Genomic DNA, 55008 nt, shown 5'->3' on the forward strand with positions numbered 1-55008 from the left:
TAAAAGGCAAACGAGCAAGGCCGAGAACGATCTGAGCATCGACATTGTGCGTGTCCCCTATATCCACCAGAGCTGATACTAGGGGCACACGTCCGGAGTGTCATCCGCCATCAAGCTTCAACGAGCGATTTCAGTTCCAACGCGACGGTTTTGAGGCTCTCCCGGATGGGTTTCAGCCCGCCGCCGCGACCGGCATGGATGACCAATTGTTTCCAGGCGGGCTCGCCTTCACGCGGCGCCTTGACCTGCAAATGACCAGAGCGGGGCAGTGCTGAGCGTAGCAAGGACCCCGCCAGGTCAAAGCCTGCTTTGGAATTGTATGCGCCGTTGCGAGCATCAGCTTCAAAGGTGGATTGCTCCGACCGGCCAACCGCATTGAACAGCACAGACAGGTCCGGGCGGTGTTCGGGGGCAATCTGTTCCCGGATGACCTGGTTCAGAAGGCGCACACCGCGCAGGGAGTAGATGTCGGCATGCATGGGGGCGAGCACGCGGTCGGCTGCCTCCAATGCGCATCGCGTCAGGAAGGTGGCGTTGGGATTGGTATCGAACACGATCAGATCATAATCGCTGCGATAGCGCTCAATGGACTGAAGGAAGTGTTCCTTGATCAGTGCGAGTGAGGCCGGGTCTGATGCGAAGGCGTACTTTGATATTTCGAACTGGCCGGAGATCAGGTCGAGCCGCCCGCCCGGACTGCCTTCGCCCATCAATTCATGGATGAGTTTTTCTTTCGGAACAGGCGCGAACGGGTCGGTGGAGAGGGTGAGCCAGGATTCTGCCGGACTGGTCGCATCCCGCGCATGCAGGCGCGACTTCTCGAACAGGGAGATGACCGACTTGTCTGCGGCAGCGCTGGCATCTGCGACATCCATTTCAAAAAAGGTCTGAGTGAGATTGTATTGCGGATCGAGATCAACCAGCAGGATGCGCCCACCAAGCGCGCCTTGCCATGCGCCGAAGACCTGGCTGGATATCGTCGTCTTGCCGACGCCGCCCTTCAAGTTCATCACCGCCAGCACGGGGCATTTGCTCTTGTAGGCTTGCCGCGTCTCGTTCACGAGTTGCTTGATGCCGTCTGGCGTTGTCGATGACAGGCGAAGGTGCGGCAGGACTTCATGCTTGAAGAAGCCATTCAGGCGGGCTTTGTCGATCTGATACGGGATCAGTTTGAGGCCGCGTGCCTTGGCGCGTTCGACATCCTGGCGCACGGCCTTGGACCGGACGGAGGATGCCGACACGAGAACAATCATGGCAAACGCGTCGTCAATCGACTGGTTTGCCATGTCGCGGGAAGCCCCATCGTTCGGCACATACCAGTCAGGAATGGCCGCCGTGCGGAGGGCTTCGTGCAGCTCCAGAAGCGCATCGAAATCCTTGGCGGAGTGGCTGATATAGACGTGCGACATGACTAGATTTGAGGTTCTCCGAGCGACAAAAGGCCTATGCAATTACTAAAAGGCCAAATCATGATTCCTCCACCAATCTGCTGTGAAATTATAGTGAAACTTGAGCGTGTGCCTGCCATGTGATTAATGCGGCTCATAATTGGAGTAACCGAGATGACCTGGACCCCCTCAGATTGGCGCCAACTGCCAGCAAAGCACATTCCGGAAGACTATCCGGATTCTGCCGCGCTTGCTGCAGTCGAGGAGAAGCTGAAAGGCTTTCCGCCGCTGGTCTTTGCTGGCGAGGCTCGTCGATTGAAGCAGCGCCTTGGCGAAGTGGCGGCCGGAGAGGCATTTCTACTGCAGGGCGGCGATTGCGCCGAGAGCTTCAAGGAGTTCCATCCCGACAATATTCGCGACACTTTCCGCGTGATCCTGCAGATGGCGGTCGTGCTGACCTTTGCGGCATCGAAGCCCGTGGTCAAAGTTGGCCGAATTGCTGGCCAGTTCGGCAAGCCGCGGTCGTCGCCCATCGAGACGATTGATGGGGTGACGCTGCCTTCTTATCGCGGTGACAATATCAATGGCATGGACTTCACGACCGAGAGCCGCATTCCAGATCCCGAGCGTCTGACTCAAGCCTACTCCCAGTCAGCGGCCACGCTGAACCTGCTGCGCGCCTTCAGCCAGGGCGGCTATGCGAACCTCGCCAACGTCCACCGCTGGATGCTCGGCTTTGTTGACCGTAGCCCGCAGGGCGAGCGGTATGAGCAATTGGCGGACCAGATTTCGAAGTCACTGGACTTCATGAAAGCTTGTGGTGTGACGCCCGATAGCGTTCCGCAAATGTCTCAGGTCGAATTCTATACCAGTCATGAAGCACTATTGCTCGGCTACGAAGAAGCGATGACACGCATCGATTCCACATCCGGCGAATGGTACGATACGTCAGCTCACATGCTGTGGATTGGCCATCGTACGCGCCAGATAGACCACGCTCATGTCAATTTCTGCAAGGGCGTGCGGAATCCGATCGGCATCAAATGCGGACCCGGACTGGAAACGGACGAGTTGCTGCGCCTGATCGAGACGCTGAACCCGAATGACGAGCCGGGCCGGATCACTCTGATCTCTCGTTTCGGATCGGACGGTGTGGCGCAAGGCCTGCCGCCACTGGCGCGCGCCGTGAAGAAAAGTGGCCGGACCGTGGTCTGGTCATGTGATCCGATGCACGGAAACACGCTGAAGACCGATAGTGGCTTCAAGACGCGTCCCGTGGATCGCATCCTGTCGGAAGTGCGCCAGTTCGTGGACGTGCTGTCGTCGGAAGGCTGCTATCCGGGTGGCGTACATTTTGAAATGACTGGCCAGGACGTGACCGAATGCATCGGCGGTGCTCAGGCGATTTCAGAAGAAGATCTGTCGTCTCGATACCACACTCATTGCGATCCTCGCCTGAATGGCGAACAGGCCCTTGAACTGGCTTTCATGATCGCAGAGAAGCTGCAGTCCGTCGGGGCCTCCGGCACCGCCGAGCTCAAAGCGGGATAGAAAGACAGTTCCATGCGCACGCACCGCCTGGGCTGGCCTGCCTGGGCGCGGCCAGCCGACATTGCAGACCTGTTGCGGCTATCGGTACCGATAGCCTTCACGCGCATGTCGCAAATGCTGATGGCTGTGACGGATGCCGTTGTGCTTGGGCAATATGCGCCCGGTGAGCTGCCATATATTCTGAACTCGTGGCTGCCGATGGGCGTTTCGCTCGGGTTGGGACTCGGCATTCTGTTGGGTGTGCAGGTGCTGACCTCTGAACTGCTCGGTATTGGACGTGAGAAGGAAAGCGGACGCATCTTCCGGCGCGGCCTGTGGACCAGCGTCTGGCTTGGCATCCTATTGATGGCGGTCGTCTATTTTTCGGCCAGCGCGCTGTTCACATGGCTCTTTGTCGATATTGCTCCCCCGACCGAGGTTGCGGCATCGGTCGACCCTCATACGGTCGCTGAATCCGTGGCGGGCGTAACCCGCATCCTGTCCTACGGGATGGTAGGCTTCATGATCTCCACGGTTTGCGGCTACTATCTGGAAGCGCTGCGCCGACCCTTGCTGGTCTCGGCCGTGATGTATTTCGGTGTATTACTCAACGTTATCATTGACCTCGCATTGGTCGGCGGATTTTGGGGGTTCGAGCCCATGGGGGCCGCAGGTGTGGCGTGGGCGACCACAGGCTCTCGCCTATTGATCACGATCTTGTTGCTCGTTGCCGTGATCTTGCTGACTCCCGCCTTCAGAAAGTCACCAACCAGTCCCGAAAACGAGGCCAAACGGCAGCTGTCGGTCGGCACGGGCACCGCCATCAGCAATGTTGCCGAGTGGGGTGGGTTTAACCTGACCTATGTGATCGCGACATGGATCAGCCTCGCTGCCAACTCTGTCTATGGCTATGCAATTCAGATCATGGGGCTTTGCTTCATGTTCTATCTGGGCATTGCGACCGCCACCAGCGTCCGCGTGGCGGAGGCCTATGGCCGACGAAACCTGACGGAGATGCGGGATGCAGGGCGTCTTGGCGTGGCAGCCACACTTGTGATGGGAGTGGCGCTTGGTGTGGTGCTGATCGTTTTCAACAATTCGTTGGCCGGCTTCCTCGTGAAGGATGATGCCGTGATCAACGGTGTTCATCTCGCATCCGGCATCGCTGCCCTGCTCGTGATGGTGTCATTTGTAACGGTTTTTGACGGGCTGCAGGCGACAGCCTCATTCGCGCTCAGGGCGCAGGAGATCGTCTGGTCGCCAAGCCTTATTCATATCGGCTCGTTCTTCCTGGTGATGCTGCCAGCCTGCTACTGGCTCGGCATTGTCGAAGGCCGGGGTGCACGCGGCATGATGGAGGGGGTGTTTGTCGGTGTGTTTACGGCCGGGATACTGCAAACCATGTTGCTGGAATGGAAAACGGCGCGCCAGCCGAGCCGACGCGCCGCTTGAATTCCATGGTCAGGACCTATCAGTCCTGAGGAACCCTAGAGGTCTTTCAGAGCCGAAGCCGGCTTGAAAGCAGCCGATGTCTTTTCCGGGATCTTGATTTCTTCGCCGGTGGCTGGGTTGCGGCCCGTGCGAGCATTCCGGGTTTTGGCCGAGAATGTGCCGAAGCCTGCGATCGCCACTTGCTGACGGTCTTTCACGGCACCAGCAATTGCGTCGAAAACAGCGTCTACAGCCTTGCCGGCGTCGCTTTGCGACAGACCGGATTCACCTGCGACAGCTTTTGTAAGTTCGCCCTTATTCATAGGGGTTCTCCTCTAATGTTAAACGGCGATCCCCCGCCGTTGCAGCGACATACCCACGATTCGTAAGGCGTGAATATGACGAAAGCCCAATAAAGACGGGCTATGCGCCGAGAATCCAGCCCTCTTCTGACTGAATTTGCGATATTTTTCCCTCGTCAAGAGAACTATTTGTGGAAATTCGCCCATTCAACCGGCCTTTTTCGTCCATTTCCGAATAGTAATGGGCGATCTGGCGGACTTGTGCAGCATCTGGCGTTTCCCCCTTTTCCGGCTTTGAGGGAATGAGTGACGGGTAGACTTCGGCAATAACGACCTGAATGCCTTCAAGCGTCTCCTCGGTCATCTCGCCATCCTCGAATTCGAATGGCCAGATGCGTGAGGAGGGTAGTGACTGCCTGAGCGCGTGCACATGGGGAATTCCGGTCAGCGACTGGCTGCCCACGCTACCCGTATAAGCCAACTGCCAGACCGATTTCGGCTGTCCACGCTTTGAGTCTCTCAGATGGGTTTCCACGATACGGTACTCAGGTAGGACCTGACCGCTGAATTCCGGCTTCTTGTCGGAGAGTGTCGAGACGACATCGCGTGCGGGAGCCCCCCAGAAAGGAAAAGGTCCTTTCGAGATCGCATAATTCATGCCTGCCGCAATCGCGTAGCGCGGATTGGAATTGTCGGCCTTGTCCTTCATCTTGGATGCCAGGTGCGCATGCATGGCCTGCCAAGGTGCCTTGGTCGATGTGTCGAGGCCCAATGCGGCCGCGGTGCCTGCCGGATAACCTAGCGAGAAGTCAAAGCCGATCAGGACGCGGTCTCCGCGCCCTGTCAGCTTGGCGATGATGCCATCAAGGAAAGTCCGCGCCTTGAGGCGCGTATCAATATTGACGGACTGGTACTGCAGCTTGAGCCGGGCATCTTTTGCAAGAATCCCGATCCAGATGGAGTTCTTGCCCGTCACAGGTTTGGACGCGGCACTCCAGTCCACCATGATATAGGCATCAAACAGACGCGACATAACTACCCCAGCTTGACCAGCATCTTGCCGGTATTGGCGCCTTCAAACAGGCCGATGAATGCTTCGGGTGCCTTTTCGATACCCTCTTTGACGGTCTCTTCGTATTTCATCTGACCAGACGGAATCCACTTTGCCATGTCCTGGAAAAAGTCGGGCTGCATATCGGCATGCGTAGATACAATGAAACCTTGGATCTTCAACTGTTTGCCGACGATCTGAATAACATTGTGCGGGCCGGTTGGTTGGCCGGTCTCATTGTATTGCGCAATCATGCCGCATTCGGCGAAACGCGCCATTGGCCGGGCAACTTCGATAGCAGCGGTCAGGTGATCGCCGCCGACATTGTCGAAATAGACATCAATGCCTTTGGGAGCTGCTTCGCGCAGCGCTTTGACAAGTCCGTCGAAGCCGCCAGCGGCCTTGTAGTCGATGACATGATCCGCGCCGAGCGATTTGACGACGTCGCATTTCTCTTTGCCGCCCGCCGAACCAATCACAGTGCAGCCTTTGATCTTGGCAATCTGGACCACTGTTGAGCCGACCGCACCGGCTGCACCGGACACGAAGACCGTGTCGCCTTCTTTCAGTTCGGCCACCCGTAGCAGACCTGCATAGGCCGTCAGGCCCGGCATGCCTGCGACGCCAAGAAACGCGCTTTCCGGCAGGCCGACTTCGGGAAGCTTCTGAGCCATGGCCATTTCGGGCTTGCCAACCCACGCCGTGCGCCAGCCTGCCATGGAGGAGACGAGATCGCCTTCCTTGTAGTCTGGGTGGTTGGAAACCGTCACGCGGCCCACAGCGCCACCTTGCATGGTTTCACCGATCTGGAACGGCGGAACATAGCTTTCGCGGTCCTGCATGCGGCCGCGCATATAAGGGTCGACCGACATCCACTCATTCTTGACCTGGATTTCGCCAGCGCCGGGTGGGGCGATGTCGATGGTTTTCATCTGGAAATCTGACAATTTCGGCATGCCAACCGGGCGGGCGGCAAGGGACCATTCGGTGGATGTGAGTGCAGTCATGATGTTTCCTTCCTCTATTTTGTAGAGGCGTAAGTGGACCGGCATACCGGACGTGTGAAGGGGGGCGACGGAAAGATTCTGTAATTCTCTGTGTGAGCGAGGCCTGAGCCCAAGACTTGCAGCACTTGGCGATGCAGTGTCTTTAAGGTGGGAAGAGGGCTAATCTGTTATGACCACACTAAAAGTCGGCGTCGCGGGCGCCGGAGTTTTTGGAAACTATCACGCCCAGAAGGCCGCTGCGTCTGCCCGAACCGAGCTTGTCGGTGTTTACGACATCGATCTTGAGCGCGCGACGCGGATCGCCAGCCAGTTCGGCGCCAAGGGTTTCGACAATTACGAGGCATTTCTGGATGCGTGTGATGCAATCGTCATTGCGGTTCCGGCTATCTGGCATGAAAAGCTGGCGCGGCAGGCCATTGAGGCGCACTGCCATGTGCTCGTCGAGAAACCGCTGGCGCTGACCGGCAAGGCTGCGCGTGATCTCGCTGATGAGGCCGCGGCCCGCGGCCGTATCCTGCAGGTGGGGCATCAGGAGCGGTTTGTCGCGCGGGCAATGGGCGTGCTGGCGATCGAAGAGACACCCCTGCTGATCGAATCCCTCCGCGCCGGACCGCCGGCGCCAGACAATCGTGCAGGCGATGTCTCGGTCATCTGGGATCTCATGATCCACGATCTGGACCTTGCCGCGATGATGATGGGGAATGAGTTCACCGGCGTCATGGCGAGTGGCAAGCGGGTTCATTCTGATCATATCGACGAAGCAAACGCCCAGTTCACCTATGCGAGCGGTGGCGTGGCGCGTCTGATGGCCAGCCGGGCAGCGGAAGCGCGCCAGCGTTCCATGCACGTTGTCTATCCGTCGGGCGAGATCTCCATCGACTTCCTGACACGGCAACTGGTCAATACGACGCCATATGATGTGAGGGTAGAGATCGCTGCGGATCTGCCGGACCCTCTGGGAGCCGCTGATGAGGGTTTCTACGCAGCCTGCCTCGGTTTGGGGCGCAGCCCTGTTCCCGCGCATGGTACGGTCGGCGCTGTTGCCATGGCAGAAGCCGCTGAAAAGTCGGTACTGGCCAAACTCGACGGCTAACCGACGGCGCTATCGGTTCTGTTTGGGATCGTGCTTTGGCGCTGGGGCAAGACGCATCACTTCGGTTTGGAAGCGTTCATCATCGCCGTCGGCGAGGAAAGGCAGCGCGTCGGAAATCGCCCTGACCAGCGGATCGAACCAGTCATGGTCGGCTCTTGAGAAATCGGACAATACGTAAGGCATGACCCGCGACTTGTCGCCGGGGTGGCCGACACCAATTCGCACGCGGCGCACGTTCTCGCCGAGGTGGGCAATCATCGAGCGAACGCCATTATTGCCGGAATGACCGCCACCCTGTTTCAGGCGGACGCGGCCAGGCGCAAGGTCGATCTCGTCATGCAGGACAACGATATCTTCCGGAGAGAGCTTGTAGAACTGAGCCACTTTGGAGAGCGCACGCCCGGTCTCATTGTAGAAAGTCTGCGGCTTCACCAGCAGGGTCTTGATGCGGCCGGGGCCGATAAAGCCCTCCGCAATCTCGCTTTCGAATTTGGAGCGCCAGGGTTGGAATCCATGGGCGGCATGGATCTCGTCCAAGACAAGAAAACCGGCATTGTGCCGGTTCTTCGCATATTTTTCGCCTGGATTACCCTGACCGGAAAGAATGAGCACGGCTTGGCCTCCCTCTTCCGAATTAGCAGGGTTTGGCTGTGTGCCCAGCCCCAAAAGGCTGGACACACGAGACCATAATGTACCGATCAGTCTTCCGACTCTGCGTCAGCTTCGGCTGCTGGCTCTTCGCCTTCGGCCTCTTCACCTTCTTCCGTCGTGGTTTCGGTGGTTGCCGTACGGCCAGCGATCGTGGCGATCGTGAAGTCGCGGTCGGTGATGGTTGGCTCTGCATCGCCCGGCAACTTGATGTCGGAGATTTTCACATTGTCGCCGACTTCCAACTCGGAAACGTCTGCTTCCAGGGATTCCGGAATGTTGCCGGCTGGAACCAGAAGTTCGACCGTGTGACGCACCACGTTGAGCGTGCCGCCCTTCTTGAGGCCAGGGGAAACTTCTTCGCCGATGAAGTGAACCTGGACTTCGACCTTGATCTTCTGATCGCGGCTGACGCGGAACAGATCGACGTGCATGGGCTGATCGGAGACCGGGTGCATCTGGATCGCCTGTGGGATCACCATCTGCTTCTCGCCCTTGTGAACGAGTGTTGCAGTCGACGACAGGAAGTGACCGGTTTCGATGGCCTTGAGCACTTCGTTGCGCTTCAGGGAGATCGCGACGGGGTCTTCACCACCACCATAAAGAACGCCGGGCACGAGGCCTTCACGACGTGCTGCGCGGGATCCGCCGGTGCCTACGCGCTCACGCAGTTCGACATTGAAACTAATCTTGGATTTCGACATGGGGTTTCCTTTCGCCCTCGACTCCGCCTCTCCATCTTGGGATGAGGTAAGAAGCTGACACGAACGGCCTTGCGCCGCCGTTTCTGAAGGCGCGCGGATAGCCCATACCGTCCGGAATGGCAAGGGCACGGCAGCAGCCCCCTTAGACCAAAGTCCCCCCTGTCCGAAGTGCGTGGCGCGTGTATGCTCCGTTCTGGAGGATTCTGCCCGTGAAACATCATATCATGCTGGCGCTCGGCATACTGCTAGGGCTCGTCTTCGCCGTTCGGCTGGCCGTGGCCATACTCCAGCCGGGGCTGGGCTTTCGTGAAGTCTATCTCGCGGGTGGACTTGTCCTGTCGGCCTGGCTGATGCTGGGAGGGGTCGCGGAATGGCGCCATACTCATGCAACCGGCAAAGTGCGGCAGCCATCCTCAGAGGATTGATGGCGCAGGACCGGATGACCCGGATCATCGTCTTAGACCAAAGTTTATCTTTTCCATTCCGTCCGCTTCCGGCAGCCTGCAAGCTGCGGAACCCCGCACAGATAAAAATGTCAGGGAGGAAAAAGTGTCGGAACCAAGCAAGGAAATTGATGCGAAAGGGTATTGGCGGGATGTCATCCGCCTGACCCTCAGCCTGCTCGTCATCTGGTTTGTAGTGTCATACGGGGCGGGCATCCTGTTCCGCGACCTGCTGGACAATCTCTCGATTGGCGGTGCGCCACTCGGTTTCTGGTTTGCGCAGAATGGATCGATCTATGTCTTCGTCGGACTGATCTTCTACTACTGCCGCGCCATGAACCGTCTCGAGAAGAAATACGGCGTGGAGGCCTGAGACGATGGGACAGGACTTCTGGACATATTTCTGGGTTGTCGGCACGTTCGGCACCTATATCGCGATCGCCGTGTGGGCTCGGGCTTCGTCTACGGATGATTTCTATGTGGCCGGCCATGATGTTCACCCCACTGTCAATGGCATGGCAACGGCGGCCGACTGGATGTCGGCAGCCTCCTTCCTGTCGATGGCGGGCCTGATCGCCTTCCTAGGCTATGGCGGTTCGGTCTACCTTATGGGCTGGACCGGCGGCTATGTGCTTCTGGCGCTTTTGCTGGCGCCGTTCCTGCGAGAGTTCGGCAAGTTCACTGTGCCGGATTTCGTGGGGGACCGGTATTATTCGACCACGGCCCGATTGATCGCCGTGATGTGTGCCCTGTTCGTCTCGTTCACCTATATTGCCGGCCAGATGAAGGGCGTCGGCGTGGCCTTTTCCGGCTTCCTGGGGGTCGAGTTCAATACGGGCATCATGGTCGGCATGGCGATTGTGTTCGTTTATGCGGTTCTGGGCGGCATGAAAGGCATCACCTACACCCAGGTGGCGCAATATTGCGTGCTGATCTTTGCCTATACGGTTCCGGCGATCTTCATCTCCCTGATCATCACGGGCAATCCGATCCCGCAGCTGGGGTTCATCTCGAATGTGCGCGGCGAGGATGTGGCGATGCTCGAAAAGCTGAACACGGTGGTGCAGGATCTGGGTTTCCTCGAATACACCCAGACCAACAAGTCGATGATCGATGTCTTTGCGATCACCGGCGCGCTAATGTTCGGCACCGCCGGCCTGCCGCACGTGATCATCCGCTTCTTCACCGTATCAAGCCCGGGCGCGGCCCGTGTGTCGGCGGGGTGGGCGCTGGTCTTCATCGCACTGCTCTATACGACCGCACCTGCGGTGGCTTCATTCGCCCGTCTGAACTTCATCGATACAGTGAACGAGTCGACCTATATCGCGGATGATGCCGACTATGACGCCGAAGCGGCGGCGATCCTTGCGGCCGGCGGCAAGCCGACCCCGAAATGGTTCAAGGACTGGGAAAAGACGGGCCTGCTCGGCGTCGAGGACAAGAATGGCGATGGCATCATCCAGTACCGCGCCGGGGACGAAAATGAGGTCACCAAGCTGGATCGAGACATCTTCGTGATGGCCAATCCGTCCATTGCCAATCTGCCGGCCTGGGTGATCGGGCTCGTGGTGGCAGGCGGGCTTGCCGCGGCCCTGTCCACGGCGGCAGGCTTGCTCATGGTCATATCGTCATCGATCTCACACGATCTGTGCCGACGTACCTTCTTTACCGGCATGTCGGACAAGGACGAGTTGCGAGTGGCACGGGTCTCGGCCGCCGGAGCCGTGATCCTGGCTGGAATCATGGGGATGAACACGGCCAAGCTGGGCTTCGTGGCGCAGGTGGTGGCCTTCGCTTTCGGACTGGCGGCAGCGTCCCTGTTCCCGGTCATCGTTCTGGGCATCTTCTGGAAGCGGATGAACCGGGAAGGCGCGATTGCGTCCATGCTGACGGGGCTCGTCTCGACCTTCAGCTACATCTACTACTTCAAGTTCGTCGACACGGATCCGGCGAACTGGTGGTTCGGTGTGTCGCCTGAAGGCATCGGCTTCCTGTTCATGTTCCTGTCCCTGGCTGTGGGGATCGTGGTGGCCCTTGTCACGGCCCCGCCTCCGCAGGACATCCAGGACCTGGTCGAGGACATCCGGGTCCCCGGACAGCGCTCGCCGCATGGCATCGCCGATCAGGACATGGCGCCGATCCCGGCAGAGTAGCGCGCCACTTCCCGGTGATTGCTGCGGGCGGCCTCCCTCTCCGGGCCGCCCGCTTTTTCATGCCTGCAGCAGAGGCTTTAGACAAAGGGCGCATTTGCCGGGGCGTCAGTACGTGTATGCTGGGGGAAGACGCATAGAGAGGTGTTCATGCCAGTCTGGCTGATCCTGGGCGCAACGACGCTCTACATGCTTGGATTGTTCCTGATCGCCTGGCAGGGCGACCGGCAAGCCACGCGGCCGGGCTTTGTCCAGCATCCGCTCGTCTATGCGCTGGCATTGGCCGTCTACTGTACCTCCTGGACCTATTTCGGCGCGGTTGGCACTGCGGCGCAAAGCGGGTGGGACTATCTGACCATCTATCTTGGCCCGACGCTCGTCTTCGTGGCATTTCCCGGCATCGTGCGCCGGATCGGCGATGTCACACAGCGAGAGGGCATCTCTTCCTTGTCTGATTTCCTGTCGGCCAGGTATGGCAAGAGCCGCGCGGTTGCTGCCGCTGCAACGCTGGCCGCCGTCGCAGGAAGTCTGCCCTATATCGCACTGCAGCTGAAATCCATCGGCATGAGCTTTCAGGCACTGGCATATGGCGCAGACGGCGCGATCAACACACCGACCAATGAAACAGTTCTGCTGACCGCTATTGTGCTGGCGATTTTTGCCATCCTGTTCGGCACGCGACAGTCGGACGCCACGCGGCACAATTCCGGCCTGATGCGCGTGCTGGCGTTGGAGGCCGTGCTCAAGCTCGCCGCACTGGTGGCTGTTGCGATCCTGTCGGTGTTCCTTCTGGTGCAGGGGGGCTTGCCGGATCGTGAATTGGCCACACAGCCCTTTGACCGCTTTTCCGTGTCGGAACGATTCCTGACCATGACGCTTCTGTCGACGGCGGCCATTGTCTGCCTGCCGCGCCAATTCCATGTCGCCATGATCGAGCGTCAGGGGCAGAAGGATCTTGATACGGCCAGATGGGTGTTCCCACTCTACATGTTGCTCACGAGTCTGGTCGTGGTGCCCATCGCGATGGCTGGTCTGAGCCTCTTCGGCGCGGCAGCGCAGCCGGATCTGTTCGTCCTGGATCTGCCTCTCGAACAAGGCAATGGCCTGCTGGCGACCCTCGTCTTTCTGGGCGGCTTTTCAGCTGCGACCGGCATGGTCATCATCTCCACTGTCGCCCTGTCCACCATGGTCACGAATGATCTGGTCGTGCCGGCCATCATGCAGTCCGGACGATTTGCCAGCCTTAGCGGAGATGCCGGATCAAGGATCGTGTCGGCCCGGCGCATCGTGATCGTGGTCGTGCTGCTTCTCGCCTATGCCTATTACCGCGTGGCGGGGACAGGTGCGCTGGCCCAGATCGGCCTCCTGTCCTTTGCCGCGGCAGCGCAATTTTCTCCGGCGCTGATCGGGGCGGTCACTTGGCGAGGTGGGCGTCGGTCCGGTGTCCTCGCAGGTCTGGTCGCGGGGATGGGGTTGTGGGCCTACACGCTCTTCCTGCCCGCCATTTTCGGGTATGATGCGATGGCCGCGCTTGTGCCGAGGGTTCTGGACCCGCATGCTCTGTTCGGATTGCGGATCGATGACAGTCTGACCCATGGCGTCCTGTGGAGCCTTGGCACCAATCTGTTCCTGTTCGCAATCGTATCGATACGATCACGGGAACGGTTGAGGGACCGGGTTCAGGCATCCGCCTTTGTCAGCGGCGATGAAGTGGTCGAGATCGCGGAAGGCGCGGTCGAGAGCCACGCCTTCCAGGTGTCGCCCAATGGCCTGAAGACACTCGCTTCCCGCTTTCTCACGCCGGAAGCGGTGGACCATGCCTTTGACCAGTTCGAGACTGAAACAGGTATTGTCGCAACCGGAGATGCGCCTGCGGACTGGAGACTGGTCCAGCGCACCGAGAAACTGCTCGCCAGCGCACTCGGTTCATCTTCGGCACGGGTCGTCCTTTCCTCGGCGATCGGTGGCAGCGATGTGGCCCTGCCGGATGTTCTGTCCATGCTGGATCACAAGACGCAGGCGGCCCGGTTTGAACGCCACATGCTGCAATCCATGCTCGAGAATGTCCCGCAGGGGATCAGCGTCGTGGATTCCGATCAAAGATTGGTAGCTTGGAATACGGCCTATGTGGACTTGTTCGATTATCCGGCGGACAAGGTGGGCGTTGGTGTTCCCGTGGCTGAACTGATCGAGCACAACATCCACACTGGCTGGATCGATGGGGATCCTGTCGAGGAGGCGCGCAGGCGCGTCGGACATATGCGATCCGGCAGTCCGTATACCTATGAAAGGCGAAATCCGGACGGGCGCTACCTGCGCATCAGCGGCAACCCCATGCCGGGCGGCGGGTATGTCACCACTTTTGCTGACATTACCGACGACAAGCTGCGTGAACGCGCCCTGGTTGAGGCAAACGAGTTGCTGGAAAGCCGGGTCAAGACGCGAACCCGTGAGCTTGAGCAAATGGCAGAAGATCTCACCCTTGCCCGGAAAGAGGCGGAAGGCGCGAATGCGTCCAAGACGCGCTTCCTGGCTGCGGCGAGTCATGACCTGTTGCAGCCGCTGAACGCCGCGCGGCTGTATCTTGGATCGCTCATGGCCAGTGACACAGAATGTGATCTGGCGGCACGCGCGGACCGATCCATTCAGTCTGCAGATGAATTACTCAAGGGATTGCTCGACATATCCCGTCTGGACCATAGCCAGGTCGAGGCAGTCCCCGTACGCCTTCCCTTGGGCCCGTTGATGGAAGACCTGGTCGACGAGGCGCTTCCGATGGCGCAGGCGGCGGGGCTTTCCGTGCGGCTGGCACCCACACAGCTGGCAGTGCTTGCCGATCCGGATTTTCTCAAGAGCATTCTGCGCAATCTCATCTCGAATGCCCGGCGATATACACAGTCGGGCGGAGTCCTTGTCGGGGCACGCCTACGCGGGGATGCGGTAAGGATCGAAGTTCACGATACCGGGCCTGGCATACCGGCAGACCGTCTGGAACGGATCTTCGAGGAGTTTCGTCGGTATGAGGATTCCGACAATACCGGCATTCGGGGAGCAGGGCTTGGCCTGTCTGTCGTGCGCCGTCTGGCAGGTCTGATGGGGGCGTCCATTGATGTGCAGTCGACACCGGGTCGCGGCAGTGTTTTCTCGGTGACCGTGCCAATGGCTGAATTGCATAGACGCCCGCGCCGGATGCAGTCGGCGCCGGTTGAGCCGGCTGACCGGGATCTGGTCGGCCTGCGCGTCCTGTTCGTGGATGACGAGCCTGCCATTGTTGACGGCATGAGCCGGTTGCTGAAAGGCTGGGAGTGTCAGGCGACCTGTGTCCGGACACCTGAAGAGGCGCTGGCTGCCATGCAGTCAGCGCAATTTGACGCAGTGATTGCAGACCTCAATCTCGGCGACGGGCAGAATGGACTGGATCTGCTCCTGGGACTACGCAAGCGGCTCGCCCATGCCGACAATGTTTTATTGCTGACCGCAGCCACGTCCACCGCCGAATCGTCATCCGCCAGGACGGTCGGCATTGCCATCCTTCACAAGCCGAGCAATCCGGCGGACATCCGCAAATTTCTGAAAGACTGTGCCACTGCCGGAGGGACGGAAAGCGCGGCTCAATCGGTCAGCGATGTGGCGTCCTGATAGATCAGCAAGGCCTGTGTGCGATTGTTCGCCCCGAGCTTCCGGAAGATCGCTGTCATGTGCGCCTTCACCGTCGCCACAGAAATATCCATTTCATAGGCGATCTGCTTGTTGAGCAGGCCATCGGACAATCGGGCGAGCACGCGTCTCTGGGCCGGGGTGAGGCTGGCAATGCGTTCGGCGGCACAATTGGCTGGCAGGGACTTTCCGACACATTCCGGAAACCATTGCCCCCCATCCAGCGTCGTGGCGAGCGCCGCCGACAGGTCGTCCAGGGACATGCTCTTGGGGAGGTATCCGGCCGCACCGAGCATACGGGCCGTTTCAAAGGCTTCTGGCGTTTCCGTGGCGGATACAACCACAACGGGGCAGTCCGGCCTGGCGGCCCGCAGCCGGGTAAGGCCCTCGAACTCTGCCGAGTCGCCGAGATTGAGATCAAGCAGCACCAAATCCACATCATCGGCCTGCAGGCGGGCCAGGGCATCTGAAAGACTGGATGCATGCGAGGCGGCGGCGCCAGCGGGATAGGCGCATTCCAGTGCGGTTTCCAGCGCGTCACGAAACAATGGATGGTCGTCCACGATCAGCACGCGCGGTGCCTGTACCACGATATTCCTCCCCGAATCCGTGCCGCTTTTGCGGTCTGTGGACTTAACCAGAACCTGTGTAGTATGTCATGGATCGCGCCGCAGCGCACTACGACTTTTGTCGTAGCACCAATGGCTAATGGCGGCCCGAGCACAAGCAACGGATACTCCTTCTCATAATCAATATGAGGGAGGAATGCATGTCTCGTACTTTCAAGGCCCTGCTGTTGTCTTCGGCAGCTCTGACGACAAGTCTCGGCGCCGCTGCGGAAGCGGATGATCTTGAGTCGCGGATCGCAGCGCTCGAGGCCATGGTTTCCGAACTCAAATCCGAACTGGCCGCGACGCGCGCCGGGCATGAAGAAATCGTCCGCGTCCAGCCGGTCGCCGCCCAGCCGGAGGCCGCGCCTCCTCCTCCGACAGATGGATTCAGGGTCGGTGACACGACGCTGAAGTTCGGCGGCTTTGTGGATGCGGACGTGCATGTCACCTCGCTGAGCGATGGCACCATCTCCGGCAGTTCCATCGCGCGCGACTTTTACATTCCCGGTGCGACACCCATCGGTGGGGACGGAACAACGTCCACGGACTTTACTGCTGAATCCTCTCGTTTCTTCCTGGCCGCATCCCGGCCTGTGGGCGACAAGACGCTCAGCGCGCATATCGAGATGGATTTCCTCGGATCGGGGCAGGGCAATGAACTGGTCTCGAACTCCTACTCGCCACGTTTGCGTCGGGCCTTCATGAAACATGGCAACTGGCTGGTCGGGCAGGAATGGTCGACCTTCCAGAACACGTCAGCCATTCCGGAAAGCGTAAGCTTTCTTATCCTGTCGGACGGCATGGTGTTCGTGCGCCAGCCGCAGATACGTTACACGCATGGCAACTGGATGTTTGCCGTCGAGAATCCGAACACGACAACCCTGAATTCGGGGTCGCGGGACGAGAATCTCATCCCGGACGTCGTGGCCCGCTACAATATGAGCGGTGAATTCGGCAATGTCTCGATCGCCGGCATCGCGCGCCAGCTGCGGGCCGATTTCGGCACGGTCGAAGACGAAACCTTCGGATATGGCCTCAGCGTCTCGGGCCGCTTGAATGTTGGGGACACCGATGACATCCGCTTCAACCTGGTCGGAGGCGACGGGATCGGCCGCTATGTCGGGCTGGCCGCCAGCCGCTCGACGGCCCTCGACCCGAACGGGGAGCTGGAAGCGGTGCCCTCATATGGCGGGCTGATTGCCTGGCGCCACGCTTTCGGGGAAACGGCGCGGTTTAGCGGCGGCTATTCCGGCCTGTTCATCGACAATCCGGACTATCTGGCTGACACGGTGACATCGTCTGTCCAGTCGGTGTTCGGGGCCATTCTCTGGGACGTTGCGCCGAATGTGACACTGGGGACCGAATTGATGCACGGCCTCCGCGAGGTCGAAAGTGGAGCTGATGGCTCGATCACCCGGTTCACCTTCTCGACAAAGTATGCATTCTGAGGTGAGAACAGAAAACATGCCAGACGGAGAGCCTTTCATGAGCGACGCAGCGAAAACCTATCCAGTGCCGGCGGAGTTTGCAGCAAAGGCGAACCTGAGCCCGGAAACCTATCGAGAGATGTATGCCGCGTCGATCTCAGACCCGGAGGCTTTCTGGGGGGAGCACGGCAAGCGGCTCGACTGGATCAAACCCTACACGGTCGTAAAGGATGTCTCCTGGGAGACCGGCGATCTACATGTGAAATGGTATTCTGATGGTGTCCTTAATGTGTCGGCAAACTGCCTGGACCGCCACTTGGAAACGCGTGGTGACAAGGTCGCGTTGATCTGGGAAGGCGACGAGCCCGGCAACACCCACAAGATGACCTATCGCCAGTTGCACGCCGCGGTCTGCAAGTTCGCAAACGTGCTGAAGAAGATGGGTGTAAAAAAGGGCGATCGCGTCACGATCTACATGCCGATGATTCTCGAAGCCACATATGCGATGCTGGCGTGCACGCGAATTGGCGCAGTACATTCCATCGTGTTCGGGGGCTTCAGCCCCGAGGCATTGTCAGGGCGAATTACCGATTGCGACTCGAAATTCCTCATCACAGCCGATGAAGGCGTGCGGGGTGGTCGCCGTGTGCCGTTGAAGGTAAACGCCGACAAGGCCGCCGAGATTGCCGGAGGTGTGGTTGAGAAGATGTTGGTCGTGAAGCGCACAGGCGCTGAGGTCAACATGGAGGCGGGGCGGGACTATTGGCTGCACGAGGCTGCCGAGGGTATCTCCGCCGACTGCCCGCCCGAACCGATGAATGCCGAAGATCCTCTTTTCATCCTCTACACGTCTGGCTCGACGGGGCAGCCTAAAGGCGTGATGCACACCACTGGCGGTTATCTTGTCTGGGCGTCAATGACGCACGAGTATGTATTTGACCTCAAGGAAGATGACGTGTTCTGGTGTTCGGCAGATGTGGGTTGGGTAACCGGGCACACATATATCGTGTACGGACCTCTGGCAAATGGCGCAACAAGTCTCGTCTTTGAAGGTGTGCCGACCTATCCGGATGCTTCGCGGTTCTGGCAGGTGTGCGACGAGCAGAACGTTACCATCTTCTACACCGCGCCAACCGCTATTCGCGCACTGATGCGCGAAGGCGAAGAGCCAGTGAACAAGACATCGCGCAAGTCGATCCGTTTGCTGGGCACAGTTGGCGAACCGATCAATCCGGAAGCATGGGAATGGTATTTCCACGTCGTAGGTGAAGCGCGGTGTCCGATCGTCGACACTTGGTGGCAGACCGAGACAGGCGGTACCATGATTGTTCCGTTGCCGGGCACGACCGAAATGAAGCCGGGCGCCGGCAGTCATCCTTTCTTTGGCGTGAAGCCAGTGCTGGTGGACGCGGACGGTAACGAATTGGAAGGCGCGGCCGACGGCAATCTGCTGATCACGGATAGTTGGCCGGGACAAATGAGAACGGTCTACGGCGATCATCAGCGATTCATCGACACGTATTTTACGGCCTATCCCGGCACGTATTTTACCGGTGATGGCTGCCGCCGCGACGAGGATGGCTTCTACTGGATCACCGGCCGCGTTGATGACGTGATCAATGTCTCCGGTCATCGCATGGGTACCGCTGAAGTCGAAAGCGCACTGGTCAGCCATGATGCTGTCGCAGAGGCCGCTGTGGTTGGCTATCCGCATGATGTGAAGGGGCAGGGCATATATGCCTATGTCACATTGCGTCAGGGCGTCGAAGTGGATGATGCGCTGGTCAAGAATCTGATCCAGCATGTGCGCCAGGAAATCGGTCCGATTGCGAGCCCTGACCTTATCCAGATCGCGCCCGGTCTGCCTAAGACACGGTCTGGCAAGATCATGCGCCGCATCCTGCGCAAGATTGCCGAGAACGAGTATTCAAATCTTGGCGACACATCGACATTGGCAGAACCGGAAGTTGTCGATGATCTGATCGATAACCGAAAGAACCGGTAACGACCTAGATCGCGGGAAGATCAACAATGAACCGCGCGCCCCCTTCTGCGCGGTTTTCAGCCCAGACCTTGCCGCGATGGGTCGTGACTATCTGTTGTACGATTGAGAGTCCCAGGCCGGAATTGTTGCCAAAAGCTGTTCCAGCCGGGCGGTCCGTATAGAAACGGCTGAAGATCTTTTCCAGTTTGTCTTCAGGTATACCCGGGCCGCTATCCTCGATCATGATCCGCGCGATGGTTTGCGGGCCATCATTCGATTGGTCGACAATCACATTGACCTCTGCGCCAGGGGGCGAGAAAGAGCGCGCATTGTCTACCAGATTGCGAACAACTTGGCCGAGCGGACCATCGCGCCCGCGGACAAGCAGGCGTGCACCCATCGTATCATCTCGGAAATGAACCGATACTGATCGCTCCTCGCGGCTGAAGGCTTCATAGGTCTGCACGACATCGTGGACGAATCCGGCAATGTCCATTTGCTCCGTCGGCACCCGCGTCATTTCCGCTTCGATACGGGATGCGTTTGAAATATCTGTAATCAGACGGTCCAGTCGCTTCACATCCTGGGCGATGACTTGCCGCAGGCGTTCAAGCGCGACCGGATCATCCTGCACCCGGTCAGCGGTTTCGACGGCCGAGCGGATAGAGGTGAGGGGGTTCTTCAGCTCATGGGCCACATCAGCAGCGAATTGTTCATTTGCTTCAATCCGTTCGAGCAATGCTTCGGTCATGCTTTGCATGGAGGCGGCCAGGTTGCCGATCTCGTCCTTGCGATTGGTCAGGGCCGGAATGTCGATCCGATCAGAAGCGCCGGCCCGGATACGGTCTGCTGCAACCGATAGACGGCGCAGTGGGCGGGCAATACCAAGAGTCAGCAGGACCGATGTGACGAAAGCGACAAGAACTGCGACCCCGATGAAGGGGATGAGTGCAGCGCGTTCGGAGCGAATGATCTCATCAATATCATTCGATTCCAGTGTCAGGACACCCACGACAGCAGACACACGCTGGATCGGCATGGAAACGGAAATGATCCGCTGGCCCCGGTCTGAAAAGCGCTGACTGGCCGCTTCCTGACCGCGCACGGCGATCTCGAATTCTTCCTCAAAGCTCTGAGCGACGAGCGCATCAGAACTGCGCCGGGGCATGATCGGGCCGAGCGTACGGCTTGCCCATTCCGACAGATTGGCACCTAGCCTGGCAAAACTGCTGGGCTCCTGTAGCGGCGGCAGGGCGTCAATGTCGACCCGCTCTGAAAGATAGAAGCTGTCGCCAACAAGTTCGCCATCGGGTGAATAGATACGTGCGCGAACCCGTTCGGGCAGGTTAAGGCGCACGATCGTCTGGCGCGCGGCTTCATCATCGAGCATGGGGGCAGGCGTGGTTGCATCGTCGCCAAGCAAGCTGGTAAAAATCTGAGCTTGCGCAACAAGATCCTGCTTCTTGGAGACAACAAAACCGGCACGCATTTCGTTAAGAACCATCGCGCCGATAATGAGGATGGCCAGTCCCGCAAGATTGGACGCGAAAATCAGACGCGCGATGCGTGAGCCGAAGATCTTCGACCCGTGGCGCGCAATCGCCTTTCGCCTGATTTTCCTGTCCGTCATACGGGATTCTACCTGCCTGAGATCAGGCGTCGGCAGCCACTTTCATGCTGACAATCTTGTCAGGGTTCCGCGGTGGCTCTCCCTTGGCCAATTGGTCGATTACGTCCATACCCTCGCTGACCTGACCCCAGACCGTATATTGGCGGTTCAGGAAGCTGGCATCGTCAAAGCAGATGAAAAATTGGCTGTTTGCCGAGTTCGGGGCCGATGTGCGGGCCATGGAACATGTGCCGCGGACATGGGGTTCGGCATTGAATTCTGCCTTCAGGTCCGGCTTGGAAGAACCGCCCATGCCGGTGCCTTGTGGACAACCGACTTGCGCCATGAATCCATCAATCACGCGGTGAAAGACGATGCCGTCGTAAAAGCCTTCGCGGGCCAGCTCCTTGATGCGTTCGACATGGCCGGGGGCCAGGTCGGGACGCAGGTCGATTTTTACCGAGCCTTTGGAGGTTTCGAGGAGAAGCGTATTTTCCGGGTCTGCCATGAAGTTATCCTATTGCTTGTGTTAGTCTCGTGTCTGGCTATTGAATGATGGAGGGAACGGCAAGTGGGCGGCGCATTTTACTGCCCCGCATTGCCGCAGGAGTGTCCGCATGATTGCACCGTTCATTTCACCTATTCTGGTGGCTGTGTTGTTCGTTCTCGGCTGTCTGCACCTGCTGTGGGCGTTTGGCAGCAATTTCCCGTGTGCGAATGAGCAGGCACTTGCCCGCGCGGTCGTGGGCCGTCGGGGTATAACCAAGATGCCGTCGGCATTTTCCTGCTTCATGGTAGCGCTTTGCCTGTTTGCGGCCGCCGTCCTGGCAGCTTGGCTGGGCGGGTATTTTTCTCTGCCTTTGCCGTCTGTCATCCAGAAAGGTGTGTTGGTCCTGGCAGGACTGGGAGCAGGGACGGTGTTTCTTGGGCGGGGTATCATCGGCGTCCTGCCAGCGTTCGAGCGCTCGTCGCCTGAATCGCCTTTTCTAACACTTAACCGACGTGTGTATTCGCCGTTGAGCTTCCTGATCGGGCTGGGATTCATTTTACTTGTCCTGAGCTTGCCGAATTGGAGCTGGCGCCTCGGGATCGCTTAGGACTGTCCAGTTCGTTGATATGGTGGGCAGCGGACAGGCCGTCTTCACCGGGCGCCAACATCATTTGGGCGAAGGCGAAATGATTCAGATCGGCGACGATGCGCGTATCGGCGGACGACAATCTTCGGCGCAGCGTGCCGCCGAACCATTGCCCCATCTCCTTCACCTGGTCCGATCGATTCGGATGACTTGGCCTTGCATCAACATGGATGATCCGACGGGCGTTGCGTGGAGTCGGAGGGGGATTCAGCCGGGATTTGGGAACTGGATCAACGCAGACAAGCAAATCTACCCGGCGCGGTTGGAGCGCCTTCAATACACGAAGCGCTGTATCGCCGCCCCAACTATGTCCGACCAGTATCAACGTGCGGCCGGCATCGGCGTGCTGACGGGCCAGATTGAGAATGCGCCGCAACGCGTAATGCGGAAAATAGTGCGCATCATGATGGGCCTCATGCGCAAAGTCACGTTGCCGCGCTTCCGCATAAGCGGCCACGAGACGGGTGCGGGTATCGCCCGCCCCGCCGATATAGATCTCCGAAGTGCCGCGCCTATTCAGTGTAGCGGTAGCCGACGCCATACAGGGTCTCGATCGCATCGAATTCGTCGGTCACTTCGCGGAACTTCTTGCGAAGCCGCTTGATGTGGCTGTCGATGGTGCGATCGTCGACGTAGATCTGATCATCATAGGCGGCGTCCATCAGTTGGTCGCGGCTTTTGACATAGCCAGGGCGCTGGGCGAGCGCTTGCAGGATCAGAAATTCGGTGACGGTCAGGCGGACCGGATGTCCATCCCACGTACAGGCGTGACGGTTCGGATCAAGCGTCAACTTGCCACGCACGATTGGCTTCTGGTCACCTTCTTCAGATCCGGCCACGCCGCCGCGGGCACGCCGGAGCACGGCTTTGACGCGTTCCGCTAGCAGGCGATTGGAGCAGGGTTTGCGCACGAAATCGTCGGCGCCAATATTGAAGCCGATAACTTCGTCGATTTCCTCGTCTTTTGACGTCAGAAAGATGACTGGCAATTCGGAGGTCTGGCGCAGGCGACGCAGCAATTCCATACCGTCCATACGGGGCATTTTCACGTCCAGTATAGCGATGTCGGGCGGCGTCTCCGTTAATGCCGGGAGAGCCGTCTCACCATCATGGTAGGTGCGCACATCATAGCCCTCGGCCTCGAAGAAGATCTTCAGGGACGCAACGATATTCTCGTCATCATCCACCAGCGCCAATGTCGTCATCGCTCTATCCTTCTCAACCAACCCATATCCGTGAACGGGATCCGGTCTTCTTGCACTACGGTGTTCAAACATGGTTCGCGTCACGGCAAAAGCCCTCCTTCAATGCAATTGCAATGAAATCAAGGGATCAAGGCGAGCGAAGGCTCACATTACGGCATTTTAAGGGAGATTGGCTCCATTGGTTGTCGGCGTTTTTGGGGCGGGCGGCATGCATTGCACCAGAAAGGTGTTCATCGCGACGAGCAAATCTGTGTTTGTATCATCGCTGTAAATCTGGTGGCCGGTATGATCCAGCAAGAGTATTTGAGCCTGTCTCCCAGCCTGTACCGCAGCATCATAGAACGCAGTGGTCTGATCCATGTGAACGATTTCGTCATCCGTCCCATGAATCAGGAACACGGGTGCCTTGAGATATTCAATGTAGGATATTGGAGACCGATGCCACAATTCGGTCTCATCATCGCGTCCATTGTTCATGCGTTGTGTCCAGATATTCCGAACGAAAGCGTCCACTGCGTCTGAGGGGTCGTACTGACGTAGCATGCGCGGAAGATCACTCACCCCTGCATAACTTATCGCGCATTGGTAGGCATCGGGAGTCATGGTTGCGGCTGCCAGTGCAGCGTAGCCGCCATAGGACGCGCCCACGATGCTTCTTGGCTGGTCTGGACTCACCAGCCCGGCTTGTTCGAGGGCGTGTACTCCGTCCGCAATGTCTTGTTGCATCGCTCTACCCCACTCGCCGTGCCCCAGACGCTCAAATGTTTGGCCGAAGCCACCAGAGCCGCGAAACTGGGGTTGAAAGACTGCGTATCCGCGATGCGCAAAATACTGGGCCCATCCGTCCCAATCCATCACGTCTCGAGACACAGGACCGCCGTGAGGCATGACGATTAGCGGAGCGTGACCTGGTGAACGTGTGGAGGGTGTGAAATATCCCCGCAATGCAAGGCCTTCAGAAGTCTGGTAATCAACCCGTCGCGGCATTGATGTCGTACTGAGATCGATATGAGGCCGCGCGTCTGAAATCTTGCGAAGTCTTTTCAGGTCATTGCGCAAAACATAATATGCTCCCGGATTGATTGGGGAGCTGACATATATCACCCAAGCCTGCCCATGCAGACTCATGTCGAATACGGACCAGTTGGCTTCATCAGGAAGCGCAGAGTCGATTGCTCGTCCCAGTTTGGCATCTTCTGGTGTGAACCAGTGCTTTTCGAGCTTATCCTTCCAGAGTGCGGAGTAGAGCAGGTCATCAGACCCGCGTCTTTTGCGCGCGGAGCTGAGATCGTACTCGGAATCGCTGAAGAGTTGTTTGCCGAATTGACCAGTGTGGAGATCGAATTCGTAGAGGCCGGCATGCTCTGCGTCTGCGGGCCGGGACACGACGATAAATTTGTTGTTCTTCGAGGAATAGGAAACCGGATAGAATCCTTCATTGAGAGGATCGTGTTGAAATCTCAGTGTCCAGTTCCGACCGCCATCCTGGCTTGAATAGTATTGGTGAAGTCCGCCGGATTTGCTTTTTTCTATCCGCATTACGGGACGCATCGAGTCATCCAGAAGCCATGTTAGGGTTCGCGAATTCGCTGTATCCAGCAAACGCTGCCTGCCTGTGTCCACATTGATGGAAACAAGCTCAACAGATGCTTTTTTGTGTATGGCCAGAGTGACTTCGCGACGTTCTGCATCGCTCGCAATGAGCTTTGGTGAATCGAGCTCCTTGTCGAGGTTTCTCTTTCTGCTGGCTGCGAGGACTTTCTTTTCACCCGTTTCGGGGTTGATGGTCAGAAATACTGAGCGTGATTTGAACTTGTCTCCGGAAACGGTGAACTCGACGGCGCTCGACAGAATAGTGTCATCGAATGGCCATGATACCCAATCATATAGCCAGTTCACGGATTTACTGTAATACGTGTAGGTCTGCTTGATCTCTAATCGAGTGTCGCCGGTGGCGCTGTCCTCAACCATGATCTCGTCCCACCCGAACTTCTGGACGATATCATCCTGGTGGCCCGTCTTCAAAAGAACGAGCGCTGTGCCGTCCGGAGAGACGGCAATGTCGCGCAATTCCGCTTTTCCAACATATGCAGCTGGATAGTCAGCGAAAACATTCGCGCTGCAAGCAAATGAAAGCACAAAACATACTAAGAGCTTGAATAGTATTGGATGCATTCCCGGCCTTCTTCTTTAGTGAATCGTCTCAAGGCTAAGGTCAGGAATGCAGGATTGCAATTTCAAATTGCTTCAAACTATACGAGGGGTGGAGTGATTCAAATTGCTCGTACTTAAATGGCCAGCCTTTGAATGCTTAGCTGGTCATGACATGTGTCTCGCCCCAGTGTTTCAGTGCGTTGAGGATCGGACGCAGGGTTTCGCCCTTTTTGGTCAGGCTGTACTCCACCTTTGGCGGGACCACTGGATAGACCTCACGATTGACGAGGCCGGCATCTTCAAGCTCGCGTAGCTGCTTGGTTAGCATGCGTTGGGTGACGTTGCCGACATCACGTTGCAACTCGTTAAACCGTTTCACGCCGTCCAGCAGGTGAAACAGCGTGACGCCTTTCCACTTGCCGCCAATCACTTCCAATGCAGCTTCCACGGGGCAGCCGCCGGAGCAGTCATACTTTTCAAAGCGGGTCATATTCTACAGTATACTTTCTGTGCGTATAGGCCAAAATTGTGCGTACTTGTGAAATTGGTTTGTATAAATAAATCGGGGGGCGTCAACCAATTGAGCCCACATCCCGTAACGCAACCTGCTTTCCAATCACCCTTCAAGAGACCCAAGAATGGCCATGTCCCTGACTGAAATCTTACGCAAAATCCCCTTTGGCGCGTTGAGCGCGCTACTGTTCGTATCTGCTGGCGCTGGATGCGCCAGCGCGCCGGATGTTTCTCGCGGTGTGTCAGGGGCGGATATCGTCCCGGTCTCAGCGGTTGAATGGGGCCCGCTCAACCCGGCGCGGGGCGATGCAAGTCCACGGGCCGGAACGCTTTGGGGGGATCGCACCTCCGCCGGTGAATCCGGTTTCCTCGTTCAGTTCAAGGAAGGTTTCTCGTCTCCGCCCCACATTCACAACGTGACATATCGCGGGGTCGTGATTGAAGGGGTGATCCACAATGACGATCCGGGAGCGGCCGATATGTGGCTGCCGGCCGGCTCATTCTGGACCCAGCCGGCGGGTGAGGCCCATGTCACGTTGGCCGGTGATGCGTTCAACATGGCCTATGTCGAGATTGATGACGGTCCATATCTCGTAAAACCTACGGATGAGTCCTTCGATTCGGGCGAACGCCCGGTGAACCTTGATCACACCAATCTCGTTTGGCTTGATGCCTCAGACATTACCTGGATCGACCGGGACGGCGGCGCGAAAATTTCGTTTCTTTGGAACTCCCCGGAAAACAATGGCGCACAAGGCGCACTGGTCAAACTGCCGGCTGGGCAGGCCGCCCGCCTGCGCAGTAATCAAAGTGACCTGCGGGTTGTGGCGATTTCTGGCGCGCCAGAAGTGCACCTGAAGGGCAAGGCGGAATCGGCGCCCTTTGCGCCGGGAGGCTATGTCGGCCTTGAGGCCAACACAAGCGATAATCTCGCCTGCGGCGCGGACGCGGATTGCCTTTTCTATGTCCGGTCCGAAGGCGAATTCGAAATCGTCTCTGCAAAGAGCTGATCAATCCCCCTCCCGAAACTTTCCATTTTTCCAAGTATCAAAGGACCCTCCCATGAAACATGATATCACTCACTACGCCAAGGCCCGTTACACGACGAAGGCCTACGACCCCAAACGTAGGATCTCTGACGAGAATGTGGAAAAGCTGAAAGAGCTGTTGCGGTTCAGTCCATCAAGCACGAATATCCAGCCTTGGCATTTCATTCTCGCCTCAACACCGGAAGGCAAGGCGCGCGTTGCCAAGGCAACAGAGAAGTACCCCTTCAACCGCCCCTCGATCCTGAACGCTTCGCATGTCGTGGTGTTTGCCAGCCGCCTTGCCGTGGATGAAGACTATCTCCAGCATGTGCTGGAACAGGAAGACAAAGACGGTCGCTTCGATGTGGACAAAGACACGCACAAGCCCGCCATGCACGGTGGCCGGTCAATGTTCGTGAACCTCCATAAGCAGGACTTGAAGGATGTCCAGCACTGGATGGATAAGCAGGTCTATCTGAATATTGGCCAGTTCATGTTGGGCGCAGCCACCTTGGGCATAGACTCCACGCCGATGGAAGGCATTGAAACGGCAGTGCTCGACGCCGAGTTCGGCCTGCGCGAGAGGGGCTTCTCCTCGCTCGTTGTTGTGCCGCTCGGATATCACGATCCTGAGCAGGACTATAACGCCTCGCTCCCGAAGTCCCGCCTTCCATATCCGGATATTCTGACAGAGGTCTGACCTGTTCGCCGTCCCGGTTGCTCACCCGCGCCGGGGCGGCGACGCAACTTTATTGGTCGTGCATTGATATAAGCCTGTAGGTTCGCAATGATCCATCCTCGTTTCGTTTCATGATGCGGATGCCCTTGCCGATGGAGACGCCGGAATTATCCAATGAGTCCCAGCGCAGATTGTAGGATATCAGTGACATTGCGTAAGGTGCGGTGCCTTCTATTCTGTGTGACGCCGTTTTTATATAGTCAAAACTGGGCCAGCCAGACGTATAGTCTTCAAGGAATTCCTTGATGGCCTCCTGCCCAACTCTCGGTCCACTGTCATGTGGGTACATAACGGCATCTTCTGAGTAGACATGGTAGAGAATGTCGGATTGCTGTCTTATCATCGCAGCATCATTGTACAGGTTGACGGCGAGGTGATCGAACGCCGCGCCGGAATCGACTGGGACTGATGGCGTGAAGGCCAGATGTATGCCAGACAGAGTGTCGAACATCGTGGTTTCCCGGATTTCCGTGTACACGCTGTCGAAATTCCAAGCTTGTGCGATCAGCACATAATCGCCAGCCGCACTTTCTTCCCAGACATCGAAGTAGTGCCCGGATACTTCCTTCGCCTCAGCGGACTGCGCTGCAGTATAGTTCAGAGTGAACGCGCCGATGTCCACTTTTAGCATGTCGATCGGAATTGTCTCGGTGAGGGTTTTGTCAAACAAATTGATGTCGATGCCGTCAAACAGCGTCTTGTAGTACAGGGCCGCATGGTCCGGTCCGGTCATTGTCTTCTGGTATTCCGGCATGATCCGGACTTCAGGTCCGAACACTGTGGTTATTGCGGACAAGTCCTCACTTTTCACTGCGCGCTCAATCTGAGCCCTGAGTTTGGATAAATCCACCTCCGCTGTCGCTGCGCCCCCCATGCATGCTGCGATCATTCCGACTATGATGCTGCGAACCATGTTTTGCTTCCCGTCTGACGGGAACGCTAACATAGAGGAGAGGCCCTAAGTGTGAAAACTTGTTTATGTTCTTTAGTGCGCCTCGGCCCAGTTGCTGGCGGCGCGCGCGTCGACAACCAAGGGTACAGATAGCTGAAGTGACGGTCCGGCGGCTCCCTGCATGGTGGTCTTCACGGTTTCGATCAATTTGTCGGCCTCGGCTTCCGGGCATTCAAAGACGAGTTCATCATGGACCTGAAGCAGCATACGCGCAGACAGGCTTGCTTTGGCCAGTACATCTGGCATGCGGATCATGGCGCGTTTGATGATGTCGGCAGCGGATCCCTGAATGGGCGCGTTGATGGCCTGGCGCTCAGCAAAGGAGCGCTGTGGTCCTTTGGACTTGATACCAGAGAGATTGATTTTCCGTCCGTAGGCGGTGGTAACGTATCCATGCTCCTTGGCGAAAGCTTTGGTCTCGTCCATGTATGCGCGGATTCCGGGGAAGCGTTTGAAATAGGTTTTTATGTACTCGCTGGCTTCGCTCTGGGGAATGCCCAGCTGGCGTGCGAGGCCGAAGCCGGAAATGCCGTATATGATACCAAAATTGATCGCCTTTGCCTGACGGCGGACCATGGGGTCCATGCCTTCGATAGGCACATCAAACATTTCGCTGGCCGTCAGGGCATGGATGTCGAGGCCTTCCTTGAAGGCGTCCTTCAGCGCATCAATATCGGCTATATGCGCCAGGATACGTAACTCGATCTGGCTGTAGTCCGCGCTGACCAGAACATTGCCCTTTTCGGCGACAAAGGCTTCGCGGATCTTGCGGCCCTCCTCGGTGCGAACGGGAATGTTTTGAAGGTTCGGATCTGTGGAGGACAGGCGACCAGTTTGGGCAACCGCCATCGAGTAACTGGTATGCACGCGCCCTGTGTCGGGATTGATCGCCGCTTGCAGTGCTTCGGTATAGGTCGACCGGAGCTTGGAGAGGGTTCGCCAGTCGACGATCGTGCGGGGCAGGCCATGGCCTTCTGCAGCGAGCCCTTCGAGCACGTCGGCGTCCGTCTGCCATGCGCCAGTCTTGGTCTTCTTGCCGCCCTCAAGACCCATCTCGTCGAACAGGATTTCCCCGAGCTGTTTCGGGCTGCCGATATTGAATTCGCGGCCAGCCTGTTCATACGCTTCGGCCTCAAGCGCAGCCATGCGTTGGGAAAAATCGGATGACAGGCGCGAGAGGTGATCGCGGTCGACCTTGATCCCCTCCTGCTCCATATGGGCGAGGACGGGGACGAGCGGGCGTTCCAGCGTTTCGTAAACCGTCATGACCTTTTCCGTGCGCAGCTGGGGCTTGAAAACCTGCCACAGGCGCAGGGTGATGTCGGCATCCTCGGCGGCGTATTCTGTCGCCTTGTCCAGCGCGATCCGATCGAACGTCACCTGCGACTTGCCCGTTCCGGCAATCTCCTTGAACGGAATAGTGTTGTGCTGCAGGTATCGCTCCGACAGCGTGTCCATGCCGTGATTGTGCTTGCCCGCATTCAATACGTAAGACAGCAACATCGTGTCATCAATCGGCGCGACATCGATGTTGTGAGTGGCGAAGACCGAGAGGTCGTACTTGATATTCTGCCCGATCTTCAGGATCGCCGGATCTTCGAGCATCGGTTTCAGAGCGCGCAGTGCATCCTGCATGCGGATCTGCCGTGGCGGATCTGCGCCAAACATGTCTCCGTCGCCCGCATTGTCTGGATCGACATGCGCGAGCGGGATGTAGCAGGCTTCATTCGGTGCGAGCGCCAAGGATACGCCGACAAGGTTGGCCGCGATGGAATCGAGGCTGTCGGTCTCGGTGTCAACTGCAACATAGCCCTGTTTGGTGGCGCGTGTGATCCACTCTTCCAGCTCTTCGAAATCGCGGATGCAGATGTATTTGCTGCGGTCGATCGGATCTTCTGCGGGCTGGGCGGACTCCAAGGTACCTTCGAGTTCCATCATTTCCCGCACGCGCCGCGTGATGGTGCGGAATTCCATTTCTTCCAGGAAATTGATCAGCGTGTCTGGGTCCGGATCCTGCACGGCGAGGTCTTCGAGCGGTACGTCGAGCGGCACGTCGTCTTTTAGCGTCACCAATTGCTTGGATATGCGGATGAGATCGGCATTGTCGATCAGGGTCTGGCGGCGTTTTGGCTGTTTGATTTCTTCAGCGCGGGCGAGCAACGTGTCGAGGTCGCCATATTCATCCAGCAGCTGGGCCGCAGTTTTCACGCCGATTCCGGGGGCCCCGGGTACATTGTCGACGCTGTCTCCGGCAAGTGACTGGATGTCGACGACCTTTTCCGGGCCGACGCCGAACTTCTCAAAGACCTGTTCACGACCCATTGTCTTATTCTTCATCGTGTCGAGCATGAGGACGGTATCGGAAACAAGTTGCATCAAGTCCTTGTCAGATGAGACGATGGTGACGCGCGCGCCTTTCGCCTCGGCCTGACGCGCATAGGTGGCGATCAGATCGTCGGCTTCGAATCCTTCCTTCTCGATGGCATGGGCCGCGAAGGCTTCGGCGGCGCGGCGCACGAGCGGGAATTGGGGGCGCAGTTCTTCCGGGGGTTCCGAGCGGTTCGCTTTGTACTGGTCGTACAGTTCATTGCGAAACGTGATGGAGGATTTGTCGAAGATGCAGGCGAAATGGGTGGGCCGCTCGTCGCCCTTCAGATCTTCCAGCAGCTTGAACAACATGTTGCAGAACCCGCTCACGGCGCCGATTGGCAAATCATCGCTGGCCCGGGTCAGAGGGGGAAGGGCGTGGAAAGCGCGAAAAATGTATGCGCTGGCATCTACCAGGTAGAGGTGGCTGTCCTTGTTGACGGGGGCAGTGGCCATGGTTCGGGAATCCTTTGCTGGCCGAATGTGTAGCCCGTGTCATGCGCGACGTCACCCATCCGGAAGGGGGTATTGCACCCTCACCTATAGGGATTTGCCGAATGCGCCGTCGCAGCGTAAACTTGCGCGTACAATTCTGGGAGGGAAGCATGAGTGAAACACTGGAACCACAAGCCGCCGGTACGCCTTGGCATCTCTGGGTCGTGGGTATTCTTGCGGTACTGTGGAACGGATTTGGCGCGTTTGATTACACCGCCACAGTGACCCATTGGGCGCCGTATATGTCGAACTTCACGGAAGAGCAGCGAGCCTTTTTCTATTCGTTTCCAGTCTGGCAGTATGTCATCTGGGCATTCGGCGTCTGGGGCGCGTTGATCGGATCCATTCTGCTCCTGTTGCGCAGCCGGTTTGCCGTTTGGGCGTTCTTGATATCGCTGCTGGCCGCGCTCGCATCCATGGTTCATGGGATGTCGCTGAAAGATGTTCCGGAAGGAGCTTCAAATCCCGCGTTTGCGGCAGTCATCATCCTGATTGGTGCCTTGTTGCTTGCATATGCGTGGCGGATGACGAGACGCGGAGTCTTGCGCTAGCCGGAATTCGACCTAGCCTCCCGGTCAAGACATGGGAGGATAAAAATGACTGAGATGAACAAGAGCTGGGTTTTGCGTCAGCGGCCTGTAGGTGACCTGAAGGAGGGAGACCTCGAACTGGTCGAGTCTCCGCTTGTGCCGTTGGAAGATGGTGAAGTGCGAACCCGCCTGATTTACCTGTCCCTCGACCCGACCAATCGCATCTGGATGAGCGATGTGGATGGTTATCTGCCGCCCGTCGGCATCGGGGATGCCATGCGTGGCGGCGGTCTGGCCGTGGTCACCGAAAGCCGTTTTGACGGGCTGAAGGAAGGAGACATCGTAAACACGGGTCTCGGTACCTGGTCGCTCTATTCGAATCTGCCCGGAAGTTCGCTGAACGCACTGCCGCGCCTGCCAGGTGTGCCGCTGACCGCCTATATGGGGCCGCTCGGCGCAACTGGCATGACGGCCTATTTCGGACTGATGGATATTGCGAAGCCAAAGGCTGGCGAGACGGTGGTCGTCTCTGCGGCGGCCGGCGCAGTCGGCTCCATGGTGGGACAGATTGCAAAGATCCAAGGCTGCCGGGTTGTTGGCATCGCGGGCAGTGACGAGAAATGCAAATGGCTGACCGAGGTGGCCGGCTTCGATGCTGCGATAAACTACAAGACGGAAGACGTTGGGGCAGCGCTCGACAAGCACTGTCCGAAGGGAATCGACGTCAATTTCGAGAATGTGGGCGGCAAAATCATGGATGAAGTGATTGCGCGTCTGAATGATTTCTCGCGCATGCCGCTATGCGGACTGATCAGCACCTATAATGCAACTGACCCCGTGCCGGGGCCGTACAATTTCTCGAACCTGTTGATGCGCCGGACTTTGCTGAAAGGGTTCATCGTGATCGATTACTTCCCGCGGTTTCCGGAAGGCATTCAGCAGATGGCGCAATGGTTGATGGCCGGCAAGATTAAGTTCGAGGCGGACATTGTCGATGGTCTGGAAAATGCACCAGCCAGCTTGTCGCGTCTCTTCGAAGGCAAGAATCTAGGCAAACTGATGGTCCAGGTCAGCGAGCCACCAGCTGCCTGAGTTAACCTAAGTTCAGGTGGCGTTCAGCTTGCCCCTGTATGTCTGACTGCAGACGGGGCTGGGATTGAGGGACGCAGGCTTGTCGGGTGTAGGAGGAATTCGGCGCGTGTCGCTGGATTCCTCTACAGGACCAGCGGAGCGATCCAGTAGCCTACCGCAGCGATGATCACGATACCTGCCAGATTGATGTAGAAGCCCTTGCGGATCATCTGCTGGATGGTGATGTGGCCCGTGCCATAGACGATGGCGTTTGGTGCGGTGGCAACCGGCAGCATGAAGGCACAGGACGCTGCCACGGCGGCCGGGCCGAGCAGGCTTTCCGGAGCTGTGCCGAGCGCAACAGCGAGCGAACCCAGTACGGGTGCAAGCGTGGTCATTGTGGCCACGTTTGAGGTGACTTCCGTCAGGAAGATGACCAGAGCAACCACAATAACGATGAAGATTAGCGGCGGGAGCACGTCCAGAACACGCAGATTCTCGCCGATCCATTCCGACAGTCCGGTGCGCGAAATGGCCTTGCCCATTGCGATGCCGCCACCAAACAGGAGCAACACGCCCCACGGAATTTGTTCAGCTTCCTGCCAGTTGAGCAGGCCACGATCTTCACCGCCGCCCGCCGGGACCAGAAACATGAGTACCCCGCCGAAGATCGCGATCATCATGTCGACTTCCGCGCCACCATAATTCGCGAGCAACTCTATTCCAGACGCTTCGAGGAATAGCTGAAGTGGCAGTCTGAGCAGCCATAGGGTGGCTGTGATCCCGAAAACGATTGCGACGCGGGTTTCTTGGACGGTCATTTTGCCAATGCCGATAAGCTGGGATTTGACGTGAGCTGACACAGCTTCTGCATTTTCGGAGCGGACCGGCATACCGCGTGTGACATTCCACCATGCGACCGGCAATAATAGCGCCATGGCCGGCAGGCCAAAGGCCATCCATTGTGCGAACCCGATATGAGCACCCGCTTCGGTCTGCAACCAGCTGATTGCAATCAGATTGGTCGGCGTGCCGATCGGGGTGGCGACCCCACCGATGGATGCCGCGTAGCAAACACCGAGCAGGAGTGCCGTGGTGAAGTGTTTCGAAACATTCCCAAGCACAGCGCTGGCTGAGATGGCGATGGGGACCATCATCAATGTCGAGGCCGTATTGGATATCCACATCGACAGGACGGCCGTTGCGAGCATGAAGCCGAAGACAATAGCGCCGGGCGACGTGCCCACCCGGCTGATGACGTTGAGTGCAATCCGCTGGTGCAGGTTCCAGCGTTCAATGCCGAGGGCAACGATGAAGCCGCCGAGCAACAGGATGACAATATGGTTGGCATAATCACTGCCCGTCTGGGCTGGTGAGCCCGCTCCAACGAGCGGCAGAACAAAAAGCGGCAACAGAGAGGTGGCAGGTATGGGAATAGCCTCGGTGGCCCACCAGACCGCCATAAGCGCCATCAGAGCTCCCGTGCCCCAGGCCGCATGGTTGAGGCCTTCCGGTGGGCCGAACAGCAACATGAGCGCGGCCAGGGCAGGGCCCAGCATCAATCCGATTTTGCGAGCCCCCAATTCCACGCTCTTATTCCCCCATAGCCTCAAACCCTGCCCGGAGATCGGCAATCAGGTCATCTACGGTCTCCAAACCGACATGTATGCGGAGCAGAGGGCCGACCTTTTGGTCAATCCAGTGGCCTTTTGATCGTTTCAGTTGCGGGTCGCACGGGATGATCAGGCTTTCAAAGCCACCCCAGGAAAAGCCCATCGAAAACAATTCCAATGCGTCAAAGAAGCGTTTCAGGCCTTCTGGGCTGACCGTGTTGAGAATGACGGAAAACAGGCCGTTTGAGCCAGTGAAGTCGCGCTTCCAGATGACATGGTCCGGATGCTGTTCGAGTGCCGGGTGCAGGACTTGACAGACTTCCGGGCGTTCAGACAACCAATTCGCGATCCTGAGGCCAGCGGCCTCGTGCGCATCCATGCGCGTCTTCAGGCTGCGCAAGCCGCGCAAGGCCGTGTAAGCATCGTCCGGACCCAAGCTGATGCCCCAATCATCTCCGCAGTCGATAATGTCTTGCGCCACGCGCTTGTCGCGGCTCATGACAGCGCCGCCAAACACGTCCGCATGGCCAACCGCATATTTTGTCAACGCCTGGACAGAGATGTCCACGCCGAGGTCCAGTGGCTTGTGCAGAATTCCAGCGCCCCATGTATTATCGAGAATGGTGCGAATACCACGCTGCTGCGCCACGTCCACGATGGCAGGCGTATCGCTGATCTCGAAGGTGAGTGAGCCCGGAGATTCCAGGTAAATTACGCGCGTGTTGGGTTTGATCAGGTTAGAAATGGTTGCGCCACATCGCGGATCGAAGCGCGTCGCCTCTACCCCCATTTTTTCCAATCGACGATCAAGATAGCGCGCGGTGGGGCCATAGGCGGAGTCGGTGAAAAGGATGTGATCCCCGGCTTTTACCTGGCTGCCGATGGCAAGCGCGCAGGCCTGTAATCCGTTCGAGGTCAGTTTTGCGAAGGTCGCATTCTCAAGTACGCAAAGTGCGTCTTCAAGTTCACGATGAACCGCCAGGCCCATACGGCCGTAGCCGGGCTTCGCGCCATAGAGGTCTGAGGATGTATCAAACAGGAGTGTGGACGCCCGCTCGATTGGCGGATTGACTGTCTTCTGGGCCAACCGGCGGCCACGCGTATGGATGAGACGTGTCGCAGTGTCCTTTGTCATGCTGTGCCAGTGGCGACGGGACGGGATGCGTCAGACGCCCATTCCGCCCACGATCCATCATAGACCGCGACGTCCCAATTACCGAGTCGGGCCAGCGCGAGTGCCGTGACAGCGGCAGACACGCCAGACCCGCAGGTCGCGATTGTGGGCGCGAGGGGATTTGGAAACAGTTTGCCAAGTTCCTCGGCGGATTTCATCCTGCCGTCTTCCGTGCGGAGTTCGCCGGAGGGCAGGCAAATGCTGCCAGGGATGTGACCGGAGGGAAGCCCCTCTCTCGGTTCGGGAGCCTCGCCGGAGAAACGCTCGGCCGAGCGGGAGTCTATGATGTTGTGGGAGCTGTTCGCAGATGCTGCAAGCATTTGGTCTGAATCCTTCAGCAGATCGGACCGGACGCGCGCTGTGAAATGGCGTTCGACGGCCACCGGTGGCAGGTCCTCGGTCTCGCCACCAGCATCCGTCCAGGCCTTGAGCCCACCATCAAGTACTTTTACGTCGCGTTGGCCCATTACGCGCAACATCCACCATACGCGAGCCGAGGCGAAGAAGTTGAACTGGTCATAGACGATGATCCGGTTGCCGTCTCCCAGGCCGAGCTTGCGCGCACGCGACGAGAACATGACGGGATCGGGCAGCATGTGCGGCAGATCGGTTCCGCCTGCCTTGATGGCGTCGATGTCGAAATAGACGGCGCCGGGAATGTGTCCTTCAGCCCATGCCTGGCGCCCCGTCTTCTCGGGATTGAGGAAGGGAGGGAACCAGGTTGCGTCCACGACCCGGACGTCTGGCGCAGAGATATGTTCTTTCAGCCATTCGGCTGTGACAAGCGGGTCTCCGGATTCCATAATTCAAGCCTCCATCCATGCGGGAACCGGCAGATCCTTCGATCTCAGGAAATCGGGATTGTAGAGTTTCGACTGGTATCGGTTGCCATAGTCGCAGAGCACCGTGACGATTGTGTGCCCGGGCCCCAGATCCTTCGCCATCTGAACGGCCCCGGCGACATTTATTCCCGCGGAGCCGCCAAGACACAGACCCTCATTTTGAACGAGGCCGAAAAGGATGTTGAGCGCTTCCTCATCCGTACAGCGATAAGCGCGATCCACGTCAATACCTTCAAGATTGGCTGTGATGCGACCTTGTCCGATGCCTTCAGTGATTGAGGTGCCTTCGGATTTCAACTCACCGTTCTTGTAGTATTCATACATCGCAGCCCCGCCGGGATCTGCGACACCGATCTGAATGTCCTTGTTCTTTTCCTTTAGTGCGAGCGATACACCGCCGAGCGTGCCGCCAGATCCGACCGCGCAGATGAAAGCGTCAAGCTTGCCATCGGTTTGGGTCCAGATTTCCTGACCAGTGGTGTCGTAGTGGGCCTTGCGGTTCGAGATATTGTCGAACTGGTTTGCCCAGATCGCGCCGTTTGGTTCCGACTTGGCAAGGTCTTCGGCCAGGCGCTTCGAGAAGTGCTGGTAGTTGTTTGGGTTCTTGTAGGGGACCGCATCGACCTCGATCAGCTCTGCGCCGAGTAGGCGGATTGCATCCTTTTTCTCCTGGCTTTGCGTGCGTGGCATCACGATGACCACGCGGTAGCCGAGTGCTGCGCCGACCAATGCGAGCCCGATGCCGGTGTTTCCAGCCGTTCCTTCGACAATGGTGCCGCCGGGTTTCAGCTCTCCAGCCGCTTCAGCGTCGCGAACAATGCCCAGTGCCGGTCGGTCTTTCACAGACTGCCCCGGATTGAGGAATTCGCATTTGCCGAGAATTTCGCAGCCGGTTTCGTCAGATGCCTGGTTCAGGCGAAGCAGGGGGGTGTTGCCGATAAGGTCGATCACCGAGCGATGAAACTTCATCAGATTAGGTCCGATTCTGGTCAATTTTCTTTGGGACGAAGCTAGTGCGGCGCAGAGGTTTTCACAACCGTTGTGAGTCCCACATGGCCCGTGTGATCCAATTCGTGCCGGTCTGCGTAAGAAGCATGAATAGACCAACCGAGACAGGACCGCCTGCTTGACCCACACCGACACCTATATTGCTTTCATGATGGACCATGCCGCCGGGAACCATCCGGAGTCCTTTGCTGTGGCGGGGGACCTGCACATTTCACTGAGTGAGAGGGGGGCTGAGACCGCGCATCTCTGGTCAATGATCGGCGGTGTGATGCTGGAACGATCTGACCCGATACTTGCCGACCCGGCCCAGCAGAGTTCGAGAACTGGTCGCGCCCGATGGTCAGGTCTCTCAGTTGATGAGGTCCTGTCCCAATCCTCTGGCGATTTGAGCTGGCGGCGCGGTTTCTCCGGCGTTCAATATGCATCTGCAGGCACGCCGGGGACAAAGTTCATGAAACTGGAGCCCGGTCAAAGCGCGCCGATGCATGGTCATGGTGGCCTTGAGGCAACCGTTGTCCTGTCCGGGCGTTTTACAGATGGATATGGCACATATTCTCGCGGTGACCTTGTGCTCGGTGAACCCGGCATGCGTCACAAGCCCGCTGCTGTGGGAGACGAAAGTTGTATTTGCTTTGTCGCCCATCGGCCCAACAGGTTCTGGAGTATTTTCCAATGAAGCGTTTTCTGGGAGCCATTCTGCTATCGGCCGCGCTGTTCAGCGCACCCGCAAGCGGAAAGACGTCGGATGCGAGTTGGGCACCAAGCCCGGGCGACGTGATCGAGTTTGATGTGCTGCGCAAGGGCGAGCCATTCGGCTCCCACTCCGTCAAGTTTGGGCAGGATAGCCAGGGACGTCTGACTGCAACGACTGACGTGAACCTCAAAGCCGGCCTGGGGCCTATCACCGTTTTCAAGTATGAGCTCGACGCCACTGAAGTGTGGGAGGATGGACAACTCGTGTCTCTCACCGGTCAGGTTGACGATGATGGCGATGAAGGGTCGGTGAAGGCAGTGCGCAGCGGTAATGGGTTGGAGGTCGAAGGCACAGAGTACGACGGTGTTGTTGCAGGCTCAATCGTGCCTTCAAGTCATTGGAACTTTGCCGCCACGAATTCCTCAAAGCTGCTGTCGACCGGCAATGGAGAAATATTGGAGGTCACCGTATCTGAACAAGGGAATGAGACCATACGTGTGGCGGGTGAAGAGATCGAGACCACGCGGTATCTGATGGATTCTGATATTGATGTTATGCTTTGGTATGACCAAGCCGGACGTTGGATGAAGTTGGCTTTCGAAACACGCGGTCAGGATATCGAATACGTTTTGGCGAAGCTATACTGATTTCGCTACCGAATGTCGGCTCTGACACTCATTCTTGGCGATCAGCTAACGCCCGACCTGTCATCTCTTTCTGATTTCAATCCGTCCACAGATACTGTCTTGATGGCCGAAGTCATGGAAGAGGCGACCTATGTGGGCCACCACAAGAAGAAGCTCGCATTTGTGTTCTCTGCCATGCGCCACTTCGCTGAGGAGTTGGAAGCAACGGGTGTTGCGGTTCGCTATGTCAAATTAACGGATCCTGAAAATGAAGGCTCATTGCGCGGTGAAGTAGCGCGTGCGTTGGATGCCGATCCCGGCATCGACACCTTGATCATCACGAAACCCGGCGAATGGCGCCTGTTGAGCGATATGGAGGTGTGGGCCAACATCTTCGATGTAGAGGTGGAACTTCGCGACGACACGCGGTTCATCGCGACACTGAGTGAATTCTCGACATGGGCTACCCATCGCAAGCAGTTGCGGATGGAGTATTTCTATCGCGAGATGAGACAGAAGACAGGTCTGCTCATGGAGGGAGATAGCCCTGCTGGCGGCAAGTGGAATTATGATCAGGACAACCGCAAGCGGTTGCCGAAATCCGCGGTTACTCCTCAACGATGGTTCTGCCAGCCAGATCAGGTTACGCAAGACGTGCTCGATATGATCACGCACAGGTTTCCAGACAATTTCGGAGATTTGGAACCCTTCGTGTTCGGAGTCACACGTCACGATGCCGAGGCCGCTCGCGATGCTTTCATGGCGGAGATCCTGCCTGGCTTTGGAGACTACCAGGATGCCATGGCAAAGGATGAGCCGTGGATGTGGCATTCAATCCTCTCGATTTATCTGAATGTCGGTTTGTTGGATCCGTTGGATTTGTGTGAACGCGCTGAGGCGGAATGGAAATGCGGCCGTGCGCCGCTCAATGCTGTGGAAGGCTTCATTCGGCAAATCCTTGGCTGGCGCGAATACGTGCGGGGGCTCTACTGGTGGAGCGGCCCTAAGTACGCAAAGAGCAACTTTCTGAATGCGCAGAACGCGCTTCCCGATTTCTACTGGACCGGCGAAACCGATATGGCCTGTCTGGCCGATGCGCTGGGGCAGACCATTCGGCATGCTTATACCCATCATATTCAACGCCTTATGATCACGGGAAATTTTGCGCTTCTCGCGGGCATCCATCCGGACCACGTCAATGATTGGTACATGAGTGTTTATGCCGACGCGTACGAATGGGTGGAGCTGCCGAATACGCATGGAATGGCGCTCTTTGCAGACGGGGGTGTGATTGCGTCAAAGCCTTACGCTGCCAGTGCAAACTATATAAACAAGATGTCAGATTATTGCGCCGGGTGTCGTTACAATTCCAAAACCCGGACCGATGAGGACTCGTGTCCCTTCAATACGCTTTATTGGGACTTCCTGATCCGCCATTCCCAACGATTGCAGGGTAATCCCCGCATGTCATTGCTCATGAAAAATGCGATAAAAATGCCGGATCGTGAACGTGATCTGATACAGCGGCGAGCCAGAACCGTGTTGAAATCCTTGAATATTTATCCAACCAAAGATTGATGACTTACGCATCGTTACCGGTTTCAGAGAATTTTCGACGTCACACTACACTGATTTTCACCTCCGTCGCTTAGACATGCTGACAATGGTGATTCCGAGAAGTCGGATGAATTCCGGGGTGGACGCATGAAACTGTTGGCTATGAAGGATAGCGGCGATGGGCCGCTGTCCGAGATCGTTAGGGACTCGGACGACGAACGAAAGCATGAGGCGGCCTGGCGAGAAAGCCAGCTGGAAATCGTGGGCACGATCACGATTCCTCTGGTTCTGGCCAACCTCATCAATGCGTCGGTTGTCTGGCTGTCCTTCAAGGAGACGCCAGCGGACTTTGCCTTGTCTGTATGGCTCGTCTGTATCGCCGCCATATGCGCAGCGGCTTTTGTTACGAACAAGGTTCGAACCTACCGGCCCAGCGATCTTGCGATCGCGCGCAAGGTGATGAGGGAATATACGTTTGTTGCGGCGATTGCCGGACTTCTTTGGGCGTCGGTACCTATCATTGTGATGAATGTCACGGATAGCTATGGCCAGATGATTGTGGGCGTCGTTCTGGCTGGAGTCATGTTCACCGGTGCGCTCCTGATGTCGCGTCTGCCCAAGGCAGCCTTTGCCTTTATAGTTCCGATCGGACTGGGACTGGTTGCGGAAATGCAGTTTCAGCAAAATCCAAAATATCAGTATACATCTATTTTGACGTTGGCTTATGTCGCGATACTCATCCTAGCCATTCGCTGGTCGCATCGCCAGTTCGTGCTCAAAAGCATCAACGAAACGGCGGTTAGAGAGCAGTCGCATCTGATTGGGTTGCTGTTGAGGGATTTTGAGGAAAGTACGTCCGATTGGCTCTGGCAAACTGACGCCAGAGGCGTGCTCGTAGACATTCCTCTCGTGTTTGAGGGCGCTGAGCATGACAATGGTTACCTAACGCTTGGCAATCTGTTGGTCGATCAGTTCGAGGCGGACGATTCTACCAGAGTGCTCAATACCAGCCTCATGCGCCGCCAGGGCTTTCGCGATATCGCCATGAGGCTCAAAGGTTCAGAGACCGAACGCTGGTTGTCCCTTACCGGGAAGCCAATCTTCAATGATGGCAAGTTCCGAGGCTTCCGCGGGGTAGCATCGGACATCACCCAGTCCAAGGAAATAGAAGATCGTATTGCCTTTATGGCGCATTATGACGGGCTGACGGGTCTGCCAAACCGGATGAACATGCAGGAGCGACTGGAAAAGGCGCTCCGCAAACCGGATGTTGAAACAGTCCAAAGAGCGTTGGTTTGGCTCGATCTGGATAACTTCAAATGGGTGAACGATACGCTGGGCCATCCGGCGGGTGATGAGCTCTTGCAGCATGTCTCCGGTCGCCTGAACGAATTGAGCGGCGATCATGACATGGTGGCGCGGATCAGTGGTGACGAGTTCGCCATGATCGTTCAGCGTCCGACGATGGGCGACCTCGAACTCTTTTTCGACGAGATAACCGAACGCCTGAGCGAGCCCTATGACCTGTGGGGGTCGACCGCCAATTGCTCCGCGTCGGTAGGTGTCAGGATGTTCGATCCGTACACGAAAGATGCCCGCACCATGCTGAAGCATGCTGACTTGGCGCTCTATCAGGCCAAGAAGCTCGGAAAGTCCACTTGGTGCATGTTCACACCCGCGCTCGACGAACGCGCGCGAGCCCATTTGCAAGTCGAGGCCGATTTGCATTCCGCGCTGGAGCACAGCGAGTTCGAACTTCATTTCCAGCCCCAAGTTGATGCTCACACACATGATGTGGTGGGATGCGAAGCCTTGCTGCGATGGAACCACCCTGAGCGGGGCCTGGTTTATCCCGGCGACTTCATTGAGCACGCAGAAGACAATGGTCTGATTACCCGGATCGGAGACTGGGTCATTCGGGCGGCTTTGGCAGAGGCGCGTCGTCTGCCCAATCATGTCAAAGTTTCGGTGAATATCTCGCCGTTGCAAATACACTCATCCAATTTGATGACGACCATCGTGAATGCGATTGCCGCCAACAAGATCGATCCGCGACGGCTCGAGCTCGAGATCACGGAAACGGTCCTGATGTCGGACACAAATTTCACGCTCAAGCGCCTTCACAAACTGAAGGAGATCGGCGTCGGCATTGCGCTTGATGATTTCGGCACAGGCTATTCTTCTCTGTCTTATTTGCGGAGCTTTCCGTTCGACAAGATCAAGATCGACAAGAGCTTCGTGCGAGACATTGAAAGCCGATCAGACAGCCGTTCTATCACGCAAGCCACCATCGCACTGGCGCACTCACTGGGCATGCGGTGCACAGCGGAGGGTGTCGAGACGCATTTTCAAGCAGAGTTCCTGCGTGACATTGGATGCCAGGAATTGCAGGGTTTCTTCATCAGCCGGGCCAAGCCGCTCGACAAACTTCACCATATTATCGACCTTCTACCTGCCGATTTTGCATCACCCAAGCGGGAGTCGGATGTCGCGACCGCAGCCGATAATACTATCCAGTTTCCAGCGGCGAAGTCCGCCCAAGCCTGATCCCTGGATTTCAGTTTTCGTTTGAAGTGTCGGCCTCTTTTTTCTTGCGATTGTTCAACAAGCCGCCGAGCGCTTTGATCGCTACATCTTCAGCAGATGTCTCGGCAGGCGCGTCGTCCGTCGGGGCTTCTGGGTCAGGCTTCTTGATGCCAAGGAGTCCGCCGATAACATCTTCGGTGCTGCCGGAGCCTGCTGAGTTGGAGACACCAAGCTCTTCCAACACGCGGGAGCCCAACTCTGCCTTGAACGCAGAACTTACGCCGCTCAGATCTGGTGTGACTTTCGGATTCGTCCACGCGCCCGATATACGGATCGGGACTGGAATGCCGTTCAATTGCACCACGCTGCCCTGACCTTGGGCCGATTTGTCCACACTGGTCGCAAGGCGCAGGTCCATGGACTGTGCTGCCAGATTGATCTGTCCGGTCCCATCTACGCCCAGAATGGGACTCAGCAGTTTCATCACATCCACATTCGCAACGCCGTCATTGACTTTCAACACAGTGTTGAAGCTTGAAAAATCGGTCTCGGCGTTCTGCGATAAAGCTTCGCCAAAATTGAGTTCCTGAATTGAGCCTGTCGCTATGGCCTGCTTCAGAGAGGAGGCGCTTCGTACCAAGGCTGCAACATTCAAGCCTTTGACCACACCATCCGAAAGGCTCGTCGAGACCTCTCCGTCAATTGCCTGCATGATTGCGTCAATGGATGTACCAGACGACTGCGCAGAAACCTTGAATTGTCCTGTTCCTGTGAGGCTGTCGAATCCGGCCAACGTTCCGAGCAGATTTGCGACGGCAACATTCTGGCCCTGCATGTCGAAGCCGACTTTCGGTGTGGCAGGTCGGGCATCCACGGTCAGCTTGCCCAACCAAAGTCCGCTGAAGGCTTTGAATTGCGACAAATCTGCTGTCAACAATCCATCGGTCAGATCGACGTCCATGACAGCATCGGTCAATTCGACATCACCAATGGTGAGTGATCCGACCTCAAGACTGAGGTTTGCGTTCACGGATTTCAGCCCGGACAATTCGAGTGTTTCATCACTCCAAGGCTGAATTCCTTGATTGGTCTTTTCCGGATCCGGCTCTCCCATAAAGGGTGTGAGGTCGAGAGCGGGTACGCTGAGATCGCCGATAATGCGCGGTGTTGTCGCCGACACATCAATCCCCGCCTGTCCGGTGCCCCTCAATGCATCTAGCGACAGGTTCAAATTGTTGACCATGACGGACTTGAATGTGCCGTTTGCCGCACCGGAGACGGCAAAGGTCTGGAGTGTATCACCCGGGGCCAGTTCAATTGCCGCAGCGCTCAGCAAGTCACGCATTCTGTCGCTGGCGATGGAGAGGGTGCCGGCAACAGTCCCATCACCATTGAGCGAAACGGATCCCTCATATGACGCGCTCAACAAGTCACTGTCATGGGTCAATTTGAGTTCTGTAAGAGATGGTGAGTCGAGCGCGCCGGATGCCTTGCCCGCGACTTGTAGACGACCCAAGGCTGACCGTGCCGGCACATCCAACTCGAATTGCTGTGTGAGCGCGGCCAGATCTGCCACCACGGTTTCGAACGTGCCGTTCAAACTCGGCGCGTCACCAAGTTGGACGCTGCCATCATATTTGATATTTGCCAGGTCGGATGCCAGATCCAGCCGGGCCTGAGCGGGCAGATTACGGGTGAGCGCTTCGGGCGCATCCAGCCAGATGTCGACGGTGAAGGCTTGCTCCTGAAACCGGCCGCTGGCTGTCGCACTGAGAGGCTGGTCCATGCCTCGTAGAGATGCTTCCAGGTCAAGTTCGGACAATTTGTATGTTTCGCCAGATTGGTCGTCCTGAAAGGTGAGCGAAGCGTTCTTGAGGATTGCCGATTCGATTCCCGCATCGAATGAACCATTTGTCCCTTCAGGTGGTGGCGATGCTTCTTTTGAAGAGGCGAATTCCCAGTTCGTATTCCCATCGGCTTTGCGCTGAAGGAACACATCTGCATCCACGAAAGCGATTTCCTGGACATCCACGCGCCGCGACAGCAGCGGCATCCATTTGACCGAGCCGCGCAACGCACCTGCCTCAATCATGTTCGGTGTGGCAAATCCGTCGGGATTGGCAACGCTCACCTGTTCGACCGAGGCCGAGATGCGCGGAAACACGGATATTTTCACATCGCCTGCGAGCGTCACGTCACGTTGCAACGCGTTGGTCGCCGCATTCTCAATCTGGTTCTTGTAAACCGATTTCGGAATGAAGAAGGGCACTGAAAAGGCTGCGATAATCAGCAGTGCCACGATGCCGGAAACAATTAGGAGAACGCGCTTCATGGAATAACCTCAGGACTGGGAGTCTAACCTGATATGGGAATATGGCTTGGGAATGACAGCTTTATACAGAAAAGTGCAAATTCGCGTGAAGTTCCCCGCTTGACCCGCCATGCCGGGTTTAATAGAGAAGCGCTTCGCCGAGTTTCGGCAAGGAAATGCGCGGGTGTAGCTCAGCTGGTTAGAGTGCCGGCCTGTCACGCCGGAGGTCGCGGGTTCGAGCCCCGTCACTCGCGCCATTTCTTCGGAAATGTAAATTCTATAACTCATTGAAATCAAACGACTTTTTCGGGATCGTTTGCATTTCTATGCGTAGAATGGCCGGAAATTGTAGACCAAATTGGGACCATATTGTGGACCAATGGTCAGCGTCATGAAACGTGTAGAAGACAATTCTTACCTCGAGCTAAGAGGCCGGGTCTGGTGGTATAATCGCCGGGTCCCGTCACGCTTTGCCCACCTCGATTCGCGAAAGCGCATCAAAGAATCCCTTGGCACCAGATCAGTTGAACAGGCCCGTCACAAGCGGGACCTGCTGGCTGAGGCGGATGACCATTATTGGGCATCACTCAAAATCGCCGAGGAAGCGGGGCCGGGAGCTAATCGCGATGTATCGGCAGCTGTGCAGCGGCGCTACCAGATGGCGACGTGCAAGGCGCTGGCGGCAGGCTTTACCTACCAGCCGATAGATCATCTTGCGACGGAGGCCTCACTAGAGGAAGCGCTCGCGCGCTTGCTGGCTGTTCAGAAACAGGCTGGGCCGTCCGAGATACCCAAACCCCAAGATGCGGAGGCGCTGCTGGGCGGGGCTGAAAAGCCTTCCATCACGCTGTCGGAAGCGTTCGAGATTTATGTTCGTGACGTTGCCTACAATGCGCAGCTTTATAAATCCCCGGCGCAGCGCCGCTCCTGGGAGAAAACCAAGCGAACCTCAGTGGACTATTTCATTGAGTTTGCGGGAGACCTGCCACTTGAGGAAATCACGCGGGACTTAGCGCTGGAGTATCAGTCGCACTGGGCGAAACGCGTGAAACCCAAAGACGCCAAGACGAAAGCGGTCGCGCCAAACACAGCGAACCGCCACATCGGGAATGTGCGATCGCTCTATGGCGAATACTACAAACATATTGGCGAGGATGAGCGGCCTAACCCGTTTCGTAATATGCACTTCAAGGCCAAGACGCGCGTTGAGGTTCCGCCCTTCTCTTCAGACTGGGTTAGGGCCAAGGTTCTGGCACCTGGAGCCACGCGCAAATGGCGACCTGAACTTCAGCTCATCACACTGATGCTAATCGAGACCGGGTGCCGCCCCAGTGAGATCATCAATCTCCGTGTAGAGGATTTTCACATGGATGAACCCGTGCCTTACATCTCTATCAAGGCGCGGACAGATCGCGAGATCAAAACTGATACATCAGCGCGCGATATTCCTTTGGTTGGGATTGCTCTTGAAGCAGCCAAGCGAGCCGCGCCGCGCGCCTTTGAGCACTATCAGGATCGCAGCGAGCTCTTCTCTGCCAACATGATGAAGAACTTCCGCAATCGCGGTCTGTTCGAGACGCCCGATCACCGTATCTACTCTTTTCGGCATGCGTTCGAGAAACGGATGCAGGAAGCCAACATCGATTATGGCCTGCGCTGCTTGCTTATGGGGCACAAGACAACCCGTCCGGTTTACGGAGATGGCGGATCGCTAGACTATCGCCGAGACGAATTGCTGAAAATCGCGCACCCCTTCGCGTTAGAGGTGATGGAGAGATTTGATCTGGAGCATCCAGATTGGGCGCTTGGGACGGTTTCACCATACACCCCTCCTACGTAGTAGGAGGGGTGTATGGTAGATGCGGCCAGTAAACCGGACATGAATTAGCCGGTATTGACTATGGAATTGTTCATAATGTTCAATTATATATGGGTATATGACTGATAAAGAACCGGACACCAAAGCGGACATTGTTCCGGCAGAAGATCGCGGCGAAGGCGTCGGGGCGATGGAGCCTATGCTTGTAGGCTCTTCCAGCCATTATCGGGGACAGTTGGGCGACCTTGCGGTCGAGGTGGCTGAGCGCTCTGCTGGGCTAAGGCGGAGCTTGCCAGATGGTGTGGTAACCGCTCTGTCCGATCTCGTGCGCGCTATGAATTGCTATTATAGCAATCTCATTGAAGGGCACGACACGCACCCCATCGATATTGAGCGCGCCCTGAACAATGATTTCAGCGCAGATGCGGCCCAGCGCGACCTGCAGCTTGAGGCCAAAGCACATATTGAAGTGCAGGCTTGGATAGATGGCGGGGGCCTGGAAGGGCGTGCCACATCAGCAGACGCGGTTATGGAGTTGCATCGGCGCTTCTGTGAGAACCTTCCTGATGATTTGCTCTGGGCAGACAACCCGGACACCGGAGAGCGCGTTCCCGTTGTTCCGGGAGCTTATCGCACCCGCGATGTTCAGGTCGGCAGGCATGTCGCGATCAGTTCCGGCGCGATCCCCCGATTCATGGAGCGTTTCGAGAACGCCTATGCTCGGCTTGGTCGCGTAGATGCGTTAATCGCGGCGGCAGCCGCACATCATCGCTTGCTTTGGATTCACCCCTTCGTTGACGGCAATGGACGCGTCGTGCGCCTGATGTCTTATGCCATGCTCCGGGACGCGCTCGACACAGGCGGTATTTGGTCGGTGGCGCGCGGCCTTGCGCGACGTGAGGCTGAATACAAGGCGCAGCTTCAGGCATGCGACGGCGCGCGGCGCGGAGACCTTGATGGGCGCGGCACGCTTAGCGAGGAGGCTCTTGCGAGGTTTGCGGTCTTCTTTCTGGAAGTCTGCCTCGATCAGATAAAGTTCATGGAAGGGCTGGTTGAGCCCGGACGCCTGCGAGACCGGATCCTTCTCTGGACGGAGGAAGAGGTGCGCGTTGATCGTTTGCCGCCAAAATCAGGGTTGGTGTTGGAGGCCTTGCTCTATCGCGGCGTGCTTCCGCGCGGCGATGTCGCCGATCTCTTGTCTGTTGGAGACCGACAGGCGCGGCGAGTGACCTCCGCTTTGATTGACGCAGGTGTGGTAACGGCTGATACAACACGCGCGCCGCTGAAGTTGGCATTTCCAGCGAAGCTGGCGGCGCGATGGATGCCGGGACTGTTTCCGGAGAAGTAGCCGAACCATGGAAGTATCTGTCCAGAGATGATCAGAATAGTTTGGTCATATGCTTTACGGCCCACTTTTCATCGTGCCTTGTCTGAATTGCGGCTGCGAGTTCAATGGAACGCTGCGACGTGAAATCCTGAATGCTGAGTGGTCTACTTCACTCCACCAGGCTCAAACCGTCATCAACACCTGGCTCCGGCAATACAATCGTGTCCGGCCACATCAGGCTCTAGGCATGCGGCCGCCCATCCCTGAAACGCTAGTGGAATGTGACCCATAAACTGGGGGCTGGACAATTGGTTTGGGTCAGTGCGCAAAATTGTCGCTCGTGTCTCTAAACGCGAGCACGAAAGAAAAGACTGTCAGCGCCCCCGCTAACGCAAGAGTGATGCGAGCGAGGAATAGCTGACCGAGCTTGATGTACCCTAGTGCATGACTGCCGACAACGGTCGCTAATACGTTAGTGCCAAATGAAAATGCGATCCAATAAGGGGTTTGTCGATGGGCGAGCACTCGCGAAAACGCCTCGGCTTCTGCGAACCTAAAGCGTTTTGTTCCGTTTTAGCTTCTCCGTCTGGCGTCATTCACCCCCAGAAGGACTTTATTGCAGAGCACGCAGCTTGAAAACCATTTGCCCACTACAAGGTCTGATCGGGTGGGTTCTTTATCTTGAGTAGTCTTCTTTCCAAGCTCTTTAAGTTCGCTTCTGCTGTTTTAGTTTTTGGCTCTTGAAGTGGGGGTCGACTGCGCTATCCACGAAATGTGGCGCACCGCTCCCAGGCTTGTCCACATGGGCAAGCGACGCGCCAAGCCCCTGCTTTCCCAGTTCAATGTTTAAGGTTCGCAAGTTTTCGCACCACTGAGACTCGACTTCCACATCCCGCGTGTTGGCAGTTTCGGATCGACCATCATGCATGTACGCGCGCACTTTGCTTTGAATTTTCCCGCCTGGTGGAGACATGAGCTCGACATCATAGTGCGGCTCGCTTGGTCTGGCTCGGACCTGGCCATCAGCAATCTCTTTTCAGCAAGCAAAGTGTTTTCCTCTGCAAATGTCCGTAACTCATCCTTGCCATCAGGAATTTGAGCGAGAACCTCTTTTGCTTTTTCGAGCGCCTCTTCGGCCCTTCCAATGCGAGTGTCCGATAGTCGTATTTGGATGGCAGTTATAACAGCGTTTAAGGCAGACAGCCTTTCCTCAGCGGCAGACAGCCGTGCGGACACGATGTCTTTGCGAACCTGAAGGCTTTCAAGGTCTGCGCGAATGGTTTTTTGGGCTTGCTCCAGCCGCTGTCTTTGTGCGTTCTTTAGAGTCAATCGCGCTTGAGCGACCGGGTCTTCGGTATCACTTGGCAAGGGATCGCTCAGAAGATTAAGCGCTTCACGTGTCTTGGAGAGTTCTTCTGGTAATACGGCGGACTTAGCGATGAGCTGTGTTTGGTTTTGGCGCAAACTATCGATCGTAGCAGTTGTAGATGAGCGCTCTGCATCCAGAATTGATAGCCTGGCCGTCAGCTCGGTAATGGTGTCGCTGTCTTCTGGTAATAGAAGTGATGCATCTGTTTCAGCTCTGCGCGCGGCAATGTCTGCGCTTATAGTTTCTCTATTGTCGATTATCCCCTTAATAGCGTCGGCTTCTGTTTTAAGACGCTGCACGCTCTCCAGCTCACTCCGGGCAGCCTCAAGCGCTTGCAGTGCTTCCGTTTGTAATTCCGCAGTTAGGGCAGTGTCTTCTGAGACTGTGCTAATTTGCTGATCAATTTGGCCAAATGTGAGCTCTTGTGCGCGCGCATCCAGCACGGCGATCACGCAAAATACGATCGATATACACAAAAGTTGAAATGGCAGTTTCAAAATGGCCTCGTTCGTTTAGCGTTGCGGCAAGATCAATCTCTAACGCGACAACCACATATTTAATAGAAGGCAAGAGTGCGAAGTTACTCTCTTGTATGCTCCGACGGACGATTAGCCCTGACGGGATCGAAGGCAGGGCTCGCCTTTATGATAATAGGTTCAGTCTAATATTCGCCCCTCGACTTGAGACGGCACGCCGCCTCATTGATTTTGTCGATTGCGCTTACTTCTCGCACCTGATGATTTCGGCATCTATTTGCCCAAAATAAACAAGGAAATAGGGACTCATACGTATTCAGATCGCGGCGCTCGATCACTAAGTCAGTCATGAAAGGTTTAGTGCGCCCACGAATAGAAGGTATTGAGATCAGGCTTAAGGTGTAAGCGTCGTTACCCTTTGAAATTGCGGTCTTTCTCTGCAATTTTAGAATGGAATACGATTCCTCTATTCCTCGCCAAAAATAGGGAACGCGCAGTATTTGGTGAAAAAATGAAAGGCTTATCAAGTCAACTCGGTGCAAAACTAAGACCGACCGGAGATGATAGTTCTGCCTTGGGCAAGTTGCTCGTAGCGACCAATGGCAGTCAGCGTGCGAACTTGGGCATTCGGCGCGCGGCGCAGCTTGGCATGCAGCACAACGCCGGCTTGCACGTTCAGCAAATCGTTAACCCCGAGACGCGGCTCCCTGAAGGTGAAGGCTGTTTGCAGGCCCTAGAGCAGGTCATTAAAGACGCCGTCAACCTCAATTGCCTCACTGTCGATGTCGGAGTCTGCCCTTACCCGGATTACTTCATAGATGACGAAACGGGACGGGCTTCAACTCTTCTGGATATTGCTAGCAAAACGGCTGCAATCCTCATCGTACTTGGAATTCACAGAAGGGACAAAATCCGCCCGCTTTTGGGAACGCTTACTGAGCGATTGTTGCGGGAAGGCGATGTGCCACTTTTGATCGCGGTCAATGACCCGCCAGCAGCCTATAATAAAGTTATTGTTGCGGTCGACTTTTCACCACTGTCCGAACAAGCGCTGTCCATGGCTCTCTCAATTGCACCTGATGCGGAACTGGTCCTGACCCATGCCGTGGGCGCCACAACCGATGGCGTATTTGTTGCCGATGGCGCGATGGAAAAAGCGGTCACTGAAGCCGAGGTTAAGTTGGGGGCCTTGTGGGAGCAGGTGGTTAAGCCTGTTGGTGGCACAATGCCACCCGTATCCTTGCATGTTAAGCAGGGGCCACCGCAGAAAATACTGCGTCAGGCGATTGCGATCGAGCAGCCAGACCTTGTGGTTATGGGCACACGCGGCAGATCGGCCATCGTAAGCACTGTTCTAGGCAGTGTTGCGCAAAACATTATCGCAGACCCGCAAAGTGATGTGCTGGTTGTGAACTTTAAGCGCACGGAGAAGTAAAATGAATGTTTTCAAAAATATACTGTATGTCTCGGACGGGATTGCCGGTGACTGCCCAGGGCTGGTCCAGGCATTGCGCCTCACAGAGATGAACGGCGCAAAGCTACGTCTTGCGATTGTGACGCCCAAACTTCCAAAAGAATTTTCCACGTATCAGGACACTTATGAGACCGGCTCGCGAACCACACTAATGGAGGCCTTCAAAGATGCAGCGCGCGAGGCGGGCATGGCTGCGCCACCCTCTGTTGACGATATCAATGTTGGATCTGATGTTAGTGGCCTTACAGGAACAGTCATTTCAAAAATGGTTTTGCGCGGAGATCATGACCTCTTGATCCGTGAGTCTCGGAGAGAATCTGAAGGCGCTGGGTACAGCGCAATCGAAATGGAATTGCTGCGTAAGTGCCCGTCGGCAGTTTGGCTCGTGCGGGCAAAAACAATGTCTGCTGGGAAGCCGAAAATTGCCGTTGCGATTGATCCTCAGGAAACGGAGTCACAGGCAATTTTACTTACACAGTCTCTACTGCAAGTATCCGAGCCACTAAGTTCCATGCTTGATGCAGATCTGCACATTATCTCCAGTTGGAGCGCCTCTTTTGATGATTTTCGAACACGGCACTTCTGGGGTAAAGTCTCAGAAAAGAGCATTCGCGCTTTTCGGGAGAGAAGAGAAAGCCTGCATAAGTCTGCCATGGAGCGGACGCTCAAAAGCGCTGGGCTATCGATGGGGCCAAATGTGCACCAACTTGAGGGCTCGCCGGATATGACAATCTCAAAGTTCGTTAGTGACAATGGCGTAGACACAGTGGTCATTGGCACCATCGGTCGTGTCGGTATTCCGGGGCTTTTGATGGGAAACACGGCTGAGAAGGTTTTGCGCCAGCTCGATTGTTCATTGCTCGCATTGAAACCTGAAGGCTTCGTTTCGACGGTAATGCTGTAGCATAAACCGCCGAACAATAGCCAAGGGTGTAAGGTTACATGATTTAGCCTCAAATATGGCTCGCTCGTTAAGGAGTTTTTCGAGCCCTTCGAGCGATCGTCCAGCCTAAAGCATAATTTTTCTCAGGGATTCCAACACGCACAAGTTTATGCTAGCTAGTAGTTCGGCGCGGTAATTCGCGTCGAACTCAGGAGGTCCACATATTTGTGGACCATAATCGGACCTATTCAAGGACCAATTTTAATTTTACAATCCCTCAAGTCCTTGAAATTAAAGGAATAAAAAAATGGATTGCGGCACGTCACTCGCGCCATTTCTTCAATTTTTTCAAACAATTAAGTCCTTGAAAACATTGTAGAAATGTTGCGCGCATCGCGCGTTCTCACCACTCGAGTCCAGTTAGTGGCTCAAATTGTGATACAAATTGGAACCAAATTGTGATACAGTTTGAGGATGACAGTTCTCAGGCATTCAGACCAGTTCCTGCTTCTTAGAGGGGATCGCTGGCACTACCATCGGCGGGTCCCAGCCAAATTCAAACATGTCGATCCCCGGACCTTTGTGCGGGTCGGGCTTGATACTGAAGTCTTGAAAGTGGCGCGCATGAGGCGTGACGCACTCGTCGAGGCAGATGATGCTTATTGGACCTCGCTTCTCTTGGCAGAGGTGGAAGGAGACAGCGCGAACGATACGGCCAAGGCTGCGGCAGCAAAACGCTACGAGTCAGCGAATGCCCGGGCTATGGCGAGAGGGTTTGCCTATGCACCCGCTGAAACTTTGGGCGCTTCTGCTGAGCTGACTGACTTGATGCAACGCATACAGCTGCTCGAACGGGGCACTTCTCCAGCACACCCACCAAGTATGCAGGATGCTGAAGCCTTGCTCGGCGCAGTGCCAGAACCGGTCGCTGAAGACGACAAGACAACCGTGTCTGAGGCCTTCCAGCTCTATCTCGATGAAATCGCTTTCGACGAGCAGTACAACAAGTCGCCCAAACAGAAATACTCCTGGGAAAAGACCAAGCGGACCTCAATCAATTACTTCGTTGATGTGATCGGCGATCTGCCCATAGCCGCGATCTCACGTGACGATGCACTGTCTTACCGCAACTGGTGGATGGAGCGGATGATCCCGCGCGAGGAAGGTGAGAAACCCGCCAAGCCGAACACGGCCAATCGGCATATTGGCAATATGCGAACGCTGTACGAGGCCTACTTCTCCCACAAGGGCGACGAAGAGCGGCTCAACCCTTTTCGCAAAATGTTCTTCAAGGGCGAATCTCGGGTCGACGTGCCGCCGTTCGAGGATGACTGGGTTCGCAGCAAAATTCTCGCGCCCGGCATCTTTGATGATCTGCGTTGGGAGCTACGGTGCATCATTTATGTGCTGATCGAAACAGGTTGCCGAACCAGTGAAATCTGCAATCTCCTGCCAGAAGACATAAAGCTAAAAGCCAACGTCCCTTTTATTCGTATCCGCCCTCGGCAGAACCGTGAAATCAAAACCGAGACATCCATACGCGATATTCCACTGGTCGGCGTCGCGCTTGAGGCGATGCGCGCAGCGCCGGAGGGTTTCGAGCATTACCGTGATCGCGGGGAGCTCGTATCCGCCAATCTGATGAAGGCGTTTCGTCAAAGGGGGCTGTTTCCAACAACAGACCACGTTATCTACTCCTTCCGGCACGCTTTCGAGAAACGAATGCTCGAAGCTGGATTGGATTATGGATTACGCTGCACGCTAATGGGGCATAAGACAGATCGACCAGCCTATGGAGACGGTGGGTCGATGGCCTATCGGCGGGACGAATTGATGAAGATCGCTCATCCGGTGCCGGACGGGCTTAAATTTGGTGATTGAGATTGGAGATACTGATGATGAGAACGATGGCCGTTGCGGTTTTATGTGCCGGGTTGCCGTTCGCTGCACAGGCGGACGATTTGATGACGATGGAAGATGTGGTTGAGGCGGCTCAGGCAGGTATTGAATTTGTTGATAATGATTTCGTCGCGGCGCGCTTGGCAGCGAATCCGGACGTGCTCCTCTATGATGTTCGTACCGAG

General features: G+C 56.7%; 47 protein-coding genes and 1 tRNA gene (1 of these 48 only partly in view). 26 read left to right on the plus strand and 22 right to left on the minus strand.

What is annotated here, in order from left to right; all coding sequences use genetic code 11:
- Both B3527_RS08835 and B3527_RS08840 read right to left on the minus strand, forming a co-directional pair.
- Positions 1–45, minus strand: partial view of a caspase family protein gene (locus B3527_RS08835; RefSeq protein ID WP_290478904.1) — the start only. It extends 1530 nt beyond the left edge of the window; only the first 45 of its 1575 coding nucleotides appear in the window; its start codon is at positions 43–45; its stop codon lies beyond the left edge, outside the window.
- A 65-nt stretch (positions 46–110) separates the two neighbouring features.
- On the minus strand, positions 111–1409 hold the full coding sequence (locus B3527_RS08840) for an AAA family ATPase (protein ID WP_290478903.1): 1299 nt from the start codon (positions 1407–1409) through the stop codon (positions 111–113).
- A gap of 153 nt (positions 1410–1562) precedes the next feature.
- Here B3527_RS08840 and B3527_RS08845 point away from each other — a divergent pair, with 153 nt between their 5' ends.
- The gene (locus B3527_RS08845) at positions 1563–2939 is read left to right on the plus strand and encodes a class II 3-deoxy-7-phosphoheptulonate synthase (RefSeq protein ID WP_206992761.1); all 1377 of its coding nucleotides are present in this window, start codon (positions 1563–1565) and stop codon (positions 2937–2939) included.
- 12 nt (positions 2940–2951) lie between these two features.
- Positions 2952–4370 (plus strand): MATE family efflux transporter, encoded by a 1419-nt coding sequence (locus B3527_RS08850; protein WP_290478902.1) that lies wholly within the window; start codon positions 2952–2954, stop codon positions 4368–4370.
- Positions 4371–4405: 35 nt separating this feature from the next.
- On the opposite strand, the gene B3527_RS08855 is transcribed toward B3527_RS08850, so the two are convergent.
- The 3 genes from B3527_RS08855 to B3527_RS08865 form a co-directional block, all read right to left on the minus strand.
- Positions 4406–4672 (minus strand): HU family DNA-binding protein, encoded by a 267-nt coding sequence (locus B3527_RS08855; RefSeq protein WP_034813765.1) that lies wholly within the window; start codon positions 4670–4672, stop codon positions 4406–4408.
- 100 nt (positions 4673–4772) lie between these two features.
- Positions 4773–5684: a hypothetical protein gene (locus B3527_RS08860; RefSeq protein ID WP_290478901.1), complete on the minus strand. Its 912-nt coding sequence runs from the start codon at positions 5682–5684 to the stop codon at positions 4773–4775.
- A 2-nt stretch (positions 5685–5686) separates the two neighbouring features.
- A complete protein-coding gene (locus B3527_RS08865) occupies positions 5687–6709 on the minus strand; it encodes an NADP-dependent oxidoreductase (RefSeq protein WP_290478900.1) in 1023 nt (340 codons plus the stop codon).
- Positions 6710–6878: 169 nt separating this feature from the next.
- Here B3527_RS08865 and B3527_RS08870 point away from each other — a divergent pair, with 169 nt between their 5' ends.
- A complete protein-coding gene (locus tag B3527_RS08870; RefSeq protein WP_290478899.1) occupies positions 6879–7802 on the plus strand; it encodes a Gfo/Idh/MocA family protein in 924 nt (307 codons plus the stop codon).
- Between the two features lie 9 nt (positions 7803–7811).
- Here B3527_RS08870 and pth read toward each other — a convergent pair whose 3' ends face one another.
- Together pth and B3527_RS08880 are read right to left on the minus strand one after the other, a co-directional pair.
- Complete coding sequence (gene pth, locus B3527_RS08875) at positions 7812–8414, minus strand: aminoacyl-tRNA hydrolase (RefSeq protein ID WP_290478898.1); 603 nt, start codon at positions 8412–8414, stop codon at positions 7812–7814.
- An 86-nt stretch (positions 8415–8500) separates the two neighbouring features.
- Positions 8501–9154: a 50S ribosomal protein L25/general stress protein Ctc gene (locus tag B3527_RS08880; protein ID WP_206992767.1), complete on the minus strand. Its 654-nt coding sequence runs from the start codon at positions 9152–9154 to the stop codon at positions 8501–8503.
- A gap of 209 nt (positions 9155–9363) precedes the next feature.
- Here B3527_RS08880 and B3527_RS08885 point away from each other — a divergent pair, with 209 nt between their 5' ends.
- The 4 genes from B3527_RS08885 (at position 9364) to B3527_RS08900 (ending at position 15386) form a co-directional block, all read left to right on the plus strand.
- Positions 9364–9579, plus strand: a complete 216-nt coding sequence (locus tag B3527_RS08885) for a hypothetical protein (RefSeq protein WP_206992768.1) — start codon at positions 9364–9366, stop codon at positions 9577–9579.
- Between the two features lie 124 nt (positions 9580–9703).
- Entirely contained in the window at positions 9704–9970 is a 267-nt protein-coding gene (locus B3527_RS08890) for a DUF4212 domain-containing protein (RefSeq protein WP_242517509.1), read from the plus strand.
- Positions 9971–9974: 4 nt separating this feature from the next.
- Complete coding sequence (locus B3527_RS08895) at positions 9975–11750, plus strand: sodium:solute symporter family protein (protein ID WP_206992770.1); 1776 nt, start codon at positions 9975–9977, stop codon at positions 11748–11750.
- 147 nt (positions 11751–11897) lie between these two features.
- Positions 11898–15386 carry a PAS domain-containing hybrid sensor histidine kinase/response regulator gene (locus B3527_RS08900; protein ID WP_290478897.1) on the plus strand — a complete coding sequence of 1163 codons (3489 nt, stop codon included), beginning with the start codon at positions 11898–11900 and terminating at the stop codon, positions 15384–15386.
- On the opposite strand, the gene B3527_RS08905 is transcribed toward B3527_RS08900, so the two are convergent.
- On the minus strand, positions 15359–15994 hold the full coding sequence (locus tag B3527_RS08905) for a response regulator transcription factor (RefSeq protein ID WP_206992772.1): 636 nt from the start codon (positions 15992–15994) through the stop codon (positions 15359–15361). The genes B3527_RS08900 and B3527_RS08905 overlap by 28 nt on opposite strands.
- Before the next feature lie 179 nt (positions 15995–16173).
- On the opposite strand from B3527_RS08905, the gene B3527_RS08910 reads away from it, so the two are divergent.
- Both B3527_RS08910 and acs read left to right on the plus strand, forming a co-directional pair.
- Positions 16174–17463, plus strand: coding sequence for a DcaP family trimeric outer membrane transporter (locus tag B3527_RS08910; protein ID WP_290478896.1), 1290 nt, complete (start codon positions 16174–16176; stop codon positions 17461–17463).
- Between the two features lie 37 nt (positions 17464–17500).
- On the plus strand, positions 17501–19447 hold the full coding sequence (acs, locus tag B3527_RS08915; RefSeq protein WP_290478895.1) for an acetate--CoA ligase: 1947 nt from the start codon (positions 17501–17503) through the stop codon (positions 19445–19447).
- A 4-nt stretch (positions 19448–19451) separates the two neighbouring features.
- Here the strand turns inward: acs and B3527_RS08920 are convergent, their stop codons facing one another.
- Together B3527_RS08920 and B3527_RS08925 are read right to left on the minus strand one after the other, a co-directional pair.
- The gene (locus tag B3527_RS08920; protein ID WP_290478894.1) at positions 19452–21056 is read right to left on the minus strand and encodes a stimulus-sensing domain-containing protein; all 1605 of its coding nucleotides are present in this window, start codon (positions 21054–21056) and stop codon (positions 19452–19454) included.
- A gap of 22 nt (positions 21057–21078) precedes the next feature.
- The gene (locus tag B3527_RS08925; RefSeq protein WP_290478893.1) at positions 21079–21543 is read right to left on the minus strand and encodes a peptidylprolyl isomerase; all 465 of its coding nucleotides are present in this window, start codon (positions 21541–21543) and stop codon (positions 21079–21081) included.
- A 109-nt stretch (positions 21544–21652) separates the two neighbouring features.
- Between B3527_RS08925 and B3527_RS08930 the strand changes: the two genes are divergently transcribed.
- The gene (locus B3527_RS08930; RefSeq protein WP_206992777.1) at positions 21653–22132 is read left to right on the plus strand and encodes a DUF3995 domain-containing protein; all 480 of its coding nucleotides are present in this window, start codon (positions 21653–21655) and stop codon (positions 22130–22132) included.
- On the opposite strand, the gene B3527_RS08935 is transcribed toward B3527_RS08930, so the two are convergent.
- The 4 genes from B3527_RS08935 to B3527_RS08950 all read right to left on the minus strand — a co-directional run bounded on the left by B3527_RS08935 (position 22077) and on the right by B3527_RS08950 (position 26020).
- Positions 22077–22712 (minus strand): alpha/beta fold hydrolase, encoded by a 636-nt coding sequence (locus B3527_RS08935; protein WP_290478892.1) that lies wholly within the window; start codon positions 22710–22712, stop codon positions 22077–22079. The genes B3527_RS08930 and B3527_RS08935 overlap by 56 nt on opposite strands.
- Positions 22684–23376 carry a response regulator transcription factor gene (locus B3527_RS08940; RefSeq protein ID WP_034813738.1) on the minus strand — a complete coding sequence of 231 codons (693 nt, stop codon included), beginning with the start codon at positions 23374–23376 and terminating at the stop codon, positions 22684–22686. Before B3527_RS08940 ends, B3527_RS08935 begins: the two co-directional genes overlap by 29 nt.
- 159 nt (positions 23377–23535) lie before the next feature.
- On the minus strand, positions 23536–25446 hold the full coding sequence (locus tag B3527_RS08945; protein ID WP_290478891.1) for an alpha/beta hydrolase family protein: 1911 nt from the start codon (positions 25444–25446) through the stop codon (positions 23536–23538).
- Positions 25447–25687: 241 nt separating this feature from the next.
- Positions 25688–26020, minus strand: a complete 333-nt coding sequence (locus tag B3527_RS08950) for a winged helix-turn-helix transcriptional regulator (protein WP_290478890.1) — start codon at positions 26018–26020, stop codon at positions 25688–25690.
- A 148-nt stretch (positions 26021–26168) separates the two neighbouring features.
- Between B3527_RS08950 and B3527_RS08955 the strand changes: the two genes are divergently transcribed.
- Both B3527_RS08955 and nfsB read left to right on the plus strand, forming a co-directional pair.
- The gene (locus tag B3527_RS08955) at positions 26169–27053 is read left to right on the plus strand and encodes a DUF4437 domain-containing protein (RefSeq protein WP_290478889.1); all 885 of its coding nucleotides are present in this window, start codon (positions 26169–26171) and stop codon (positions 27051–27053) included.
- A gap of 52 nt (positions 27054–27105) precedes the next feature.
- Positions 27106–27771: an oxygen-insensitive NAD(P)H nitroreductase gene (gene nfsB, locus B3527_RS08960; protein WP_206992782.1), complete on the plus strand. Its 666-nt coding sequence runs from the start codon at positions 27106–27108 to the stop codon at positions 27769–27771.
- 49 nt (positions 27772–27820) lie between these two features.
- Here nfsB and B3527_RS08965 read toward each other — a convergent pair whose 3' ends face one another.
- Entirely contained in the window at positions 27821–28723 is a 903-nt protein-coding gene (locus B3527_RS08965) for a hypothetical protein (RefSeq protein ID WP_290481964.1), read from the minus strand.
- Between the two features lie 72 nt (positions 28724–28795).
- Positions 28796–31585, minus strand: a complete 2790-nt coding sequence (polA, locus tag B3527_RS08970) for a DNA polymerase I (RefSeq protein ID WP_290478887.1) — start codon at positions 31583–31585, stop codon at positions 28796–28798.
- 149 nt (positions 31586–31734) lie between these two features.
- On the opposite strand from polA, the gene B3527_RS08975 reads away from it, so the two are divergent.
- Together B3527_RS08975 and B3527_RS08980 are read left to right on the plus strand one after the other, a co-directional pair.
- Entirely contained in the window at positions 31735–32175 is a 441-nt protein-coding gene (locus B3527_RS08975) for a hypothetical protein (RefSeq protein WP_206992785.1), read from the plus strand.
- A gap of 54 nt (positions 32176–32229) precedes the next feature.
- On the plus strand, positions 32230–33246 hold the full coding sequence (locus B3527_RS08980) for an NADP-dependent oxidoreductase (protein ID WP_206993185.1): 1017 nt from the start codon (positions 32230–32232) through the stop codon (positions 33244–33246).
- A gap of 122 nt (positions 33247–33368) precedes the next feature.
- Here B3527_RS08980 and B3527_RS08985 read toward each other — a convergent pair whose 3' ends face one another.
- The 4 genes from B3527_RS08985 to B3527_RS09000 are packed head-to-tail and all read right to left on the minus strand — an operon-like array spanning position 33369 to position 37823.
- The gene (locus B3527_RS08985) at positions 33369–34808 is read right to left on the minus strand and encodes an SLC13 family permease (protein WP_290481721.1); all 1440 of its coding nucleotides are present in this window, start codon (positions 34806–34808) and stop codon (positions 33369–33371) included.
- Positions 34809–34818: 10 nt separating this feature from the next.
- A complete protein-coding gene (gene metC / locus B3527_RS08990; protein ID WP_290478885.1) occupies positions 34819–35973 on the minus strand; it encodes a cystathionine beta-lyase in 1155 nt (384 codons plus the stop codon).
- On the minus strand, positions 35970–36815 hold the full coding sequence (locus B3527_RS08995) for a sulfurtransferase (RefSeq protein WP_206992788.1): 846 nt from the start codon (positions 36813–36815) through the stop codon (positions 35970–35972). The genes metC and B3527_RS08995 overlap by 4 nt, the downstream gene beginning before the upstream one ends.
- Positions 36816–36818: 3 nt before the next feature.
- Positions 36819–37823, minus strand: coding sequence for a cysteine synthase A (locus B3527_RS09000; protein WP_290478884.1), 1005 nt, complete (start codon positions 37821–37823; stop codon positions 36819–36821).
- Between the two features lie 157 nt (positions 37824–37980).
- On the opposite strand from B3527_RS09000, the gene B3527_RS09005 reads away from it, so the two are divergent.
- The 4 genes from B3527_RS09005 (at position 37981) to B3527_RS09020 (ending at position 43286) form a co-directional block, all read left to right on the plus strand.
- A complete protein-coding gene (locus B3527_RS09005) occupies positions 37981–38538 on the plus strand; it encodes a cupin domain-containing protein (protein ID WP_290478883.1) in 558 nt (185 codons plus the stop codon).
- The gene (locus B3527_RS09010) at positions 38535–39203 is read left to right on the plus strand and encodes a DUF6134 family protein (RefSeq protein ID WP_290478882.1); all 669 of its coding nucleotides are present in this window, start codon (positions 38535–38537) and stop codon (positions 39201–39203) included. Before B3527_RS09005 ends, B3527_RS09010 begins: the two co-directional genes overlap by 4 nt.
- A 12-nt stretch (positions 39204–39215) precedes the next feature.
- Entirely contained in the window at positions 39216–40760 is a 1545-nt protein-coding gene (locus B3527_RS09015; RefSeq protein ID WP_290478881.1) for a cryptochrome/photolyase family protein, read from the plus strand.
- Positions 40761–40886: 126 nt separating this feature from the next.
- On the plus strand, positions 40887–43286 hold the full coding sequence (locus B3527_RS09020; protein WP_206992793.1) for a putative bifunctional diguanylate cyclase/phosphodiesterase: 2400 nt from the start codon (positions 40887–40889) through the stop codon (positions 43284–43286).
- Positions 43287–43296: 10 nt separating this feature from the next.
- Here B3527_RS09020 and B3527_RS09025 read toward each other — a convergent pair whose 3' ends face one another.
- Entirely contained in the window at positions 43297–45597 is a 2301-nt protein-coding gene (locus B3527_RS09025) for an AsmA family protein (RefSeq protein WP_290478880.1), read from the minus strand.
- Positions 45598–45756: 159 nt separating this feature from the next.
- Here B3527_RS09025 and B3527_RS09030 point away from each other — a divergent pair.
- The 4 genes from B3527_RS09030 to B3527_RS16925 all read left to right on the plus strand — a co-directional run bounded on the left by B3527_RS09030 (position 45757) and on the right by B3527_RS16925 (position 49014).
- Positions 45757–45833, plus strand: a tRNA-Asp gene (locus tag B3527_RS09030).
- A gap of 134 nt (positions 45834–45967) precedes the next feature.
- Positions 45968–47416, plus strand: a complete 1449-nt coding sequence (locus B3527_RS09035) for a DUF6538 domain-containing protein (RefSeq protein ID WP_290478879.1) — start codon at positions 45968–45970, stop codon at positions 47414–47416.
- Between the two features lie 97 nt (positions 47417–47513).
- Positions 47514–48743 (plus strand): Fic family protein, encoded by a 1230-nt coding sequence (locus B3527_RS09040; protein WP_290478878.1) that lies wholly within the window; start codon positions 47514–47516, stop codon positions 48741–48743.
- A gap of 49 nt (positions 48744–48792) precedes the next feature.
- Complete coding sequence (locus tag B3527_RS16925; RefSeq protein WP_366935197.1) at positions 48793–49014, plus strand: integrase core domain-containing protein; 222 nt, start codon at positions 48793–48795, stop codon at positions 49012–49014.
- 554 nt (positions 49015–49568) lie between these two features.
- Here B3527_RS16925 and B3527_RS09045 read toward each other — a convergent pair.
- Positions 49569–50588, minus strand: a complete 1020-nt coding sequence (locus B3527_RS09045; RefSeq protein ID WP_290478877.1) for a hypothetical protein — start codon at positions 50586–50588, stop codon at positions 49569–49571.
- A 397-nt stretch (positions 50589–50985) separates the two neighbouring features.
- Here B3527_RS09045 and B3527_RS09050 point away from each other — a divergent pair, with 397 nt between their 5' ends.
- From B3527_RS09050 to B3527_RS09065, 4 genes are all read left to right on the plus strand, one after another.
- Positions 50986–52002: a universal stress protein gene (locus B3527_RS09050; protein WP_290478876.1), complete on the plus strand. Its 1017-nt coding sequence runs from the start codon at positions 50986–50988 to the stop codon at positions 52000–52002.
- Position 52003: 1 nt separating this feature from the next.
- Positions 52004–52945 (plus strand): universal stress protein, encoded by a 942-nt coding sequence (locus tag B3527_RS09055; RefSeq protein ID WP_290478875.1) that lies wholly within the window; start codon positions 52004–52006, stop codon positions 52943–52945.
- Between the two features lie 453 nt (positions 52946–53398).
- Positions 53399–54805 (plus strand): site-specific integrase, encoded by a 1407-nt coding sequence (locus B3527_RS09060; RefSeq protein WP_290478874.1) that lies wholly within the window; start codon positions 53399–53401, stop codon positions 54803–54805.
- Between the two features lie 14 nt (positions 54806–54819).
- Positions 54820–55008 (plus strand): hypothetical protein (locus B3527_RS09065; RefSeq protein WP_290489772.1); only part of this gene is annotated, 189 nt, incomplete at its 3' end.

The sequence above is a fragment of the Hyphomonas sp. UBA4505 genome (genome assembly GCF_002388685.1).
Taxonomy (GTDB): domain Bacteria; phylum Pseudomonadota; class Alphaproteobacteria; order Caulobacterales; family Hyphomonadaceae; genus Hyphomonas.

Excerpts from the sequence above, each read along its gene's own strand:
- B3527_RS08840 (WP_290478903.1), bottom strand. The coding sequence starts at position 1,409 with ATGTCGCACGTCTATATCAGCCACTCCGCCAAGGATTTCGATGCGCTT.
- B3527_RS08845 (WP_206992761.1), top strand. The coding sequence starts at position 1,563 with ATGACCTGGACCCCCTCAGATTGGCGCCAACTGCCAGCAAAGCACATT.
- B3527_RS08850 (WP_290478902.1), top strand. The coding sequence starts at position 2,952 with ATGCGCACGCACCGCCTGGGCTGGCCTGCCTGGGCGCGGCCAGCCGAC.
- B3527_RS08855 (WP_034813765.1), bottom strand. The coding sequence starts at position 4,672 with ATGAATAAGGGCGAACTTACAAAAGCTGTCGCAGGTGAATCCGGTCTG.
- B3527_RS08860 (WP_290478901.1), bottom strand. The coding sequence starts at position 5,684 with ATGTCGCGTCTGTTTGATGCCTATATCATGGTGGACTGGAGTGCCGCG.
- B3527_RS08865 (WP_290478900.1), bottom strand. The coding sequence starts at position 6,709 with ATGACTGCACTCACATCCACCGAATGGTCCCTTGCCGCCCGCCCGGTT.
- B3527_RS08870 (WP_290478899.1), top strand. The coding sequence starts at position 6,879 with ATGACCACACTAAAAGTCGGCGTCGCGGGCGCCGGAGTTTTTGGAAAC.
- B3527_RS08880 (WP_206992767.1), bottom strand. The coding sequence starts at position 9,154 with ATGTCGAAATCCAAGATTAGTTTCAATGTCGAACTGCGTGAGCGCGTA.
- B3527_RS08895 (WP_206992770.1), top strand. The coding sequence starts at position 9,975 with ATGGGACAGGACTTCTGGACATATTTCTGGGTTGTCGGCACGTTCGGC.
- B3527_RS08900 (WP_290478897.1), top strand. The coding sequence starts at position 11,898 with ATGCCAGTCTGGCTGATCCTGGGCGCAACGACGCTCTACATGCTTGGA.
- B3527_RS08910 (WP_290478896.1), top strand. The coding sequence starts at position 16,174 with ATGTCTCGTACTTTCAAGGCCCTGCTGTTGTCTTCGGCAGCTCTGACG.
- acs (WP_290478895.1), top strand. The coding sequence starts at position 17,501 with ATGAGCGACGCAGCGAAAACCTATCCAGTGCCGGCGGAGTTTGCAGCA.
- B3527_RS08920 (WP_290478894.1), bottom strand. The coding sequence starts at position 21,056 with ATGACGGACAGGAAAATCAGGCGAAAGGCGATTGCGCGCCACGGGTCG.
- B3527_RS08925 (WP_290478893.1), bottom strand. The coding sequence starts at position 21,543 with ATGGCAGACCCGGAAAATACGCTTCTCCTCGAAACCTCCAAAGGCTCG.
- B3527_RS08930 (WP_206992777.1), top strand. The coding sequence starts at position 21,653 with ATGATTGCACCGTTCATTTCACCTATTCTGGTGGCTGTGTTGTTCGTT.
- B3527_RS08935 (WP_290478892.1), bottom strand. The coding sequence starts at position 22,712 with ATGGCGTCGGCTACCGCTACACTGAATAGGCGCGGCACTTCGGAGATC.
- B3527_RS08940 (WP_034813738.1), bottom strand. The coding sequence starts at position 23,376 with ATGACGACATTGGCGCTGGTGGATGATGACGAGAATATCGTTGCGTCC.
- B3527_RS08950 (WP_290478890.1), bottom strand. The coding sequence starts at position 26,020 with ATGACCCGCTTTGAAAAGTATGACTGCTCCGGCGGCTGCCCCGTGGAA.
- B3527_RS08955 (WP_290478889.1), top strand. The coding sequence starts at position 26,169 with ATGGCCATGTCCCTGACTGAAATCTTACGCAAAATCCCCTTTGGCGCG.
- nfsB (WP_206992782.1), top strand. The coding sequence starts at position 27,106 with ATGAAACATGATATCACTCACTACGCCAAGGCCCGTTACACGACGAAG.
- B3527_RS08965 (WP_290481964.1), bottom strand. The coding sequence starts at position 28,723 with ATGGTTCGCAGCATCATAGTCGGAATGATCGCAGCATGCATGGGGGGC.
- polA (WP_290478887.1), bottom strand. The coding sequence starts at position 31,585 with ATGGCCACTGCCCCCGTCAACAAGGACAGCCACCTCTACCTGGTAGAT.
- B3527_RS08975 (WP_206992785.1), top strand. The coding sequence starts at position 31,735 with ATGAGTGAAACACTGGAACCACAAGCCGCCGGTACGCCTTGGCATCTC.
- B3527_RS08980 (WP_206993185.1), top strand. The coding sequence starts at position 32,230 with ATGAACAAGAGCTGGGTTTTGCGTCAGCGGCCTGTAGGTGACCTGAAG.
- metC (WP_290478885.1), bottom strand. The coding sequence starts at position 35,973 with ATGACAAAGGACACTGCGACACGTCTCATCCATACGCGTGGCCGCCGG.
- B3527_RS08995 (WP_206992788.1), bottom strand. The coding sequence starts at position 36,815 with ATGGAATCCGGAGACCCGCTTGTCACAGCCGAATGGCTGAAAGAACAT.
- B3527_RS09000 (WP_290478884.1), bottom strand. The coding sequence starts at position 37,823 with ATGAAGTTTCATCGCTCGGTGATCGACCTTATCGGCAACACCCCCCTG.
- B3527_RS09010 (WP_290478882.1), top strand. The coding sequence starts at position 38,535 with ATGAAGCGTTTTCTGGGAGCCATTCTGCTATCGGCCGCGCTGTTCAGC.
- B3527_RS09015 (WP_290478881.1), top strand. The coding sequence starts at position 39,216 with ATGTCGGCTCTGACACTCATTCTTGGCGATCAGCTAACGCCCGACCTG.
- B3527_RS09020 (WP_206992793.1), top strand. The coding sequence starts at position 40,887 with ATGAAACTGTTGGCTATGAAGGATAGCGGCGATGGGCCGCTGTCCGAG.
- B3527_RS09025 (WP_290478880.1), bottom strand. The coding sequence starts at position 45,597 with ATGAAGCGCGTTCTCCTAATTGTTTCCGGCATCGTGGCACTGCTGATT.
- B3527_RS09035 (WP_290478879.1), top strand. The coding sequence starts at position 45,968 with ATGAAACGTGTAGAAGACAATTCTTACCTCGAGCTAAGAGGCCGGGTC.
- B3527_RS09040 (WP_290478878.1), top strand. The coding sequence starts at position 47,514 with ATGACTGATAAAGAACCGGACACCAAAGCGGACATTGTTCCGGCAGAA.
- B3527_RS16925 (WP_366935197.1), top strand. The coding sequence starts at position 48,793 with ATGCTTTACGGCCCACTTTTCATCGTGCCTTGTCTGAATTGCGGCTGC.
- B3527_RS09055 (WP_290478875.1), top strand. The coding sequence starts at position 52,004 with ATGAATGTTTTCAAAAATATACTGTATGTCTCGGACGGGATTGCCGGT.
- B3527_RS09060 (WP_290478874.1), top strand. The coding sequence starts at position 53,399 with ATGACAGTTCTCAGGCATTCAGACCAGTTCCTGCTTCTTAGAGGGGAT.